This is a genomic window from Methanobrevibacter sp. (genome assembly GCF_045112895.1).
GTDB lineage: Archaea > Methanobacteriota > Methanobacteria > Methanobacteriales > Methanobacteriaceae > Methanocatella.
Window position 1 is genome coordinate 1 of record NZ_JBGUIH010000016.1, and the last position, 52,255, is coordinate 52,255.

Annotated in this window: 50 protein-coding genes and 1 pseudogene; 12 read left to right on the forward strand and 39 right to left on the reverse strand. The window is 37.3% G+C overall.

What is annotated here, in order from left to right; all coding sequences use genetic code 11:
* The 5 genes from ACJMLD_RS03270 to ACJMLD_RS03290 all read right to left on the reverse strand — a co-directional run.
* Positions 1-5,150: right-handed parallel beta-helix repeat-containing protein (locus tag ACJMLD_RS03270; RefSeq protein WP_405267932.1), on the reverse strand; the 5,150-nt coding region annotated here is incomplete at its 3' end.
* Between the two features lie 805 nt (positions 5,151-5,955).
* On the reverse strand, positions 5,956-6,486 hold the full coding sequence (locus tag ACJMLD_RS03275; RefSeq protein WP_405267934.1) for a hypothetical protein: 531 nt from the start codon (positions 6,484-6,486) through the stop codon (positions 5,956-5,958).
* 22 nt (positions 6,487-6,508) lie between these two features.
* Entirely contained in the window at positions 6,509-6,679 is a 171-nt protein-coding gene (locus tag ACJMLD_RS03280; protein ID WP_405267936.1) for a hypothetical protein, read from the reverse strand.
* 1,972 nt (positions 6,680-8,651) lie between these two features.
* Positions 8,652-8,804 (reverse strand): hypothetical protein, encoded by a 153-nt coding sequence (locus ACJMLD_RS03285; protein ID WP_405267937.1) that lies wholly within the window; start codon positions 8,802-8,804, stop codon positions 8,652-8,654.
* Positions 8,805-8,944: 140 nt separating this feature from the next.
* Complete coding sequence (locus ACJMLD_RS03290) at positions 8,945-9,085, reverse strand: hypothetical protein (protein WP_405267939.1); 141 nt, start codon at positions 9,083-9,085, stop codon at positions 8,945-8,947.
* A gap of 216 nt (positions 9,086-9,301) precedes the next feature.
* Here ACJMLD_RS03290 and ACJMLD_RS03295 point away from each other — a divergent pair, with 216 nt between their 5' ends.
* Entirely contained in the window at positions 9,302-9,538 is a 237-nt protein-coding gene (locus ACJMLD_RS03295; protein WP_405267941.1) for a hypothetical protein, read from the forward strand.
* 493 nt (positions 9,539-10,031) lie between these two features.
* Here the strand turns inward: ACJMLD_RS03295 and ACJMLD_RS03300 are convergent, their stop codons facing one another.
* The 4 genes from ACJMLD_RS03300 to ACJMLD_RS03315 form a co-directional block, all read right to left on the reverse strand.
* Positions 10,032-11,696 carry an AMP-binding protein gene (locus ACJMLD_RS03300; RefSeq protein WP_405267943.1) on the reverse strand — a complete coding sequence of 555 codons (1,665 nt, stop codon included), beginning with the start codon at positions 11,694-11,696 and terminating at the stop codon, positions 10,032-10,034.
* Positions 11,693-11,848, reverse strand: a complete 156-nt coding sequence (locus ACJMLD_RS03305; RefSeq protein ID WP_405267945.1) for a hypothetical protein — start codon at positions 11,846-11,848, stop codon at positions 11,693-11,695. Before ACJMLD_RS03305 ends, ACJMLD_RS03300 begins: the two co-directional genes overlap by 4 nt.
* 23 nt (positions 11,849-11,871) lie before the next feature.
* On the reverse strand, positions 11,872-12,444 hold the full coding sequence (locus ACJMLD_RS03310) for a helix-turn-helix domain-containing protein (protein WP_405267947.1): 573 nt from the start codon (positions 12,442-12,444) through the stop codon (positions 11,872-11,874).
* Between the two features lie 142 nt (positions 12,445-12,586).
* Positions 12,587-13,360, reverse strand: coding sequence for an ion channel (locus ACJMLD_RS03315; protein ID WP_405267949.1), 774 nt, complete (start codon positions 13,358-13,360; stop codon positions 12,587-12,589).
* A 306-nt stretch (positions 13,361-13,666) separates the two neighbouring features.
* On the opposite strand from ACJMLD_RS03315, the gene ACJMLD_RS03320 reads away from it, so the two are divergent.
* From ACJMLD_RS03320 to ACJMLD_RS03330, 3 genes are all read left to right on the forward strand, one after another.
* A complete protein-coding gene (locus tag ACJMLD_RS03320) occupies positions 13,667-14,356 on the forward strand; it encodes a hypothetical protein (RefSeq protein ID WP_405267951.1) in 690 nt (229 codons plus the stop codon).
* 8 nt (positions 14,357-14,364) lie between these two features.
* Entirely contained in the window at positions 14,365-14,934 is a 570-nt protein-coding gene (locus ACJMLD_RS03325; RefSeq protein WP_405267953.1) for a DapH/DapD/GlmU-related protein, read from the forward strand.
* Between the two features lie 238 nt (positions 14,935-15,172).
* A complete protein-coding gene (locus ACJMLD_RS03330; protein ID WP_405267955.1) occupies positions 15,173-15,883 on the forward strand; it encodes a thymidylate synthase in 711 nt (236 codons plus the stop codon).
* A gap of 12 nt (positions 15,884-15,895) precedes the next feature.
* On the opposite strand, the gene ACJMLD_RS03335 is transcribed toward ACJMLD_RS03330, so the two are convergent.
* The 12 genes from ACJMLD_RS03335 to ACJMLD_RS03390 all read right to left on the reverse strand — a co-directional run bounded on the left by ACJMLD_RS03335 (position 15,896) and on the right by ACJMLD_RS03390 (position 30,974).
* Complete coding sequence (locus ACJMLD_RS03335) at positions 15,896-19,801, reverse strand: C1 family peptidase (RefSeq protein ID WP_405267957.1); 3,906 nt, start codon at positions 19,799-19,801, stop codon at positions 15,896-15,898.
* 133 nt (positions 19,802-19,934) lie between these two features.
* Positions 19,935-20,915, reverse strand: a complete 981-nt coding sequence (gene bsh, locus ACJMLD_RS03340; protein ID WP_405267959.1) for a choloylglycine hydrolase — start codon at positions 20,913-20,915, stop codon at positions 19,935-19,937.
* A gap of 10 nt (positions 20,916-20,925) precedes the next feature.
* Positions 20,926-22,335 carry a nicotinate phosphoribosyltransferase gene (locus ACJMLD_RS03345; protein ID WP_405267961.1) on the reverse strand — a complete coding sequence of 470 codons (1,410 nt, stop codon included), beginning with the start codon at positions 22,333-22,335 and terminating at the stop codon, positions 20,926-20,928.
* 78 nt (positions 22,336-22,413) lie between these two features.
* The gene (gene rbr / locus ACJMLD_RS03350; protein ID WP_405267963.1) at positions 22,414-22,959 is read right to left on the reverse strand and encodes a rubrerythrin; all 546 of its coding nucleotides are present in this window, start codon (positions 22,957-22,959) and stop codon (positions 22,414-22,416) included.
* A gap of 93 nt (positions 22,960-23,052) precedes the next feature.
* A complete protein-coding gene (rbr, locus tag ACJMLD_RS03355) occupies positions 23,053-23,598 on the reverse strand; it encodes a rubrerythrin (RefSeq protein WP_405267965.1) in 546 nt (181 codons plus the stop codon).
* Between the two features lie 107 nt (positions 23,599-23,705).
* Positions 23,706-24,539, reverse strand: coding sequence for a DUF4013 domain-containing protein (locus tag ACJMLD_RS03360; protein ID WP_405267967.1), 834 nt, complete (start codon positions 24,537-24,539; stop codon positions 23,706-23,708).
* A 105-nt stretch (positions 24,540-24,644) separates the two neighbouring features.
* A complete protein-coding gene (locus ACJMLD_RS03365) occupies positions 24,645-25,361 on the reverse strand; it encodes a DUF4013 domain-containing protein (RefSeq protein ID WP_405267969.1) in 717 nt (238 codons plus the stop codon).
* Between the two features lie 131 nt (positions 25,362-25,492).
* Positions 25,493-26,464, reverse strand: a complete 972-nt coding sequence (mch, locus tag ACJMLD_RS03370) for a methenyltetrahydromethanopterin cyclohydrolase (RefSeq protein ID WP_405267971.1) — start codon at positions 26,462-26,464, stop codon at positions 25,493-25,495.
* Positions 26,465-26,633: 169 nt separating this feature from the next.
* Positions 26,634-27,494, reverse strand: coding sequence for a Cna B-type domain-containing protein (locus tag ACJMLD_RS03375; RefSeq protein ID WP_405267973.1), 861 nt, complete (start codon positions 27,492-27,494; stop codon positions 26,634-26,636).
* A 92-nt stretch (positions 27,495-27,586) separates the two neighbouring features.
* A complete protein-coding gene (locus tag ACJMLD_RS03380) occupies positions 27,587-28,087 on the reverse strand; it encodes a nitroreductase family protein (RefSeq protein ID WP_405267975.1) in 501 nt (166 codons plus the stop codon).
* Positions 28,088-29,644, reverse strand: coding sequence for a ClC family H(+)/Cl(-) exchange transporter (locus ACJMLD_RS03385; RefSeq protein ID WP_405267976.1), 1,557 nt, complete (start codon positions 29,642-29,644; stop codon positions 28,088-28,090).
* A gap of 265 nt (positions 29,645-29,909) precedes the next feature.
* Entirely contained in the window at positions 29,910-30,974 is a 1,065-nt protein-coding gene (locus tag ACJMLD_RS03390; RefSeq protein WP_405267978.1) for an NAD(P)-dependent alcohol dehydrogenase, read from the reverse strand.
* Positions 30,975-31,384: 410 nt separating this feature from the next.
* Between ACJMLD_RS03390 and ACJMLD_RS03395 the strand changes: the two genes are divergently transcribed.
* Complete coding sequence (locus tag ACJMLD_RS03395; protein WP_405267980.1) at positions 31,385-32,623, forward strand: alanine/glycine:cation symporter family protein; 1,239 nt, start codon at positions 31,385-31,387, stop codon at positions 32,621-32,623.
* Positions 32,624-32,763: 140 nt separating this feature from the next.
* On the opposite strand, the gene ACJMLD_RS03400 is transcribed toward ACJMLD_RS03395, so the two are convergent.
* From ACJMLD_RS03400 to ACJMLD_RS03425, 6 genes are all read right to left on the reverse strand, one after another.
* Positions 32,764-33,294: a hypothetical protein gene (locus tag ACJMLD_RS03400; protein ID WP_405267982.1), complete on the reverse strand. Its 531-nt coding sequence runs from the start codon at positions 33,292-33,294 to the stop codon at positions 32,764-32,766.
* Between the two features lie 261 nt (positions 33,295-33,555).
* Positions 33,556-34,392: a 4Fe-4S binding protein gene (locus ACJMLD_RS03405; protein ID WP_405267984.1), complete on the reverse strand. Its 837-nt coding sequence runs from the start codon at positions 34,390-34,392 to the stop codon at positions 33,556-33,558.
* Positions 34,374-34,691, reverse strand: coding sequence for a transcription factor S (locus ACJMLD_RS03410; protein WP_405267986.1), 318 nt, complete (start codon positions 34,689-34,691; stop codon positions 34,374-34,376). Before ACJMLD_RS03410 ends, ACJMLD_RS03405 begins: the two co-directional genes overlap by 19 nt.
* A 104-nt stretch (positions 34,692-34,795) precedes the next feature.
* Positions 34,796-35,116: a DUF2149 domain-containing protein gene (locus ACJMLD_RS03415; RefSeq protein ID WP_405268024.1), complete on the reverse strand. Its 321-nt coding sequence runs from the start codon at positions 35,114-35,116 to the stop codon at positions 34,796-34,798.
* A 4-nt stretch (positions 35,117-35,120) separates the two neighbouring features.
* Positions 35,121-35,765, reverse strand: coding sequence for a MotA/TolQ/ExbB proton channel family protein (locus tag ACJMLD_RS03420; RefSeq protein ID WP_405267987.1), 645 nt, complete (start codon positions 35,763-35,765; stop codon positions 35,121-35,123).
* Between the two features lie 14 nt (positions 35,766-35,779).
* Positions 35,780-36,490 carry a DUF2162 domain-containing protein gene (locus ACJMLD_RS03425; protein ID WP_405267989.1) on the reverse strand — a complete coding sequence of 237 codons (711 nt, stop codon included), beginning with the start codon at positions 36,488-36,490 and terminating at the stop codon, positions 35,780-35,782.
* A gap of 202 nt (positions 36,491-36,692) precedes the next feature.
* Here ACJMLD_RS03425 and ACJMLD_RS03430 point away from each other — a divergent pair, with 202 nt between their 5' ends.
* Genes ACJMLD_RS03430 through ACJMLD_RS03440 form a run of 3 tightly spaced genes read left to right on the forward strand, consistent with a single transcriptional unit; the run spans position 36,693 to position 39,491 of the window.
* On the forward strand, positions 36,693-37,994 hold the full coding sequence (locus tag ACJMLD_RS03430) for a phenylacetate--CoA ligase family protein (RefSeq protein ID WP_405267991.1): 1,302 nt from the start codon (positions 36,693-36,695) through the stop codon (positions 37,992-37,994).
* A gap of 9 nt (positions 37,995-38,003) precedes the next feature.
* Entirely contained in the window at positions 38,004-38,435 is a 432-nt protein-coding gene (locus ACJMLD_RS03435; RefSeq protein WP_405267993.1) for an acetolactate synthase, read from the forward strand.
* A 45-nt stretch (positions 38,436-38,480) separates the two neighbouring features.
* The gene (locus ACJMLD_RS03440; protein ID WP_405267994.1) at positions 38,481-39,491 is read left to right on the forward strand and encodes an acyltransferase; all 1,011 of its coding nucleotides are present in this window, start codon (positions 38,481-38,483) and stop codon (positions 39,489-39,491) included.
* Positions 39,492-39,649: 158 nt separating this feature from the next.
* Here the strand turns inward: ACJMLD_RS03440 and ACJMLD_RS03445 are convergent, their stop codons facing one another.
* The 4 genes from ACJMLD_RS03445 to ACJMLD_RS03460 all read right to left on the reverse strand — a co-directional run bounded on the left by ACJMLD_RS03445 (position 39,650) and on the right by ACJMLD_RS03460 (position 43,314).
* Complete coding sequence (locus ACJMLD_RS03445; RefSeq protein WP_405267996.1) at positions 39,650-40,810, reverse strand: MFS transporter; 1,161 nt, start codon at positions 40,808-40,810, stop codon at positions 39,650-39,652.
* Between the two features lie 44 nt (positions 40,811-40,854).
* Positions 40,855-41,838 (reverse strand): beta-ribofuranosylaminobenzene 5'-phosphate synthase, encoded by a 984-nt coding sequence (locus tag ACJMLD_RS03450; RefSeq protein ID WP_405267998.1) that lies wholly within the window; start codon positions 41,836-41,838, stop codon positions 40,855-40,857.
* Positions 41,839-42,122: 284 nt separating this feature from the next.
* Positions 42,123-42,773, reverse strand: a complete 651-nt coding sequence (locus ACJMLD_RS03455) for an adhesin (protein ID WP_405268000.1) — start codon at positions 42,771-42,773, stop codon at positions 42,123-42,125.
* Positions 42,774-42,813: 40 nt separating this feature from the next.
* Positions 42,814-43,314, reverse strand: coding sequence for a ferritin (locus ACJMLD_RS03460; protein ID WP_405268002.1), 501 nt, complete (start codon positions 43,312-43,314; stop codon positions 42,814-42,816).
* A gap of 74 nt (positions 43,315-43,388) precedes the next feature.
* Here ACJMLD_RS03460 and nudC point away from each other — a divergent pair, with 74 nt between their 5' ends.
* Positions 43,389-44,183 carry an NAD(+) diphosphatase gene (nudC, locus tag ACJMLD_RS03465; protein ID WP_405268003.1) on the forward strand — a complete coding sequence of 265 codons (795 nt, stop codon included), beginning with the start codon at positions 43,389-43,391 and terminating at the stop codon, positions 44,181-44,183.
* Here the strand turns inward: nudC and ACJMLD_RS03470 are convergent.
* Both ACJMLD_RS03470 and ACJMLD_RS03475 read right to left on the reverse strand, forming a co-directional pair.
* Positions 44,154-45,323 (reverse strand): MalY/PatB family protein, encoded by a 1,170-nt coding sequence (locus tag ACJMLD_RS03470; protein ID WP_405268005.1) that lies wholly within the window; start codon positions 45,321-45,323, stop codon positions 44,154-44,156. The genes nudC and ACJMLD_RS03470 overlap by 30 nt on opposite strands.
* Complete coding sequence (locus ACJMLD_RS03475; protein ID WP_405268007.1) at positions 45,310-45,825, reverse strand: nitroreductase family protein; 516 nt, start codon at positions 45,823-45,825, stop codon at positions 45,310-45,312. The genes ACJMLD_RS03470 and ACJMLD_RS03475 overlap by 14 nt, the downstream gene beginning before the upstream one ends.
* Before the next feature lie 60 nt (positions 45,826-45,885).
* Here ACJMLD_RS03475 and ACJMLD_RS03480 point away from each other — a divergent pair, with 60 nt between their 5' ends.
* Positions 45,886-46,371, forward strand: coding sequence for a DUF308 domain-containing protein (locus ACJMLD_RS03480; RefSeq protein ID WP_405268009.1), 486 nt, complete (start codon positions 45,886-45,888; stop codon positions 46,369-46,371).
* 167 nt (positions 46,372-46,538) lie between these two features.
* Here the strand turns inward: ACJMLD_RS03480 and ACJMLD_RS03485 are convergent, their stop codons facing one another.
* The 3 genes and pseudogenes from ACJMLD_RS03485 to ACJMLD_RS03495 form a co-directional block, all read right to left on the reverse strand.
* Positions 46,539-47,303 carry a hypothetical protein gene (locus ACJMLD_RS03485; protein WP_405268011.1) on the reverse strand — a complete coding sequence of 255 codons (765 nt, stop codon included), beginning with the start codon at positions 47,301-47,303 and terminating at the stop codon, positions 46,539-46,541.
* A gap of 330 nt (positions 47,304-47,633) precedes the next feature.
* Positions 47,634-48,041: pseudogene (locus ACJMLD_RS03490) on the reverse strand (flavodoxin family protein); the annotation flags it as partial.
* On the reverse strand, positions 48,038-48,670 hold the full coding sequence (locus tag ACJMLD_RS03495) for a flavodoxin family protein (protein WP_405268013.1): 633 nt from the start codon (positions 48,668-48,670) through the stop codon (positions 48,038-48,040). The gene ACJMLD_RS03495 and the pseudogene ACJMLD_RS03490, both read right to left, overlap by 4 nt.
* Positions 48,671-49,159: 489 nt before the next feature.
* On the opposite strand from ACJMLD_RS03495, the gene ACJMLD_RS03500 reads away from it, so the two are divergent.
* Together ACJMLD_RS03500 and ACJMLD_RS03505 are read left to right on the forward strand one after the other, a co-directional pair.
* Positions 49,160-49,465 (forward strand): nucleotidyltransferase domain-containing protein, encoded by a 306-nt coding sequence (locus ACJMLD_RS03500; RefSeq protein WP_405268015.1) that lies wholly within the window; start codon positions 49,160-49,162, stop codon positions 49,463-49,465.
* Positions 49,458-49,826, forward strand: a complete 369-nt coding sequence (locus ACJMLD_RS03505; protein WP_405268016.1) for a HEPN domain-containing protein — start codon at positions 49,458-49,460, stop codon at positions 49,824-49,826. The genes ACJMLD_RS03500 and ACJMLD_RS03505 overlap by 8 nt, the downstream gene beginning before the upstream one ends.
* 48 nt (positions 49,827-49,874) lie before the next feature.
* Here ACJMLD_RS03505 and serS read toward each other — a convergent pair whose 3' ends face one another.
* The 3 genes from serS to ACJMLD_RS03520 all read right to left on the reverse strand — a co-directional run.
* Positions 49,875-51,152 carry a serine--tRNA ligase gene (gene serS / locus ACJMLD_RS03510; protein WP_405268018.1) on the reverse strand — a complete coding sequence of 426 codons (1,278 nt, stop codon included), beginning with the start codon at positions 51,150-51,152 and terminating at the stop codon, positions 49,875-49,877.
* 135 nt (positions 51,153-51,287) lie between these two features.
* Complete coding sequence (locus ACJMLD_RS03515; protein WP_405268020.1) at positions 51,288-51,659, reverse strand: winged helix-turn-helix transcriptional regulator; 372 nt, start codon at positions 51,657-51,659, stop codon at positions 51,288-51,290.
* A 330-nt stretch (positions 51,660-51,989) separates the two neighbouring features.
* Positions 51,990-52,255: ArsC/Spx/MgsR family protein (locus ACJMLD_RS03520; RefSeq protein WP_405268022.1), on the reverse strand; the 266-nt coding region annotated here is incomplete at its 5' end.

A 52,255-nucleotide genomic window follows, 5' to 3' on the forward strand; every position in this document is an offset into this window, starting at 1 on the left:
ACGCCAGTATCATTACGTAACTCAACACTAATATTATCAGGTCTAATGCCATCTTGATCATTAGCATCATCCCAAACCTTAGTAACATTGATTGAAATACGTTTGTAAACAGTCACATTTGCAGTATCGTTAGTTTCGTTGGTCTCATTTGATCTAGCAGTAACATTATTTACCAAAGTACCGTTAGTTAAAGTTCTGAACCAAACAGTGAAAGTAGCATTTGCACCTTTAGCAAGAGTGCCGTAAGTGAAAACATAACTATTTCCAACTCTAGTCCAACCTTTATCCTCAGAATAACCAACAAAAGTAAACTCATTTCCATCAAAGATGTCAGAAACATTCACAATATGTAAATCACAGTCACCAGTGTTGAATACAGTAATATTGAACGCAACAGTATCATTAATATGGACATCATCTGTAATATTTAAACTTACTTTCTCAACAGTCATATTAGGACTGTAAACAGTAACATTAGCTGTATCATTAGTATCATTGGTCTCATTGGACCTGGCAGTGACATTGTTTACCAAAGTACCATTGGTTTTAGCCTTAAACCATATAGTGAAAGTAGAACTTTCTCCAACATGTAATGTAGGATATGACTCTTTCATCACTCTCTTGACAGTTACATTATCAGCACTTTCGTCACCATTTTTAATGTCATAATCAACACTAGGACTCATATTAGTTAAAGTACCATTGACTAACATTTTGAATTTAAGTGGAATTTTTAAAATTTCATTAGAATTCATAGTCAAATTCACAAAAATCTTATCATCCATTTTTACAACAATATTGTCATCAATAGAACCAACATATTCCAATTCTGTTGAATTATAAACATCAATAAGAGTAATGTTTTCAATGGTGCACCCACCGCGATTATAAATAGTGATTTCATAAACAATAATATCGCCAGCACCTAATGTAGCATTGTAAATGAAAGTGTTATTGTTCTTAATCCAAGTTATATTATTGGAATGAACAATATACTCCAATTCAGTTGAATTAAATAACTCATCAACAGTCACATTATAAAGATTGCAGTCACCAGTATTGTTAACTGTAATATTAAACGCAACTGTATCATTAACAATGATAAAATCAGTGCCATTCAATGAAACTTTCTCAACAGTCATATTAGGACTGTAAACAGTAACATTAGCTGTATCATTAGTATCATTGGTCTCATTGGACCTAGCAGTAACATTATTTGGTAAAGTACCATTAGTTAAAGTCATGAACCAAACAGTGAAAGTAGTATTCTCACCTTTAGCAAGAGTACCATAAGTGAAAACAAAACTTTCTCCAACTCTGGTCCAACCTTTATCCTCAGAATAACCAACAAAAGTAAAGTCACCAGCACTAAACACATCAGTAACATTCACATTATGCAAATCACAGCCACCAGTATTGAATACAGTAATATTAAACGCAACAGTATCATTAACAATTACAAAATCAGTACCATTCAATGAAACTTTCTCAACAGTCATGTTAGGACTTAAATCTCCTATTACCTCGAAATTGGTATAGTTGAAAATTTCAGTATAATAAGTACTTTCTTTGTAGAACGCGGAAACTGTGTAGTTTCCAGGATCTAAAGTGCCTTTAATCTTAGTGAGCGGTAAGTCAATAGTTCCATAGATATCTGTCTTTTCGATAGCATAATATTTCCTTTGTTTGCCATTGTCCTCGAAAATGTATTCACCAGTAGTTTCATTATAATAAAACTCTGTAACTTTACCGTCAGGTAAATTGAATGTATATTTGTTGTTGGTTTTATTGTGTAAAACTACTGTTATCTTACCAGATTCGTTAAATGTGTATTGATCTACTTCAGGATTTACAGATTCATAGTCACATGTTGTTATTTTACCGGAATTATTGCAGACATATTTACCAGTATCATCATCAAATGTATATGTACTGTTTTTACCGCATTGAGTTACATTAATTTCGTTACCCTGATTTTGGATTTCATAAAGCGGATGAACAATATAAGTAAATCTATTAATTTCTTCACCTTCTCCAACATATTCATATTCTCCAGTCTCATCATTATAAACGAAACTTCCGTTTCCGTTGTAGAGAACTAAAGTAATAACCTGATTGTTTTCGAAATCATAAAGATATATATCATCAGCATCCGGACTGTCAACAGGAGTAACGTATCTATCTTTTGGGGTTGTTTTATTGATTACTTGTCCATCGACAGTATAAAATGGATAAGTAATATTTTTTACTTGAACATCGCTTTCACCATTCGCATTATGAATAGCATTTGCGATATTGTCCCCTCCTTGATGACTAACACTGATTGTAATATCATCGGTTCGATTGAATCGTGTGTTAGGCTTAGGAGTTAAATTTAATTGATAAGACCATGCTTGGTTATCAAAGAAATTAGAGTCATGGACTCTTAGTGTTGAATCTTCCACATATATTGCTGAACCGTTAGTTGCGGTATTGTTATAGAAATTAGCTTCAAGATCCACACCCTCGGATCCAGATATGTGGAAAGCACCGCCCAGACCATATCCATCATCAATATTGCCTGTAGCATGGTTATCAATAAATGTTGAGTTTTTGACTATTAGATTTGTAGCCCAATCGACATCGGCAAATCCTCCGTTTTGGGCCGTGTTGTTATTACCGATAATATCCTCTAGATATGTGTTTTCACCATCAACATATAATGCTCCACCGGACCAGTAAGCAGTATTGTCTGAAAAGGTGTTATGGGTGAAATTGGTATTTTCACCGTCTGCATATACTGCTCCACCCATACTGCTTGCATGATTTGATGAAATATTATTGTTGGTAAATAGTGTATTGGATCCGTCAATCACGATTCCTCCACCGAAAACACCTTTATTGTCGGTTACATTATTGTCTGAAAATTCATAGCCATCTCCGGAAACATAAATTCCACCACCCATATTACCTTCATTGGAATCAATGGTGTTGTTTTGGAATTTACCTTCATGACCGGAAACATAAATCGCACCACCACCTAAGAATGCTTCATTATCTGTAAAATTGGAATTTTTAACAATTACGTTATCTCCTTGAACATTTAATGAACCACCGTAATAATCGGCAGTGTTGTTTGCGGATGTGATGTTGTCAAAATAGGCAGAATTTCCGTAGACATATATTGCACCACCTTCCTCGGCAGTGTTATTTGTAAGGATTACATCTTCAACATGACAATTGTCACCCTCGACATAAAATCCTCCACCGCTTGTAGTAGCGCTGTTATTGTCTAAAGTACAATTTCGAACAGTAGTGTCATTACCTTTAATATAGGATGAACCACCTATGTTTGCAGTGTTATTTGATGAAGTAATATTTTCAAATAAAGCCCCATTTGCAATAAGGAAAATTGCTCCACCTTCTGTTCCTGCATCATTATTGGAAACAACAGTATTTTTAAACTCACTAGGTGTAGATGTAGTATTGATGAAGAATCCACCACCTTCATGTATAGCGCTGTTATTCTCAATAATACAATTATCTACATTAGTTGTACCAATAATGTATAAGTCGATTGCTCCACCTCTATCAGCAGTGTTATTATAACATTCACAATCTATTATGTCAACATGATTAATCTTATACATGTGAAGAGCACCACCTTGCGCTCTCTCATCATCACGATTTCCTTTTGCGGTATTGTTTACGAATGTTGTATTTACATATTTTAAATCAGGTGTACTGCCCTGATTTAAATCTATTGTAACGTCAATAGCACCACCATTACCCTCGAAAGCAGTGTTTAAATAGAAATCAGAATCATAAGTGTTTACTCTTCCCCTTAATGCACCACCATATGAACCTTGGTTCCTTTCAAAGGTGGAATTTCTAATTGTGGTTTCTCCCCTACAGGACCAGATTGCTCCACCACCATTAGAAACCTCACTAGGATTATTGTAAATACTTTTCGCTACGTTGTCTTTGAATATGGAATTTTCAACTTCCATACTTTCAGTATATTCCATTCTGATTGCCCCACCACCAGTATTAGCAGTATTTGAGGTGAAATTGGAATTTTGCACGGTTATATCTTCACAATCATTGGCGATGAAAATTGCTCCACCACCTTGACCGTCACCGACACCTAATGCATTGTTTTTAGTGAAATCACATGAATCTACATTAAAATTATAGCAGTAATCATTAACATAAATTGCTCCACCATCGATTGATGCATTATTATTAGTGAAATTTGAGTTAGATATGGTCGCATCATCGTGATAAATACTTATCGCACCACCAGAAGTAGAAGCAGTGTTGTCTTCAAATTCACAACCGTCCACGGTTAATCCCGGCCTACCGGCATATATTGCACCACCAATAGCACCGTGATTGTCTATGAATGTACAATCTATTACTTTCGTATTTGAAGCCTCCTCATCGGAATAAATTGCTCCACCATACTGTTCTGCATTGTTGTTATTGAAAATACAATTTTCAACAGTGGCGTCAGGACCTGACAAATAGACTGCACCACCAAATCCGCCCCATCTTCCGCGATTGTCTGAAAAATTACAGTTTTCAATCTTGAGATTTGAAGCAGATGTTGTTGCTCTCACAGCTCCGCCGTATTGATTTTCACAGTTTTCAAATTCACAATTTGTTATTGTACAATCTGAAGCGTCAACCGCTACAGCGGAACCTGGACCGTTTCCACCATTGGAATTTATAATTTTAATATTTGTTAAAGTAACGCCAGAAGCCTGGATGTTGAATACTTTAGCATGATTAGCATCAATAGTAGAAACACCGTTAGGATTGGAACTGGATCCACCACTTATGATTATATTAGGAACATTGACATTGATAATTTCATTTCCATTCCATTCCGTCCAACCAGATGAGATATCCTGATTTCCCAAATAAAGTGTATCCCCAGGTTGAAGAACACCATTATTAAAGATAGTTTGAATATCCTGAACTGTTGAGCCGGATAAATCATAAGTTGCAGACAATACTTCTGCGTCATTGCTGACGCCTAATGAACTATCATCCACAGATTCGGATATTGGAACCGATAATGAACCACCATCCGACGTGCTTATTATCGTCTCATTTATTGAATTATCATTTGCTGCGCTTGCAGCCCCCATAAAAGATACGAACAAGAATAATATCAAAATAATTAATATCGAATTAATTATTTTTCGCTTGATATAATCTCCTCCTATTCGATACAATTTTTTACTTACACATATAATAAACAAAGTTTATCATACCGATCCGGATAAAAAAATCCGGATAATGTAAAAAAATATTCAATCTTTTTTGAATTTATTAAAAATAATAACAATCTCTTTTATATTGTTAAGGATTGATTAAAGTTTTTTGAACAAAATAACTTGTTCCATCTAATAAAAATCAAGATTAGAATATTATCTTACATCTTTACATTAACTGCAATGATATATAAACCTTACAAAATCAGTTCACAAGCCAACAATTTCATTGAAAAAAAAGCATTATTCCAATGATTTTAAAAAACTGAAAACCGATTTAATCCATGATAAAATGATATGATAAGGCAAATATTCAAAACGAATAAAAAAACACCAAAAACAAATGATAGATATTACAAGATATTGTAGACAAAATAATTGGCTGATTTCAACAATAAATTCAATGTTTAAACCAGTTTCCGCACTTGATTTCATAAAAACAATTTAAAAACAATTTAAGTGACAATACCCCTTTTACATTTACAGATTTCAATAGTCCAATATTGTATTTAATCTGCATGAACAATACAAAAAGAAAAAAATGGAATTGCAAAAGAGCACCCATTTCCTATCCAAATTAGGAAAAATCACGAAAATAAGCCGATTTGAAATCGGCAAAATACAGGCAAAAAAACCTTTTTTGGATAAAATTATTCCTTGTAAATCATAATCATGAAAGTAGAATAAATGAAAATCATTCATCAATGACTATCATTTTTTCCATGATTTCAATTATGTGCAGATTCAATGGATTTTCCAAAGACAGATAAACCTCATTGCATCTGGATGAGCCGAACTCGGCAAAGTAGGGGGTCTGGCCGCATCCGCCTTCAACGGTTGCACCGAATGTAGCTTCACCATCTCTGACTCTCACTCCAAAGTCGGCAAACTCGAACTCCAAAACGTTTTCCAGATCATCGGTCCTGAAAGTCTCCCTGATGTTGGCATATTCAAGCTCAAAAACCGCTTCATCACCAGAATTCACACAGCTTGCAAACACCAGCCTAATGTATATTCCATCTTCTGAAGTTTTCCTGTCTAAAAATTCGAAAAATTCGTCGCTCATCTCATCGAAAGAATACTTTTCATCGGCCATGCCTGCATATGTCGGCATGTAGTCATTGGATGAAAGCTCATCCACATAGAAATGGAAGTCTTTGTTGCCGCTGACGGACCTTTCGACAGTCTCTTTTACGTTTACATTGATTTTTCTTGTTATTTCCATATATGATTCCTCTAAGTGATGGTTAAATCTTGATGTGATAGACATTCCAATAGAAGTTCCTTATGTATACCATCGGATTGCCGGTTTCCAGATAGCTAAATGCAGCGAACACCAATGCATGAAGCATGATCATAATTAGCAGAGCCACTGCAATATATTCGAAAATGAATATGATGTCCCAATAATCAATCATCCAACCCTTCCAATGATACCTGCAGCCGTGAAATGGAGAATAAGTGGTGAACAAATAGTAAAACGGCCGCCATTAAGTTTATGTTAAAATTAAAAGAAAACTACACTTTATGCAATATAGGCTTGTGGTGTAAGTATAAAATCCTTGAAAAATCTAAAGCCCTAATCTAATATGATGGTGTGGTTATCAATCAACTTTGAAATGTATTATAAATTAAGTTTGAGGTTGTATAAAAAGATTTTCATTAGGAAATATTGCCCTTATCGCGTTAACCATAAATGTTAGAAGTTAAAATAATTATTGTTTTCATAATAATTGCATAACCTGCATAAAAAACAAGAAGTTTCAAATGAGAACAGTTTTTCAAAGTGAAAGCAATATTAAAAATAAAAATGTTTATTATACGGGTGTAAAAAATTGATTGAAAAAATAAAAAAGAATCTTAACCAGTTAAGAACAAGTTAATTCTGCGTTTTCTATTTATTCATCCCATTTTATGACCAAAAACATCAAAAAACGGGATGCATGGCAATCATAAGATATGCTATTGACTACCAGCCACATATTACTTTAAAGGAGTCTCAGGCTCAAGTCAAACAACAAATTACCTTCATTGCCAATTAAGCCATAGCTGATCACTTCACTATATATCTAAAGTAACCAATTCACCTTTGGCCAATAATAACATCAAACTTCAGTCAAAGAATCAAACCACATTGTAATTCTAATAATTCAATATTGCCTCTTAAGGTCCATTTTGCTACATTAAATAAACCTTTAAAGATTTAGGCAATCGCCAAACATCCAGCATCACTTGGACAATATGGAATCAAGGATTATCCAAGCAAATAAATTACCGGCTTGAACTTCACTCCGCTACAGATCAACCAATAGACAAATCGAATCTGATCGGCAGCAGCAGCGTTATTGAATCGAACATTAGACTTCTCAGTGTCATGAATGCTGGAATCGCAATTGCAATATTCATAATTTTTGCCCCTATCAAGATAATGTAACCAAAACAAGAGAAAACAGGAAGTCGACATTTCCGAAATCCCCCATTTCACCACTTTATCAAAACTACCCTTCTGATGGAGCCGCAGCAATAACTTTAAATCCAGCTGGCAAGTATCTTACCGCAACATCACCCGCAGCGCATGGACAATAAATTAAATGAATCAATTCCATTCAATCAAATCACCAATAGCTAAATTGGATGCATTAACGATTGCTGATTGCAAAGTCACAAATAGGATTTTCATCAGTAGTTCTGTTGGTTTCGTGAAGTCAATTTACAACTAAGATATTAGTTAAGTGCCTAAAAGTCCTGTTTAAGTAACCGATAGGGAAAAGGCCGTGAATTAGATTAAAATCATCAATTCAGAAGTGGCCTTCAAGTTACATATCAACACGACATTTTGGCAATATAACGCATTATTAGTGAATTAATTGTGAAATCGACAGCACTCTTAACATAAGCCGGTTGATTAGGATTTCTAACTAGTGTTTAACGGCAACAGCCCATTACCTCTTTTACAGCAATATCCTCAAGGCAAGTTACATTAGCGATTTTTTGCCCAAGTTTCATCGCTAAAGAACAACCTTAATTGCAGATGCAAAAAGTCAAAGGCATTTGATTTGGACAATCAAATAACCATTTGCAACCATCTGCACTGCAACCAAATAAGAGAATTTGCCGGAACGAATAATTTTTCCGAAATCAATAGCATTTGAGGGCCCAATCTCAATAGATTGAAATCGAAAACTTTTCGTTCACGCAAAAGAATCGTTAACTGCTTTGTTAATATTGATTAAGAAACTAACCAAACGTTAAGCATTACTGTTTTTTTCACAATGACACCTGCAGCGTTATTCTAAGCCCTATTTACTAAAGTTGTATGTCATTAGTGACTCATAACAGTCACCAGCAGCAACATGAGAAATAACCAACCATAGAAGAAATAGCATAACCTTAACCACATCCAACAACATTCAATTTCAACATCAAAAGAGACATCGACAGCCATATTGATGGAACGACAGTGCACCGACGAATACTCTCACCAACTGTTTTGCCAATAGTCAAGTCAACTATCGAAAAAACATCATCCGTGAGTGTTATCAATTACAGAATCACTACCCCCTCTCAGCAATTGTAACTTTGCCAATAATATGCATAACCTAAGGCTTATGCAATCTCAAAACCGTTCCTGTGGCAAATGACTGAAAGAATGTTTCCAATCATCGCCATTATTTAAAGCAGCATCAGGCATAATACACGCAATCAGCGAACAATAAAACAGCAATATCGGAAGGTCTGACACCATCTTGGTCACTGGCTTCATCCCAAACTACAGCAAAGCTACAGATAATGCCTGGAAAATGAGCACTATAATCATGAGCCATTACAATTTTGAGCAACTGCAACGTTGCAATTAATAAAAGCATCTTCGAACACACGTCAAGCATAGGTTACTGAAAAAATAGTGCATCGCTTAAAAAAGCAATGTCAAAAGGTTGATGCCATCTTGGTCTTTGGCATCATCCCAAACACAGTAACAACATCTTGGGTAATGTTGGAATGAGCGTTACCTATCACAAAACTGCCCTTGCCCTCACATCATGAACATCCTGATTAGAGACATCTCTTCACCGAAGGCATATGATATATCAGAACGTTCTTATGCAGCAATTGCTGAAAGCTCTTTTTCCAATAATTACTATAATATTAGCTGCATCAGCACATACAAGCCATCAGACAACAGTACAACAGCAATATTGAAAAGTTTGATGCTTTATTTGGCCATTTGCATCATAAGACTTTTAGTAACATTTACCTCACTCAATATAGGAATATGAGTGTATCAGCTAAAGTTAAATTAACTGAAATGAAATTTTGACCTATAATCAATACGTGTAACGTCAATCTCTGCCATACCCCTTTTCAGGAGCGTTCTCTCAGATATGAATATATATCGAAGGCACTCCTCCAATGTGAAATGAACATTAGAGAACACAGCCGTAGTTACAGCCTAATCGCAGACACTAATTGGTCGGGATTAGTAAAACTATTTTTTTACAGACATCATTTCTCCCATGCAATACAATCTTTTACTTACCCATATGATAAATCAAATTTATCATACTCCCGGAAATAAATCCGGAAATGAAAAAAACCCAAATACCAAAAGATTGAATGATGTAAAATATTTTATACAAAATTGAATCATGATATTAAGATTTCTTCATTTAAAAGTTTAAAATAAGATAAATATAAAATTAACTAAAATGCCCTATTCATTATTATTAATGAAAAATTTTTTAAAAAAAAAGTAAAAATTTTGAAGAGAATCTATAATTCTCCCCTTTCACGTCTTTCATCCAATAGCTTAAGGCCTATTTCGCCAAACTTGTATTTTTGTATCTTTCCACTTGTTGTAAGAGGGAACTCATCGACAAAGAACACATATTTAGGCACCTTGAATCTTGCAATGGAACCTATGCAGAAATCACGGATGTCCTCTTCGGTTACATCGTCAAATCCTTCATTCTTGATGATGAACGCCCCGACGATTTCACCGTACTTCTCATCTGGAATTCCTGCAACCTGGACGTCCTGAACGCATTCATGGGTAAAGAGGTACTCTTCTATCTCACGAGGGTAGATGTTTTCACCGCCTCTGATGATCATGTCCTTGATACGGCCGACAATGGAGTAGTATCCATCTTCGTCAACGGTAGCCAAATCGCCGGAGTGAAGCCATCCGTCAGGCTCGATTGTCTCGGCGGTCTTTTCAGGCATGTTGTAGTATCCCTTCATTACGTTGAATCCGCGGCACATTATCTCTCCTGTTTCGCCAGGACCCAATTCCTCGCCGGTTTCAGGGTCTATAATCTTGACTTCGATATTAGGGAACTTGCGGCCGACTGTATTGATCTTTTTCTCGAATGAATCTGCGGCATTTGTCTGTGTAAAACCAGGGCCCGCTTCGGTAAGGCCGTATACGCTAGTAATCTCCTTCATGTTCATCTTTTCGATTGCATCCTTCATGGTCTCGACCGGACAGGTTGATCCTGCCATGATTCCTGTTCTTAGGGAGGACATGTCAAACATCTCAAACATAGGATGGTTCATCATTCCGATGAACATTGTCGGAACTCCGTAGATTGATGTGCATTTCTCCTTCTGGATTGATGAAATGGCTAAAAGAGGATCATATTCCTCCAGAACGACCATTGTTGAGCCGTGGGTAATCACTGCCATTACGCCTAAAACTGTTCCGAAACAGTGAAAGAGAGGCACCTGCAACAAAAGCCTGTCCTTTTCTGTGTAGTTCATGTTTTCCCCAATGTAATATCCGTCATTTAAAATGTTACGGGATGTAAGCATTACTCCTTTCGGGAAACCTTCAGTTCCTGAGGTATACTGCATATTGATTACGTCATATTGACTAACTGCATCCTTTACCTTTTGAAATTCATCATCGTCATAGTTCATGCCCAAAAGCAGCAGTTCGTTTGTGTTATACATTCCGCGGTGCTTTTCCTGGCCTACATGGAAAATGAACTTTAAATAAGGAAACTTCTCGGTAACCAAATGGCCTCTTGCACATGTCTTGAGTTCAGGCACAAGCTCGTTGATAATATCGAAATAGCTTGTATCCCTGAATCCGTCGGTCATGGCCAATGCCTTCATTTCGGACTGGCCTAGAACATACTCAAGTTCATGAGCCTGATAAGCGGTGTTGACTGTTACGATTGTTGCACCTATCCTTGCGGTTGCAAACATGTAGGTCAGCCATTCCGGAACGTTTTTGGCCCAGATTCCTACACGGTCGCCCTTTTCAATGCCGATAGCCAGCATTCCCTTTGCCAGATTGTCGACTCTTTCATTAAATTCCTTATATGTAAATCTTAAATTCCTGTCCGGATAAACTATAAATTCATGATCTGGCTGTTTTTCAACCATTTTTTCAAAAAATTTCCCTATCGGGAGTTCTGTAAATAATTCACTCATTGGAAAGCCTCCATTCCTTTAACTTCAAAATTTCTAATGCCGATAAAACGTTTGCGCAAACCCAACAGCAAGCATCGCAAATCCAAACCAAGAGTGAACAATCCAAATATGTAACTGCCGATATTCTGTTGGTATTTTGTCATTTCAAACATCTTATCAAATCCTCAATCATCATCTAATATGGAGTGTATAGCACTGCAAGTATCTTTGCCTTGTCTTCACCGCTTGCGTGAAGGTGGTGAGGCACTACTGAATCATAGAATATTGTATCTCCTTTTCCAATTGTGTATGTCTCATTACCATAAATAACTTCGATTTCGCCTTCCAGAACATATATGAACTCTTCGCCTTCGTGAGATGAAAGTTCCTTTTCGCCTGCCTCATATTCGATGTCGATTATGAACGGGTCGATGTTCCTGTCGATTTTGCCCGCTCCTAATGAGTGGAATTCCAGATTGGTTGCATTAGTCACATCTTCCCTTCCTGAGAAGTACAGTGAGTTTTCGGTCTTTCCGCCTCTGGTGACGACCGGTCCGAGTTCAGGTGTATCGTCGAGGAATGTTCCTAAGCGCACTCCAAGCGCCCTTGCCATTTTGGTCAGTGGTGTAAGTGAAGGGATAACCTCTCCGTTTTCCATTGCCTGGAGGACTTCAAGCTTAACGCCGCTTCTCTCTGAAAGCTCTTCGATTGTCATGTTCTGTCTATCTCTAATGTCTTTGATTTTCTTTGCAAAGTCTTCGTTTGTCATATATTTTCACTCTTTTGGATTTTTACTTAAAAGATTTAAGTATTTATAGATATCTTTAAGAAGATATATAAAAGTATCCCAAAATTGAACAGATATTTAATTTCAGCTTGGAAATCCTAAAAAAAGTAGTTGTTGATTCAAATTATCTTTCCAGCAATTCGTCGATTTTCTCATTCAGCTTCCTGTTCTCTTCGCGTGATGCTGCAAGCTCATGCCTGACTGCTTCCAGTTCGCCATCGATCCTGTCAATTTTCTCATGAAGCAGCGCCACATTCTCCTCCACATCGGTGTCGATGTTTATGACCTTATCGGTGAAGTATGAAGATATTGCACCTGTCAGTGTGGAGAATATGAAAACCCCCAGGATAAGCAGTATCAGGGAAACGGCTTTGGCCAGCAAAGAATTCGGAGTAACGTCACCATATCCCACTGTTGTCAGTGTACTCATCACAAACCACAGGCTGTCGACCATATCCAGTGTCGGGTCCATGAAATAGATGACAAATGTAAAGACGATTACTATGAAAAGAATCCACCACAGCAGAATGTCGACCTTGGTATTTTCAAAGAATTGGAATAGGATATTGAAGTGCTTTTTAACGAAGTCGGAAACTCTGAACAGCTTTACAAGTATCAGAAAGCGAAAGGCGATAGCTGGAAATGGAAATATCAGTTCCAAAGGCAGTATTCCAATGAAATACAGAATATTATCCCTTAAAAATTGCCTTTTACCATCTTCATTATTCAATTTGAAGAAAAAGTCAAACAGGAGAACGACACATAAAAGAACATCAAAGACAATAACGTAATTAGAAATTCCGCCTGAATCCCTGAACAGGAACAGGTATAGAATCATCAAACAGTCAATGATGATCAGGATATTTATTCCCTTGAAAAGATAATCCCTGTATGTCATGCCTTCACCCATATTTATAATATTAAATATCAAAGTATATAATATTTTTTTATTGGATAAAAATTGCTTTGATTACATTGAATTTAGCCCATATTGGATTATATAGCTTAAAACCAACAAAAAATACATATATTTTAATAACAAACTAATTATTGTAAAGATTAAGCCAATATCTTTACAGTCATGAGAAAAAATAAACTATGTTGCCGATGAGAATTTCCCGGAATTTGGCGTTAAGGTCAGAAGTCTGGCCTTAACAAAAAAATAATATATTAAAAATTATCAAATATCAATCAAGGTGAAAACTTGAAAAGGAAAACAAAAGTCATTCTCATTGTAATCTTTTTGTTGATTCTCGGCGCACTGATTTATTACGATAACGAACAGATTGAAAACTCACCATATCGTGTGCTTGGAAATACAAGCTTGGGCACAGTGGAAAAAATCGTATATGGAAATGAAAGCGCAAACCATACCATCGCATTGATTACAGGAATACATCCAAGAGAAAAGCTCGCAATAAACCCTGAAATCAAAGCGGCAAAGGAATTTGCCAACAAAAGCGATGACGTTAAGATTATACACTATCAGGTCAATGTGACAAAAGACCCTAAAAATTACAAGAAGGGACGCGCTAACGGCGAAAGCCTCGTCCATGACTTCGTCAACCCCGATGTTACAAAATCAGATGCCGACTGTGTAATAATCAGCCATTCACATGTCGACTGGTATGGGGAAGGATTTTATCTTGCAACCCCTGAAATGGACAAGGCATCAGTCAAGATAGCTAAAAAAATAAATAAGACCAGTGATTTCGGATATTATCCGAGAACAGGAAACGAAACATACAAATCAACATCAGCCGTTTTGGTTTCAAAGCCGATAGCAAAAGCGGGATACCCTACCTTCGTATATGAAATTCCGGAAAACATTACCAAGAAGAATTCTACCGACATGACAAAGGAACTGTTCGGACTGATGGTCAAATACACATAGGTGGCAAAATGAAGCTAGAGGAATATCTGAAATATGTAAACAGCGGGAAAAGAATTGTTGCAAATTCCCCGCAACACCTATTAATGCATGAAATGCTTCAGGAGGCATTGAAGGTTACACACAAAATCAACAGCGAATATCACACTTCCGAAGAGATTCAGGAACTGTTTGCTGAATTGACCGGACAGCCCATCAACAGGACTTTAGGCCTGATACCGCCATTCAACACCGACTTCGGCAAGAATATCCATATCGGCGAAAATGTCTTCATAAATTCAGGCTGCAAGATGCAGGACCAGGGAGGAATCTACATTGGAGATGATGTCCTGATAGGCCATAATGCATGCCTTCTAACCCTAAACCATGCCCAAGAACCTGAAAACAGGGCCGACATGTATCCGGCACCCATCTATATTGGCGACAAGGCCTGGCTTGGCTCAAATGTTACCGTGCTTCCTGGAGTCACCATAGGCGAAGGTGCCATTGTTGCGGCCGGTGCGGTAGTCACAAGGTATGTTGAAGCGAATACCGTTGTCGGCGGCATTCCCGCAAGGTTCATCAAAAAGGTTTGCGAATGATTGCCATCCCACAACCATCATTTAGTTAAATTACCTATTGATTAAAACATAGCTTGGTAAAATCATTCAAGATTCTAATAGCTAATTTTAAAATAAGTGATCTTGAAGAACAATTCTGCAAAAAGCAATCTTGAAATCTATATCATCCAACCGAATAAGGCAAAATTTTTAAATTTTGAATAAAAATATATACCAAATGGAACATAAATTAAATTAATTTGAAAAGGGACTGTTATTTATGTTAAGTATTAACCAATGTTATTTAGATTTTGTAGATAAAATCCTAAAGCAAGGAAAAGAAACCTATAAAGACTCAAATCATCATTTAGTTGAAAGTTTAGGTAATTTTTACATAATTGATGATCCGATGGACTTGAAATTCAGAGCAAAATATCAAAACTACACCACACAGATGATGCTTGCAGATATTAAATCCGGAAAATATGACCTTGACGGATGCCCTATCAAAAGCGATGCATTATACGAATACGTAAGGTCTGCAGAAGACCCGGACATCATCGAAAACACCCAAGGATTCGTATACACATATCCAAACCGCATCTTTGCACACTTTGACGTGGACCAGTTTGAAACCATGAAGAAAAGAATTCTTAATGCAACCGGATCCAACAGGGCGGTGGCAGTAACAATCAACCCTGTGGAAGATGCTGAAGAAGAGGACATCCCATGCCTTCAGTTCCTGCAGTGTTTAGTCAGGGACAATGAGCTGACAATCCATTGTATCTTCAGAAGCAATGATATTTTCGGCGCATTTTACTCAAATATGTATTTCATCGCTTATCTTGGATTGAAAATGAAAGAGGAAGTCAACAAAGAGATTATGGGTGAAAAATTAAACTTTGGTGGAGTTCACTATCACTCAACTTCCGGACACATCTATAATACTGATTTAAAAGCAGCCCGCAAATTAATTAAAGCGAACAAATAAGGTTTTTTAACCTTATTTTTTAATTGTTATCTTATTGCTTATTTTGGCCTTGCCGTAGCTGGTGGTTATGGCATATTTGCCCACCTTATATTTTTTGGTTATCTTACTGTTTATCTTCAAAGTGGCCTTTCCATACTTGTTGGTCTTTATCTTATAGGTCTTGCCCTTGAACTTGAAGGTGAGCTTCTTGTATTTTACTATTTTTCCTTTCGAATTCAAGAGCTTGGCTGTGAACTTGATGGTTTTGCCCTTCTTGACCGCAATGTTCTTGGTAATAATGGTAGGCTTTACCGTAATCCTGTTCGATACCTTGAATCCGTTGTAGGTTGCAGTAATCTTATATGTCTTAGGCTGCAGGCTGATTTTCAGATATGCATACCCGTTTTCATTTGTGTATCTGTGGTATATCTTTCCATTTACACTAAACTCAACCTTTAGATTCTTTTTAACGTTTCCGTTATCGTCAACGACCTTGACCTTATATGATGATCCGGCACCGAAATACATTGTCAAGTCAGTGTTTTTAGTAATCCTTGCAACAACCTTGATGCTTTGTGAGGCAGTCTCATTGGTCTTTGGATTGGAAATTGTAATATTATATGTTCCGGGATTCAGACCGATGTTATAATTGAGCTTTCCATATGAATCTGTTGATACTGTATCTATCAGCCCGCCTATTATGACATCGAATTCTGTGTTTTTCAGCAGCTTTCCATTGCTGTCATATAGGGTTATAGGATATTTTGAATTAAATGTATATTTTGTTATGCTTGGAAGGATTACAGTCGGTTTGACGGTAATCGATTTGGTTGCATTATATTTGGAATAGCTGAATGTGTTGTTGAAGCTTACAACAACCTTATAAGTACCCACATTTAGGTCTAGACTGATTGAGGCAATTCCATTCTTATTTGTAGCCGCAACATACTCCTTATTATTTACCTTGAATTTCAGTTGTTTGCCTTTGACCGGATTTGAATCGCTGTCAAGTAAAGTGACGCTATATTTAACGGTTTTTCCATAATAACCGACAAGGTCATCAGCCTTGATTGAAACAGTTTTTGCTTTTACACTGATCTTTGAGTTGGAACTCTTAAATCCTGCAGCGGTAAATGTGGCATTGACCACCTTGCTTTTTGAATTTGAAAGCAGATAATTGAATTTTGCAACCCCGTCCTTTACATTTACGGCATAGCTCTTGCCGTCTACAGTGAAAGTGACTTTGCCTGATTTGACGATGCCTCCATACTGATTTGAAACTGTTGCAGTAATCTCAACCGGATTGGCCTCATTTGTAACTTTTAGATTGACGCTTGTGCCGACCGCTTTCAATACTGTGAATGCCTTGATGCAGGCAACCTGTGAGTAATATTTGTGGGATGTGAAGTTCCAGGTCAATTCAAACAGGTCAACCCACTTCTTGCCGTCATAGCTTATATAGGATATTCCTTCACGGTAAAGCATCCTATTGAGTGAAATGTCTTCTGAAATAGGAACTCCTGCATTGCCGTCTACCGTAATTTTGAAGACAATGTCAAACGAATCACCTGCCTTAAGTGAAATCAGCTTATCCAGTTCGATTGTCGAATAGCTTGCAGGAGATTTGCCAGACTGGGTCAATTTAAGGACCTTGTTGACATAAATCGAGAGATCCCAGGAGGTTTCCTTTTCGAAATATGTTGATACTGCAGCCAAATACTCCTTGCTGCTTGCCTTGAATGAGTTCTTATACCAGACGCTGCTTGAGGAGTTCAGGAAGTAATCGGTTTTTCCCTGAATGTCATACTGATAGCTCTTGTCAAATCTGAAGGTGTCATTCAATACAAATACGTAAGTGGCTTCAGGCTTGTTGATTGGAGCCAATTTTACATCATAATATGAGACATAGAAATATCCCTTATCTCCTGATGATGTGCCCCAGCTGTTCTTGATTATCCAGGCCCCGTTTCCTTTAGGGGTTTTTCCGAAATTGTATTTTGAGTAGTTGTCATCCCATCCGACTATGCATACTGCATGATTTGCGGATGAATCGCCATCATAATAATAGTTCTTGGTATTCTTAATGTATGAGGAACTCCAGTAGACGCTTGTTGAAACAGCACCATAATCCATAATTGCCCTTTTTATAGCATCATTATCGGTATAGGAAGTTCTCTTCAAATATAGAACGTCCTGAATGTGGATAAAACTATCAAATACTGAGGATAATGAGGAAAAACCATTATATTTATCATCGCTTTCATTAATAGGGCCCAGCCATGATGTCAGATATCCGATAGCCATCTTGTCATAGCCCCCATCATTAGTGGCCATGTTCCAGCCATAATCGGAATAAAGTGACATTACATTTTTCATGTTCCCCTCGGAGAGGTCATATGACTTTCCGGTTGCCTTCAATATGCAGGATTCCAGGCTGGCCAATGCGGCAAAAGCCCAGCAATTGCCGCCCTTTCCCTGATTTTTAACAGAGGTTACCTGATTTAAAGACCTCAAATCATATTTTGTTGGCAGTTTTCCATCATATGAATCCTTATACTTAATCATAATGTAATCATTATTTCCTATTTCCAAACTAGGCAAATTGCATTCGTATACGCTGTTTTTGACTGCCGCAGTATTCTTGGAAAATGTATTGTTGAATTTTGCATTTAAAACAGAGACTGGAGCCAACTCCTCGGAGATTATGGAATATACAGCTCCAGCAGTGCCTGAAGCGGTGTTCTTTGTGAACTTATTATTGGTTGGCTTGAAACTGGAAAGCTCGTCAACGAACAACGCCCCTCCATCTCTAGCGGAATTGGATGTGAATGTTGAGCTGGCCAAATTGCAGCTTCCATACATTTGGTAAATTGCTCCGCCGCTGTATTTTGCCCTATTCTTGTTTCCTGTAAAATTAGTCAATTTTAAATCAGAGCTCAATGATGCAATCGCACCGCCAAAGGTAGCATTGCAGCTGCTGATTTCCATATTGGTTGCAGTCAGTATTGAATCAACGATGTAAAATGCTCCGCCTGCATCATTCAATGAAAAATCATTTATGAATCTTGATTTCTTAACAGTGATGCTTACGAAATTCTTTGCTGTGACTGCGCCTCCGTAATAGGTGGCCTGATTGTTTTTAAACAGCGAGTTTTTAATGATTAGGGCACCGCCGTTCATATAGATTGCCCCGCCATATGAAGCGCGATTGTTCGAAAATGTGCAGTTATTCAAACTGATGGTCGCCCCTTCACTGCTGGAATAGATTGCACCTCCATTTGTAGTGGATGAAGATGAATCAAAAACAGTGTTTGTGGCTGTAATGTTGCCGCTGGTTGTTATTGGAACACTGCTAACGGCGATGTTTTTTAGGGACAATGAAGTTGATGCAGAAACTGTACCGCTCTTTAAAAATGTATCCGAAGCGCCGTTACCTGATATGGTCAAATTATTGCCCTCGATTTTGCCTAGAATATGGTTTCCGGCATTATAGTTAATGATTGAATTTGTTGCGGTGAGCTTTCCCTTATTGACAATCGTAACATTTTTAAGGGAAATGTCTATAAGAGTCAATGAACTTGAAACTGTAATTTTGCCGTTGTTTAAAGTGGTTTTTGAAGAGCCCTGGCCAATTATTTTCAGATTATTGCAGTTAACGTCACCCCCCAAACTATATTTGCCGCTTGATAGGTGAACGATTGAATTATTGTCTTCTATCCTATCGGGAGTTAATTTCTTGTAGGGATTCTCTTTTGACCCGTTTCCAGCATCATTTTCAATATTTGCATCAAAATAATAATCTCCGTCGCCTAAAGCATTATCATCAAAGGAATCGGCAATCGGAATGTCTGTCTGATTGTCATCCGCAAAGGCTGTCGGGACAATAAGCAACAGGCACAGCAATATTGAAAACAATGAAATAAATTTTATGTTATTCAAGTTATTTCCTCCACATTACCACTTTGAACATCAAAAATTGGTAAAATATATAGATTATTGATATTTATTACTCTCATTATATAAATATTCATATAAAAAAAGGCGTTATCACAAATTAAAAAAAGAGAAAAGATTAATTAATAAAGTTAAATTGCTCTTCATTAATTAACATATAATTTATTAAATTCTCAGAATCCAAATCTTCATTATTTAAGCAAACGGCTGAGATTTGAGAGTTGTTATATGTCCTGTAATACAATACACCTTCATTAGTGTTATAACAGGAAGTGTATATTGTATATTCATACAAATCAGGATCGTCTATAAATGTACATCCATTTTGTTGTTCCACAGAACCTAAAATATGGAAAAACTGGCTGACGCTGCTTGCTTCATCACTAGCTGAAAAGGAATTTGCGCGAGTAAAAGCGACTTTTGCAAATCTTGAAGCGGAAGATAAATCCCCTGGAAGACCTAAACCACCCATTCCTCTTGAATATTCGTCCAAATCAATATCTCCACCGAATGTGTTTTCAGGATTTTTATTTGAGATGTTTCTGTAATTGTTTAAATAGAATAATTGTTTATCGAAAGGTGGATTGTTTGTTAGGACTCCAACAGGATTGTCATAAATTTTAAGTCCGTCCTCCAATGGTTCGACAATTATGGATTTGCCGCTGTTATCTGAAATCATCCAATGAAGAGGAGATAAAGGAAGCTCTTCAGCGAAGTTGATATTAACAAGATTGATTTCAGCCAACAATTCACGTGCCTCATCCAGATTGGATGCCTTTCCAAGCAGATATGGAATTAACTCAAAAGGAGCTATATTAACCATATCCTCTTCAAATTCCCTGTAAACAGCATTACCTGCAAAGTTAAGACCGGCAATAGCCAAACCTTTTTCATTGCATGCATCGTAATATAAAGGATATGCGTCTATGCCTGCCGCAATTCCAATGATTGCATAATGCACTTTAATGTCATCGATTTTTCTAAATTTGAATTCATAATTTCTAGGAGTTATTGTAACTCTTTCCTTATATGAAATTTCATAGTCAAAGTTACGGCCGAAATAATGGTTTTCGGTTATGTAATTACTTGCAGTACACATTTTTATCACCTCAAATATAATTTGAATAATTTAATGCCCTTGATTTAATATCACTAAATTTATCTTCAACCAACAGTTCCCCATCCTTAAATACTGTGCGAAGGCAATCCTCACCATCCTCATCAATAAGGATTGTTTTGAAGGAATTATTTTCATTGATAAGCTTGAATCTTCCGGTTTTTGATTTTTTGCTTGAATCAAGAGGATTCTTGAATATGTCATGCCATTCGCCGTTTCTCAATTGGGCTGAACATTTGAAGGCATTTCTCTGGGTATCGCGGTTTACTGTGGAATGCAGTCCTCCGCCCATACCGAAGATTATGTTTTCGGCAGCCCATCCATTGGATTTCATGGCAAAGAGTATGTCACGAATTTTCTGGTAGTCCAAGCCGTCTCCCCACAGAAGGCCGATATTGGAGTCGAATACCCTGTATCCCTTATCGGTCTGATATGATCCGAATCCCTCCTCCAGCATATTCAAACAGTCAATGGTTGTTGAAACAGGCTCACCGCTGTCCGGCCTGAACACCACCTTGTTTCCCTCAATCTTAAGGAAGTCGTTGATTGCCCTGTTCAGGTCTGAACCTTTGATTGTGGCTTCGGTTAGGAAGTTCCTATAATTGTAGGAATCGATTACAATGGACAATATTCCATTTTTGGCTTTGTCTATGACATTCAAAATCTGGTCCATCTCACCTTCAGGACCAAGTGAAGTCATTACGCTGTGTTCTGTTGCCTGGACTGAAAAGCCATAGAGATTAGGGTCATTGTAATAGTTTTCAGGAACTGTCAGGGCAGGAATTGTATCGGTACCTGAAAAGCTTAACAGATGGGCTGATCCTGCCAGCATTGATGATTCTGTTGATGTTGCCCCACGATATCCGAAATCATGAAGCATGAAATCCCGATTGTCCTTTGAAGATCCTGTCACTTCAAGATAGAAGTTAGAAAGCTTTCTGACTTCTGCTGAGAGTGTTGCAACGGTTGACGGATACCATACCTGAAGCAAAAGGGATTCCAAGTAGTTCACTAACCAGAATGATTTTTTGTCAGTATTTTCAACTGTCATCAATACGTTGCTGACGTCTACAGGGGTCCCCTCGCTGACGGCCTTTATCTCGACCGGCAGTTTTCCGTCATGCTCATCCAATATATATTCCCAACCCTTACGATTGAAAATATCTTCGCCAATGTGAGCTGAAATCAGCCTGTCAGCCTCATCAATTTTTTCCTGTGTTACAACGGCCCCTTCCAGATATTTTTTAAGGATATACTGAAGTCCGTAAAAAACTGTTTTGTTGAACTCAGCACCGACCCTGCTTTCAAGGTATGAATATATCTTTTCAGTTCCTTTAGGGTAAAAGTAGTGATGAGTCACCTTGTAACTATCCGTTAAAAGACAAATATTGTTTTCAATCATAATATCACTTTTTTAAAGTAAATATTAGATTGTTATATCATATAAATGTTTTGAAAAAAAGAAAAAAAAGAAAAGAAACTAGATGTAACTAGTATCTTGTTTTCTGAAGTGTGCTTGCGGGTGGTCGCATAACGGACATACTTCAGGAGCATCGGTTCCATAATGGATGTATCCGCAGTTGTTGCATTTCCAAGCAATTTCTTCATCTTTCTTAAAGACCTTGCCTGCTTTGATTTTGTCAGATAATGCATTGTATCTGTCTTCGTGAGCCTTTTCGGTAGCTCCTGCTGCATCAAATAATGCTGCAATGTCATCAAATCCTTCTTCGCGTGCGGTTTCTGCGAATTCCTTATACATTGCGGTCCATTCTTCATGTTCTCCGGCTGCCGCATCTGCAAGGTTGGTTAAAGTGTCAGGCACTTTGCCTCCGTTGAGGAGTTTGAACCAGATTTTAGCATGTTCCTTTTCATTATCGGATGATTCCTGGAAAATGTCTTTGATTTCGACATAGCCATCTTTTTTAGCTTGAGATGCGTAGAATTCATATTTTACACGTGCTTGAGATTCGCCAGCAAGTGCTGCTTTTAAATTTTCTTCGGTTTTAGATCCTTTTAAATCTGCCATGTTATCATCTCCGTAGATTAGTAATTTAAAATAATGATATATAAATATTTGGTTACAAGTCAGTAACTATAAAAAAAATAAAAAAAAGAGAGCTTATTTAAAGTTGGTAGCTCTTTCTTCAAAGTGTGCTTTTGGAAGTCCGCATACAGGACATTTTTCAGGTGCGTTAGGACCTGAGAATACAAATCCACAGTTTTCACATTTCCATTCGATATCTGCGTCTTTGTTGAATACTGCATCGTTTTCAACGTTTGCAAGTAAGGTTCTGTATCTTTCTTCGTGCTCTTTTTCGATAGCTCCCACTTTTTCAAATAAGAAAGCGATTACAGGGAATCCTTCTTCTTTAGCGGTTTCTGCAAATTCTTTGTACATTGCAGTCCATTCTTCGTTTTCACCGTCAGCTGCTGCGTTGAGGTTAGCTATTGTGTCTGGAATGTCTTCATCATGCAAGAATTTGAACCAGATTTTAGCGTGTTCTCTTTCGTTTTTGGAAGTTTCCATGAAAATATCGTGGATTTGAACATAGCCTTCTTCTTTAGCCTTGGCTGCGAAGTATTGGTATTTGGTATGTGCTTGGGACTCGCCAGCAAATGCTGCTTTTAAATTTTCTTCAGTTTTTGTACCTTTTAAATCAGACATAATAACATCTCCAATACTAATAGTATAGGCTTCATCAAATAAAAAGTTTTTTAAAAAAAATTTTGAACAAAAAAAAGAAAAGAAATAAGGAAATCCAATTGATTTCCTTAAGCGATGTCTGAATACAATAACCCGGTAGCCCTGCTAGAGAAGAATGTAAGGTATGGGGTTACTATAAGTGAAATAATTGCCAACGGCGGTACGATACCTGATAAAACGCTTATGATAGTTTGGATTACTGTTATTATGACAAATACTAAAAGGAAAACAGCAATGACTTTTCCAACGCCAATTTTTGAGATATCCTTTACCACTTCAGGAATGTTAAGACCTTGGCCTAAGCTGCCGGTATTGGCCAGTCTTGCCTCAGCGATAGTGAGGAAGAATGCAAATATGATGAACAAAATGACAGCAGCCATACCGGTGATAGCTATTGAAGTTCCAAATGCAGCCATTGTGGCATCTGAAACGGATGCCAATGCGCTGGTTGAATTTGCAACTGCAGTCACATTAGCAGAATTTGCAGACATTTCCTGAGCCATCTGCAAAACATTTCCCGGAACATTTGCAATCAATGCGACAATTCCAACAAGGATGGAAGGAATAATCATGTATACGATGTTGACAATTATCATCTTTATACCAGTTACGATATCATTTTTCCAATCGAATTCAGGAGCCTTATCATCCATATCGATACCGGATTTTACAATATATACCTGATAACCGGTAATGATTAATCCTATAATCAATGAGATAAGGAATAAGATAGCTGTAAGAATAAAGTATATGCTGGAGCTTTCGGATGCTAAATAAATTGATAATACTCCGCCTACAGCAAATAAACCTAAAACGAATGACAGCACAATATAAATTGCTAGCTTTTCTAAATTGTTTGATGGAAAAATGAATGATTCTTTGATAATATCTAAAATTTCCATTATTATACACCTTTAAAATTATTACTCATGATAAGAGTACATATTACTTTTAAACAAGATAGTATTTAAATCTTAAGTAAAAAAAAAGAAAAAAAGTAGATTTATTTATGCATCAGCATATAATAAACCTAAAGCTCTGTTAGCGAACAGTGTTGCAAATGCGCCTAATACGAGAGTTGCTATAATTACTCCGATATATGGGATAGCAGCAAATAAGCTGATGATTAGGGTTGCGAGTACTGCAATGATCATCACAATGATTACGAATATGATGATTTTTAAGATTCCAATTTTTTTAGCATCTTCTAAAACTCCGCCGATGTTTAATGCTGCTCCTAAATCTTTGGTGTCAGCGAATTTGGCCAAAGCAACAATCTCAAATATTCCGAATAAAATGAATAATATAATAATGATGATTGAAGCTATACCTAATGAACCGACAACATGGTCAAGTCCGGCGCCAAGAACTCCAAAGACAAGCATTAAGACTATAGCAATGATAGATGGAATAATCATATAAACAATACCTATGATTAAAGCCTTAATACCATCAATTAAATTTCCTTTTAAATCAATATCAGGGAAAGCATTTGACCCTTCTATACCTTTTTTGATTACTTCAACACCATATCCTGAAAGAATTAAAGTAAAAACAAAACCTATTATGGTAGCAAGAAGTGCAATAGCGCCTTCCTGAAATCCAAATGAAGCCACAACACTTGATAAGCTTGCAAGAACTGCAAGAACACCTACGATAAGAAAGTTAGTAATGTCAGAAAACGGATATTTTAACGCATCTGAGAAAATTTCACCTAAACTCATATTTTTCACCTATTTTAAATTATTTTATAAAAATACACTCCATTAAAAGTGTCATATTAATATAAAATATTATAGTATATAAAGGTTATTGTTGAAATTAAAAAAAAAGAAAAGAAAAATGATGAATAAATTTATTCATCAATGCCGAAGGATTTTTTAAGCAAGTCAGCGTTTACAAATCCTTCCTTATACATTTTACCGGTAGTCAAATCGTTGATTACAACTTCTGCAGGAGCAAACATTCCCTTATCGATTTGATAGAAATCAAATCCAGCATCTTTAAATACATCAAAGAATGGTTTACCGTATCCATCAGCAGCAGAAGATGGTAATTGAGCAGCTACAGCAGCAATATCATCGCCTTCTTCGGATTCAACATAGTAGTAGGTTCTTCCACCGAACAATACTGCATCGTTGGTTTTACCCATAGCCTTAAGTCCATCAGGGTCGACAGGTGCGATTGGTGCAATACCTGCTGCATGTTTGACTTTGGTAACATCGAATTTGATGAATTCCAGCATTTTGTAGGTTCCGTTTTCAACAACCCTTCCGGCAATTTGGATGGATCCGACAAGAGAGGATGTAGGAGCTACAAGCAAGTATACGTTTTTAACGTCAACATTACATTCATCAGCAATATATTGGGCAACCTCTTCACCTGGCAATACATCTGCTTCTAAAGTTAAAATAGCCAAATCAGCTTCTTTGTCTTCGTATCCAATTTCTTCATAGGTTTCTGCAGGTTTTAATGATATTGCTCTTGCAGGGCCGGAACCTAATGCAAAGAAATCTCCTACAGATACTGACCAACCTGCTTTTTGGGAACCTAAGGTTGAAATGGAAGGTGAGTCAGTTTTAATCTTTACTGAAGGAAGTGCGAATTTTTCAGATAAATCTCCAGGAATTGAAATTCCAACATCAGCAAGTCCGCCAAGACAAACTTTAGTATAAAGTTCTCCTGCTTTAAAGCTTCCATCTACATTTACACCACAATCTAAAACAGTAGCACCGTTTTCTAAAGTTTCTACAGCGATGTTCAATTCATCTGCTTTTTCAATCATTACATCTACGGTTTTTTTAGCTTCTATGTTTACACTTACCATAGTTTTAACCTCATATAAGTATTAACTTAAAAAATATTAAGTTACTGATAAAGATTTTATTGTTATTCTTATTTATATTTGCCTCAATGAATTGTTGAATAGAACAATGAAAATTATTTAAAAAAAGAAATAGAAGTAAATGAAAAAATCATTTACCTAGATAAATCATCTATTTTTTACGATAGAACGGAACAAATGCCACAACTATCAACACTATTACCAAAGCCATTATCGGAAGCCCTGTGTTGACATATTTGTCTTTAGGAACTTTGTCTTTTTTAACAGGCTTTTTCTCTTTTTCTTTATTTACCGGCTTTTTGGTTGATTTTGTAGTTTTCTTATTTGTATCCTTATCGGTTTTCTTTTCAACGACATTCCCTGTGGTAGGAGCATTATCGTCAGCAGTGCCATCTTCTAGGTCTGCATCATCGGTTTCAGTTGCATCTGCATCGGCACCGTCATCGGTTTCACCATCATCAGCCACTTCCTCATCAGCGCCATCAGTTTCATCATCAGTAGCGACATCGTCTGCACCATCAGTTTCGGTATCATCAACTTCATCATCTGTTGAATTTGCATCCTGAATAGATTGCTCATCATCACTAGCGCTTAAGACATCTTCTGAAATCTTATTCTTTATAATGAAACCATCATCTGCATTTCCTGATAAAGTGGTTGAATAATCATTAAGGTCTGTTGCCTGTTGAACTTCGAAAGTTCCGTCATCATCCTGAGCTTTAAAGGAAGCCTTCCAGGAATTGGATTCATCCAGGACTACAGTGTCGACGACTGCACCATCCTTTATAAGATCTACTTTAACCTGATCGGGTCTTTCGCTGGCTTTTCCGCTGTCATCCCAATCAATCTTAACTGAAATCACTTTTGATTTTGAAACTTTTTCAACATCCGCTTCAACGCCTGAGTCATCAGGGTCGTCTGCAGCTGAAATAACGCCTAGAGAAATAATCAGGAAGATTGCTATTACCAATATTGAAAATATCTTTTTATTTAGGATTTTAAATACCCCCATTAATATTCAATGATATTGGATATCTATCGAAGATATATTTAAAGATATTTGAAGAAATTGAATCTTCATCAAAAAAAGAGGATGGAAAAAAGTCAATATCTGTCAAAATGAACTTTACTTTCATTATAGCGTAGTTTTACTTCACCTTCCCTAAGCGGCCATCCGACACATATTACCGAAAATGGAATGCAGTAATCGGGAATTTCCAAATATTCCTTCAATTTCAAGGTTCTATCTTCAATCGGATAGAATCCCAGCCACACGGCACCAAGCCCTTCGTGAGTAGCCTGCAATAATATATTTTCGTTGCAGGCTCCGAGATCCTGTTCAATCATCCTGTGGACTTTCGCCTCATTCAGATTTCCCAAAGTAATTATCAGATGAGATGCATTAGCTGCAGGAGTTGCAAATCTATGCATTTTGGAAATGGCTTTCCTATCCTCCTTTTTAGAAACTACAATGAATTCCCAAGGCTGTGAATTGCAAGATGAAGGTGCTTGCATTCCAGCTTTTAGCAAATTTTCAATAAGCTCATCACTTACCTTTTCATCCTTGAATTTTCTAACGCTTTTTCTTTTAAAGATTACACTCATTTAACCACCGAACAGCTCTTCAATTTCTTCCCTCACATAAGGATAGTCGTTTACATCTGTCAATACATGTATTTGGTCACTATATCTGATGTGGAAATCTTCTGTCGGAATCACATATTTGCCGTTTCTTATAACGGATACGACAATAGCATTTTTTGGAAATGGAATGTCCTTGATTTTAAAATTAATATAATTGCAGTCCAAAGGCACCAAATACTCTGACAATACATGTTTTGAAGGCTTTTTAACAAATTCCCTATTTTTATTCAACAGTAATCTGTCATATAATGACTCATAAATCGGCTCGTTTCCTAAAAGTGTAGGAACCACATAAGCTATCAGAGACACGATAATCATTGCAACCAACGATTCTGTCGAACCGCACATCTCGGCTATCAGGACAACGCCGGTGATTGGAGACCTTACGGTTGCCGCGAAAAATCCCGCCATTGAGATTACGACAAACTTATAAATCAGGTCATGCTCAAACCCGAAGATTGGAACAACAGCAGAACCGAATACCGCTCCGATATATGCACCCAGTACCAAAATAGGCAAAAATATTCCTCCCGGAGCGCCTGATGAGAATGAAAACATTGAAAACAGGTATTTCAATACAAGCAATAATGCCAAAACGCCCAATGAAGGCATTGCAACATCAAGGATGTCCATCATAAAGTGTCCGCCATCACTGATTTCAGGAATGGTGAGCGCCACAACGCCAGATACCAGAAATACCAAAACAAACTTGAGCCAGGATGGAATTTTTAAATTTGCCACAAAATCGCTTGATTTAATCATTCCAACATTGTAAACATATCCCAAAAGACCGATTATAACCCCTAAAACGATTAAAAGCCAGTAGTATTCAAGGGGAATATTGTGAATCGGAAATGTCAGCGCAGTGGACTGGCCGAAAATTATCTTTGATATGAAGTCAGAGACTATTGCAGATACCATAGCAATGAAAACCAGAGTCTTGTCAAATCCGTGATTTATCTCTTCAAAAACGAATATCACACCTGCCAATGGCGCATTGAATGCAGCAGTGATACCGACAGCCGAACCGACAAGAATCAACCTTAGCTCATCAGTCTTGGATCCCTTAAACAATTTGGCAACGCCTTTTCCTGCCATACCCCCAATCTGAACTGACGGGCCTTCAGGACCTAAGGACAGACCGCCAAGGGCTGTCAAGACACCGGCAGCAATCTTTGAGAAAAGCACCTTGGCCCAATTGGCTTCCATGTGTCCCTTTATCTCGGCATAGACCTGAGGTATTCCGCTTCCGGCTGAATCGATTTCCCATTTTGTCAACAAATCAACCAAAAGCCCCATAATAGCCAGAGCGATAAAAAACAGAACAGTATATATCAAATTTCCATTGATTACACTCAAATACTCTCTTAAAACATGTTCAGAACCGTAAAGCAGGTATCTATATAGGCATACCATCAATCCTGCAAATATACCCACCATTACACCTTGAATTGTCAAACGGAAGATATATTTAGGATTTTCACTTACGGATTTCAATGTTTTTTCAAGAGTTTTCATTAATAATAATATTATTCTAAATCATATAAATGATTTTCAAAATCCTCTACAAAATAGCGAATATTCTTTCTGCTTTTTGTGTAGATTAGATGGCCTTTTTCCGGATGGATTTCTTATCATCGATTACATCTATTTTCGAAATGCCTTTAGAGTCATGCAATTTTTCGTTGAAGCTTTTGCGGGCCATAGCATTAGCTAATGCAAACTAGTTAAAATTTATTGTAATAAAAAAAAGTAAAAAAAAGCTATAAAATAAATTATAGCCTTAATCGTCTAAAATGACAGCAGGTTTAATCAAGTCACGTGGTTTGTCCCTCATGATTATCATAGCTTCGTAGATGTCATCGAAGTTGGTGAATCTGTGAGTGATCAATTTGCTTGAGTCGAATCTGCCGTATTCTACCAATTTTACGAGCTGTTCCATTCTGGCACGTCCACCAGGACATACTCCACCACGGATTGTCTTGTCTGCAAGACCTGCTCCCCATGCAAGTGCAGGCAATGGGATTTCCGCTACGCCGTCATAGTGGTTTACGTTACCTAATGTACCGCCTACTTTGAGAACTTCAAGTCCTTCTCCGACAGCGCTTGCGCCACCACCGGCGACAACTACTTTGTCTACACCTTTGCCGTCAGTCAAGTCCATAATCTGTTGTACGGTGTCACCGTCGTGATAGTCAACAATGTCTGAAGCACCGTATTCTTTTGCGACTTTTACTGATACTGGTCTGCTTCCTACAGCAAGAATTCTTGATGCTCCCATGAAGTGTGCTCCTGCTACACCCATAAGTCCTACAGGACCGATACCGAATACAGCTACAGTGTCCCCAGGTTTGATGTCAGCAAGTTCAGCGCCGTAGAAACCTGTAGTCATCATGTCTGATATCATTACCGCTTTGTCTACTGAAACATTGTCAGGCAAGTGTGCCAGGTTACCGTCTGCAAGGTTTACATGGAAGTGTTCAGCGAATGTTCCGTCCTTGAAAGTGATGAAGCTCATTCCTGTACCCATTCCGTAACAGTGCTGACCGAATCCTTCTTGACCTGGAACTGTCAGCCAGTCAGGAGTGATTGCAGGTACGATTACGCGGTCACCAGGCTTGAAGTCCTTTACGTGGCTTCCGACTTCTTCAACAACACCGGTAGCTTCGTGACCTAAAATACGGTTTGGAGCGTCGCTCATGTAAGCGTTTCCCCAGACGATATGAACGTCAGAAGTACATGGTGCAAGTGCGATTGGCTTTACAATTGCATCATATGGTCCGCATTCCGGTTTGTCCTTTTCAACCCAGTCCATTACATCTTGATCGATTCTTGCAAGTCCTCTCATAATTTTTGTCTCCTAAAAAATTTTTTAGAAGCTGATTAAAATTTAATCAACTGTAATATTATATTTACCTTAATAATTATTTAAATATTGTTAATAAATTGAATAATATTCATATGATTGAAAAAAGCATAACCATTTTTGAACCAATTCAATAAATTATTATGTAATGAAAAATAAATCTAACAATATAAAAAATATGGTTCAAACTCGAATTGAACTAAAGGATGAGTTTTTATGTTTAATATTGCAATGCTATTAAATCAAATCGATGACGTGATGTACTTTCCAATCCTGATTATCGTAATGGCGATAGCGGGATTGTATTTCACTTTTAAAACAAGGGGGGTGCAGATTAGGCTCTTTGGTGAATCTCTTAGAATTCTTTTGGAACCTCCTGAGAAGAGGGTGCCGTGTCCTCCCTGCAGGCAATGCTGGTATCCACCGCTTCAAGGGTAGGGACAGGAAATATCATAGGAGTATCTACAGCAATCTGTCTCGGCGGTCCGGGATCAGTTTTCTGGATGTGGCTGATGTGTATTATAGGTGCGTCTTCAGCGTTCATTGAAAGTACGCTGGCTCAGGTCTTCAAGCAAAGGGACCATACCGGCCATGCCTATGGTGGTCCGGCATATTATATCGAAGAGGGCTTGAACAATAAAAAATTGGCCATTCTATTCTGCTTATTTTTAATTATGACATATGCAGTAGGATTCAATATGCTCTGCTCATTTAACCTCCAGTCCACATTTGTTGAATACCCATTTTATAACCCGACCACAACCCCAATCATAATCGGTGCAATACTGGCCATTCTAACAGGATACTGTCTTCTTGGAGGGGGCAAAAGAATCATCAAGATTACAAGTACAGTTGTGCCGTTCATGGGACTTGCCTATGTTGCCATTGCACTGATAGTGATATTGTTTAATATCCAGCACATCCCCGCAATGTTTGCCCTAATCTTTAAGGATGCATTCGATTTCACATCAATATTCGGCGGGGTGGCCGGTTCTTGTATGGTTTATGGAATCAAAAGGGGACTCTTCTCAAATGAGGCGGGTGTAGGTTCAGCTCCAAACGCTTCCGCTTCCGCAAACGTGACACATCCTGCAAAGCAGGGCCTGGTGCAGACCTTATCCGTTTATATTGATACATTGCTTTTGTGTACTGCTACCGCATTGATGTGCCTTTCCACTGGAATACCTATAAGTCCAGTTGTTTCAGGAGCTCCATATGTACAGAATGCAATCGCAACCGTATTCGGCAGTATAGGCCCAATATTCATCACAGTTGCGATGGTGCTCTTTGCATTTACCACATTGATTGGAAATCTCTATTACGTAGACAATGCCCTGATTTTCTTGAACGGCAAAACAAAGCCTTCAGAAAGATTCATGAAAATGTTCCACGCACTGTGTGCATTCGTTGTCTTTATAGGAGCTACCATTTCCATGGATGCCGCCTGGGCTATGGCAGACATCACTATGGGAGGCATGACCCTAATCAACCTGCCTGTCTGTGTGCTTCTAGGTAAAATCGCAATCGACTGTCTTAAAGACTACGAAGCACAAAGGAAATTAGGAAAAGAGCCTGTCTTCAAGGCAGCTTCCATAGGACTGAATGAAGAGGAGTTTGATTTCTGGAAATAGCTATCATTTCCAGAACACATTCCCACATTTAAAAAGTAAGTTCAATAGCAATATGTGAACTGAATTTTAATTTAAAAAAAAAGATAACGGTTGTGGAAAACTCCCATTCCACAACATCAATAATTTAAAGATCTAAAAAATTACTTTTTTTCTAATGAATCCTTAATGTCCTTAACTGTCTGGATGTCGTCATCCGGTGAATCTGAACCCATTATTTGAACGCAATAGTATGATCCGTCCTTTTCAAATACTCCAGTTGTATACTGATGATTGGTCACCAATTTCTCAACCACTATATTTACGCCGTCTTCATCATATGTCTTTAGCAATTCAAATTCGGCCGGTCCGCTGCTGACCTCTTCACCATCCTTATATTCGGTTACATTCATGTCTACAAATAGACTTGCAGGTGATTCGCTTTTTACAATATGGTCATATTCGTCCTTTTGTATTTCCCTTACGGTTATTGTATTCAGTAAACCGTTGTCATCGCTTATTAGCTGAACACCATTATCAATATCGGCATTATTATCTGAAAATCCGTCAATTCCTGCAAATTTAAAGGTATCTGCTTCTATATCGCTATCAAACCATCCGGCACTAACCATGCTCAATGAAGTAATAGCTATCATTAATATTGCTGTAAATAACAAAATTCTTTTTAGATTCATTGTTTTTTCCTCCAAATCATAGATAATAGATGGTTTATTGAAATATTCATATAAACTTATTGTAAAACATGCACGATAAAAATCAAAAAAATAAGCTATTGTCAGAAAAGAGTAATAGAAGCTTCTCCAGGTGTTTTTCCTTGTTTTAACCTGGACTTCCCATATTCATATATTCTGAAACAGATTATATTATCTTGGTTGTTAAATTGGGCATTATGAAGAGGAATTTAATTTTCGCAAGTGAAGTGTCATTTCCTGAACTTATAATTTCAATGCATCCTTTGAGCAACTGTGAATGCAGTTAAGGCATAATATGCATTCCGTTGCGTTTTCTCTTTTTCTTGAATTATCAAGCATATGAACATCCATCGGACATGACTTAATGCATTTGCCGCAATCAACACACAAGTCTTCATCAACTTTCACCCTTAAAAGTGAGAAATAGCTGGATATCTTTAAAAACACAGTTATCGGACAGACGTATTTGCAGAATGCCCTGTTGTCCTTTAACTTATATGCCAATATGATTCCAACAACATAATAAGCTAGATTTCCGGCAATGAACAAATAGTATATTATCAAATCCAAATTGGAAAGCTTCAAAACAAACAGTGAAACTACACCGCACAATATTCCTGCAAACAGCACATATCTTATATATCCCCAGTTTTTTCTGGGATTCTGTGGAGTCTTATATGGAAGCAGATCCAGCACCATCGCAGTCCAGCATGCATATCCGCACCATCCACGGCCAAACAAAAGAGGTCCAAGAATCTTTGCAACTAAAAAGTGAACTACCGCCGCTTCAAAAACACCTAAAAATAAGTAATACCAAAATCCACTCATGGATAAGTTTTCATGACCTAAAATTCCAACATAAAAAAATAGATAGCTTCCAACTGCCAGCAATATAATATTTCTTGCATATCTGTTATTTCTTGCCATGAAAAACAATCCAATGGAAATGGCTGAACCGATATAGAGGAAATTGAATATGAAAAATGTATTTGAAGTGACCAGATACATTACGACAGCTATAACAATGAATATGGCTTCCATTATTATTGGCGTTTTAATATTCAGTTTGAACTCCTCCATGTGTTTCCACAGTTTGCGCAGCGTATGAAATTGGTCGGAGCCTCATCGGCAGACCTTGTCTGAACTGTCCACCAGTAGCCCTTTGTCCCGCCGCACTTATAGCAGGTTATTGTTGTTGTAGGCAGGGCAACATTATCCCTATCGGTGACAATCACCTTTGTCTCAGGATTGGTTTCACCTTCCATGTGGTACTGCTCCTCCAAATCCTCATCAGTTAATGACTTTTCATAGCCACAGCTACATCTGATGACACCTTTTTTTGGCATTAGCATTGCACCACAATCAGGACAGAATTCCATATCACAAAACACCATTAAAAATTCGTAAGTATTAGTTTAGTAAAACAAGTAAATAAAATAATCGGTTGAAAAAAATAGTTAAAAAAAGTTTGAATGTGAAAGGGTCAACCTTCCACCATTATCAGCTTGCCTGTAGCAGGGTCCTTATACACCTTACCCATCTCAGTGTATCCCTGACCTGAACTGTTTGAAGTGTCTGGAGTTTCGTTCAGTTCCTGACCCTGGTCAACTTCAGTCATCTTCTGCATCTGGTCATGAATATTCTGGCTCGGGTCAATCATTGCCTGCATGTTCCAGCTTATGATAACAAACACAAGAAATCCAACAGCAATAACAAGCATTGCATCCACTAGGTTGGATGTACCTGCCATCGGGTCTTCCTCAACCCTCTTAGTTCGCCTTCGACTACTTTTTCTCGGCATAATATCACTATTTATTCATATAATCAAGGACTGCATCCATTAAAGCATCCAAATCGGACAGATATCTGTCATACCATCCTGATCTGACTTTTCCAATAAAGTAACACAATGCACCGGAACCTATACCTACAATAGTAGTGTTGAATGCGACAGTTAAGGAATTTGCAAGAGTGTTAATGTCACCGGCGCCTAAAGCGGCAAGACCCGGACCCATCGGAATTAATGTACCCATCAAACCTAAGGTAGGTCCGATACGGGTAATGATGTCGGTTTTCTGCAATGTGGATAAAGTTTTTTCCTCTTCAAATTCAAATAGCTTACGAGCCAATGCTTCTCTTGAGTCTTTTCCTAAAGACTCTGAAGATGCAATTTCCATTAAAGCCCTTTTTTGAGCTTTAGGAATGTTAGCTCTTGAAATTACACCTTTAAGAGCATCAACAGATTCGGCCGCATTAATATCATATATTAAGTCTCTAATGGTTCCTACAGGAACCTTTTTTCTAGAAGTATATTCTGCAATGGCCCCACCTAATGTAATAATGGAGATGATGACAATTACAAGCAATATAATCAATACAGGAATTGTTAAGCTCTGTGAGATTACATCAAGGGAACCAGTTAAAAATTCACCACCAGGAATATTTAAAGCCATTTTTTCACCTAAATCTATTCTAAAATACTTCTTCCGTTTTTATTTAAAATAATACCGCCCGCTATTAGAATAGCAAACGCTAATATTACCATGAGTATGTCTTGAGGAGAACCAATAGTAATAGGACTTGTGGTTTTTGTCAATGCTCCGGCAATGTTTGGAATGACAATTGCTGAAAGCAGGAAATACGCACCAAGCAAAAGCATGAAATTGCCCAAAACAACAGGATAAGGCTTGTTGATGTATTTTACTATAGTATTTGATGCAAAATAAGTCACAATCATAACGCCCACAAGTGCTGCTGCGGCATACCAGCTCAAATCAAGTGAGCTGACCCCGATAGTCGGCGCAACAATCAAAACGCTTGCAATAATTGAACCGAAACAGCATGGACAAGGAGCAATGATAGCCAGTGAAGTTGCAGTTGAAGTGTTCTTGTCATGTATTTTCCATTCCCTTATTGTAAAGAGGCCTGCAATGATCATTATTGAAGCCATTATGATGTAGAATATTGTATTATAACTATAGATTGCTTGGATAAGTTGGTCTGCAAAAAATGAAGCGATGTATGAAATAAGAATAACTCCTCCACCATATGCGATGCAGATTGCCGCAAACAGTTTTTTAGGTAGATTTGCCAAACCTGACGCCAATCCTATCTTTATTCCAAAAACAAGGACTGACGCAAAAATACCAACTTGCCATAAAACACTCATCATATCCATATCAATTTCCCCATAATCAATTCAAATTTAATTAATTACAATTTATTATTACTATAACAAAGTATATAAATTTTTTAATAGCGATGTGCAATGAAAAGAACATCAAAAATATATTTCTTTTTAATAATTTAAATAATTATTAGTAAATTTTAAGTTTTGAAAAAAATAAAATAATTAATATTAAAAATTAATGAGGCAAAACATGTTTTGGAACGAAGAAATTGAAACCATGCCAAGGCAAGACCTTGAAGAACTACAGTTAAAAAAACTTCAGGCAACCGTAAAAAGAGCATTTGACAAGATACCATATTACAATAAGAGGTATACTGAAGCTGAAGTTTTTCCAGAAGATATAGAGACTCTAAAGGACATTGAAAAGCTTCCATTCATTACAAAAGATGACTTAAGGGAAAGCTATCCCTTTGGACTGTTTGCTGTTGACATATCCGAAATCAAAGAATTGCATTCATCATCCGGAACCACAGGAAAACCGGTGGTGTCAGGATACACTTCAAAAGACTTGGATACCTGGGGCGAAACCACCGCACGTGGACTTACCATGATGGGCCTCGGTGAAGACGACATCCTGCAGAATACACACGGATACGGAATGTTTACAGGCGGTTTTGGAGTTCACTACGGATGTCAGAAAATCGGCGCGACAATCATTCCGATTTCAACAGGCCAGACCCGCAGACAGATTGAAATCATGAACGATTTCGGAACCACCGGATTGATTTTTACCCCATCCTATGGAATACACATTGGGGAAGTTGCCCTTGAAGACGGACTTGACCCAAAAGATTTTGGAATCAAGGCCATCGGATTTGGAGCGGAAGGATGGACCGAAGAAATCAGACAGAGAGTGGAGGAACTCTTCGGCTGCAAAGCATACAACATCTATGGATTGACCGAACTCATGGGACCTGGCGTTGGCGTGGAATGTGAAGCGCAGAACGGTCTGCACATTGCAGAAGACATATACTACCCCGAAATCATCGACCCAAATACCGGCAAAGTAATAGGCGCTGAAAAGCCTGGAGAGCTTGTCCTGACAAATATTGAAAGGGAAGGAATGCCGGTCATCAGATTTAGAACAAAAGACCTGACCAAAATTACATACGAAAAATGCAGCTGCGGCAGAACCCATGCAAGGATGAGCAGAATTACCGGCAGATCCGACGATATGATTAAAGTGAAAGGCGTGGCTATTTTCCCATCACAAATCGAAAAAGCATTGCTTAGAATCGGTGAAGTAGAGCCTCATTATATGATTATAGTTACAAGACCTGGAACCCTGGATGAAATCGAAGTGAAAGTGGAAGCATCCCAGAACATCTTCTTTGACGGCGTAAAGGAAATGATGGCGATTCAACATAAGATAGCCAAATCAATCGAGAACGAAACCGGAATCCGCGTGAAAGTAACACTGGTTGAGCCAAAGACCTTGCCAAGATTTGAGGGAAAAGCGAAAAGGGTTATTGATGAGAGAAACTTGCATTAGGTGATTATCATGAAAATCAAACAATTATCAATATTTTTACAGAACAGAATGGGCAGCCTATCAAAGCCATTGGAGGTGCTATCTGAACATGACGTCAACATTAGGGCAATGTGCATGGCCGACACTTCAGAATTCGGCATTTTAAGATTGGTTGTGGACAACCCTGAAAAGGGAAAAGAGGTTCTGGAAGAAAAGAACTTCCTTGTTAAGATAACTGAAATCATCGGTGTTGAGATGTGTGATGCGCCTGGAGGATTGACAAGCGTTCTAAAAGTCATCAAAGACAACGGAATTGATTTGGAATATCTCTATGCATTTACACACAATAAGGTGAACAAAGCCATATTGCTGCTTCATGCAGACGACATCGACAATCTGATTTCCGTATTGACAGAAAACAACATCAAAATCGTTTCTGCCGATGACGTATACAACTTATAAGATAATTTTTCCAATTATCTTCCTTTTTATTTATTCAGTGAAAAAATGGAAACCAATAGAATTGCATTCATCGATTATCTGAAGGTCATTGGGCTCTTTTGCATTATATTTGCGCATCTATGCCCCGACCAGACCCTCCTGCAAATCAGGAATTTTGATGTTCCGCTGATGATTCTCATTTCCGGATATCTTGCAGTCGGCTCATTCAAAAGAAGCCTTGAAAAAGACAAATCGTTTTTGAATTTCTATTGGAAAAGAATTAAAAGGCTGCTGTTGCCTACATGGATTTTTCTAATCATTTTTTTCGCAGTAATGTCCCTATTCCCAATAGATGGAATCTATCCATATTCCACAGATTATATAATCAGCAGCTTCTTGCTACTAGACGGAATGAAATACGTATGGATTATAAGGATATTCCTCATTTGCGCATTCATCACTCCGGTAATCTATTACTTTGACAAGATTGAAAGCGACTATCTGCAATTTCTAATTCTGCTTGTAATATATGTCCTATATGAAATAGCAATATTCCTGCAGATAAACGAAATGAACATTATTTTTGAATTTATTTTAGCTTATGTTATCCCTTATGGAATAATATACCTTCTCGGAATGATAGCCACAAAGACAAGCTATAAAACTGACAGGAATATTTCACTGATATTCCTAGCGACCCTTTTAATCGTCGGGCATATACTCTATACAACAACAGGCACTGTTCAATTTACACAAATAATGAAATATCCTCCTAGAATCTACTATATCAGCTATGCGCTATTTGTATCATTCCTGTTATTCAGCATATTCAAAAGAATAGACATTAAAGGCAACAGATTTGTCACTTTCTGCTCAAAATCATCACTGTGGATTTATCTGTGGCATGCCCTATTCATAACAGTCATCCCCCTGATTTTTGTAGGTCTGGACTGGATTGTGACATTTTTCATGGTAGTGACATGCGCGCTTTGTGTAACCTACATACAAAACAAAATTCTTGACTTTCTGGAGAAGAAAAATCTGAATCATGGCATGCTGAAATTATTCAGAGGTTAAGCATACCATATTCTAGCAAGTGATGAATGACCTTCTTAGACAGTCAAGTCATCAAATGTGACGGCGGATTCAAAATTTAAGCTACTTAATAAATATCTTTTAAAATTTGGGAGTTAATTTAATTTAAATTCCAAATAAAATCTATTTTTCAAAACTTTTCAGCTATACTTTAAACTGATTTTAAGATTGAATATTGCATAAAAGAGCATAATAAATGCCATAACCAAAAATGCAGCCCCACCAATGAATATTGACATTACCCCAAAGTCATTGACCAGAAATCCTCCGATTGCAGTACCGATAGCTATTCCGCCATTCAAAATGCTTAAGAATATGCCATTTGCAAGTTCGGGCGTTCTGGACAATACCGAATCTTCAATGTACTGTATGAGATTATAGCCCATTCCGTCCAGTACTCCGAAAACCATGAAAAGAATCAGGATTGAAATCAGATGACGGGCAAATAGATACATCAATACGAATACGAATCCGCATACCAACTGAAAGATCAGTAGTGTGGCCTTATCCTTATATACAATCAGCTTTCCACCGATCCATGTTCCGACAATGGAAATAAGACCATATGCAAAAAGGAGAATGCTTAATTTATATGTATGAATATTGCAAACGGTCTGAAGGAAATACGGCATGTAATTGTAGACTATGCTTGCCCCTATAGGCATCAATATTATCGCTATTGAAGCTATAATAAACTCTTTTGACCTTAACTTGGACAACGGCATTTCATAGCTTTTCGCTTTCCCATCGATTTTTGGAAAGAACAATAGGATTAAAATCAGCGATAGGAGATTAATCAGAAATATCCAAAGCATTGCAATCTCATAGCCAAGGACCGTTCCAAGGCCAGTTGTTATAGGCAGCCCTACAATGCTTCCGATTGAAATTCCCAAAAGTATTTTTGTGATGTAATCCTGCTCTTCGCCTTCAGGAGCAATTTCTTCACAAACAGTAAGCGCGATTGAAATAAAGGCCGGATAAAATACGGCAGACAGGATTCTAAAGAACAATGACAGATAAAGACTATCCGAAAAGACAATCACCAAATTGGAAATTGCAAATACGCTTAAAATAGAAATGAATGTCGTTTTCCTTTCAAATCTTGAAAACAGTACCGGAATGAATAATCCACAAACCGCAATGGTAAATGTGAATGAGCTTACGTAAAGGCCTGAAACAGCTATTGTTGTATTAAAATGAGTCGATATTAGTGAAATTATCCCTACAATGCTTAATGGCGTATTAATACCCAATGAAGCCAACATCAAAATATAAAGCAATGTTTTAGGATTATTTTTCATAAAAAATTTCCATAAAATTAAAAAAAAAAAGAAAGGTAAATTTGTTATTTTTCAATAACAAATCCATGGTTTTGCGCTTTAGTGACAAAGACTGTTCCCTTATCACCGATGATTTCTTTGGTTTTTTCAACAATGAATGCATTTTCCTCATCAAAGACTGAGTATAAAACCGGTCCGAATGATGAGATACCTACACCATAGGCTCCGGCATCTTCAATAGCCTGCATAGTCGGCAAATAACTTGCATCCAAGCTGTGCTCCAATTTGTTGAAACCTACTTTTTGAAGCTCGCTTACAGCCCAACCAAAGTTTTTGATGTCCTTTTCAAGCATGAACGGAACAAGATTCATTAAAATCAAGTGAGATACCTGTTCGACTTCCTCTTTAGGAATAGGACAGTATGTCTGGAAAACGTCCACTTCATCGGAACCTTCCATATGCTTTTCAATATGAGGAATGGCAATTAGAATATCCCATTCTTCAGGGAAGTCATATCTTGCAATCAATGTTGCAGGTTTTGCCTTTGATGCACCTGAAGGCAAGAACAAAGGCTTTTCTTCCTTACTGTGTCCACCATCCAAGATGAATCCTCCTAAATCATGAGTATATGTTCCGATTCCAGAAGTTCCTCCTCTTCCAACAATACTGCTGAGAATTCTGCTTTCCACTTCAATGCCCATTGTTTCGGTAATCAAGTGAGCGGTAGAAACAGCAATTTGTGTTCCGCTTCCAAATCCGGAATGCGGAGGATATGTCTGATGAACTGTGAATTTGAAACCAGCATCTATATCAAAATAATCCAAGGTTTTTTGAGCTGCTGCAGGAATCTTTTCCTGACATTCCAAAATAGCTTCTTCATCTGTTACTGTATCGGCAAATTCAAGTTCTATTCCACTTTCAATTTGCTCGGATTCTAAAACGAATTGTGGGTCAGCTAATGCCAAACCGATTCCGCCATCTACTCTTCTATATGACCCATTTAAATCAATGAGAGACATATGAATTCTTGAAGGGGCTCTAATTATCATTTCTTTTTCACTTCCAATATTTAAATAAACAATTAATTTATGAACTTAATCAATAATAAATGTTATCATGATTATTCAAATAAACTTTAAAAAAAAATAAAAAGTATTTTATATATGAAATTATAAAATATATCCATGAATTTAGAAAGCTTAATTCCAAAAAGTATATTCGACATTGATGTTACAATTGCAGCAGTATACCTGACTTTAATTATACCGTTGATTGCAGCATTGATATATTCATTTTAAGTTGAGAAAAACTCTTTTCTCAAATTTTCTTTTTTTTAAAACTCAAGATTGTCCACGGCATTTATCAATTTTTCAGCCAAGCTTAAGGTTAACTCCATAGGCTCATATGAATAGCATTCATAAACAATAGTGGCAATTCCTGCTTTGGAAGTCGGTTCAGTAATATATGGCGGGCTAGACCTGAATTCCGGAGCATAATAAACAATTCCTTCAATCGAATCAATTATCTCATTCATATATCTGGAAGATCTGTCATCAAAGCCAGGGGCAAAAACAAAATTGGTTATCTGATAATCACCCGGACCATGGGAACCGCGATTAGAGTGGATATCCAAAAACAGATCATATCCATTGCCTATAATCTCATCACGAACAAATTCCTGGGCTAGAAGCTGGCCCTCAAGCCTTCCTTCACTTTCTGAATTCTTGTCTGAAACATTGATGTTATACAGATAATAGCAATACTGCAAATCGCTTTCTGAAGTCAGTTTTTCAAACAATGCCCTGTGGGATTTGCTTTCAAGTGGATGCATTCCAATCAGATATGCTATCCTAATTTCCGATTCGGGATTTCCAAAAGGACCATGAATATAGACGCTACCCAATTCATTTTCACCTATTATATTAGAGTCATGTTCTGTTGAGTCTATTTGAGCTTCGCTGGTGGGGCCGTCCGGATAATCCATAATAACACCTGAAAAAAAATAAGTTGAGACTAGATGAAATCTAGTCTTCGGATGGTGCACGTGCACCTAATTCTTTGTTCAATTCGTAAATCAATCTGTTGTCGCCGTCAGCGAGTTTGATTTTAGCAACAAGTTCCATTGCGTTTTCTTCTTCTTCGACTTGCTCTTCAACAAACCATTGCAGGAAGTTGTTGGTTGCGTGGTCTTTTTCTTGAATAGCCAAATCGACTAAATCATTGATAAGGCCTGTTACCATTTTTTCATGTTCCAATACATGTTCGAATGCAGCCACTGGAGAATCCCATTCGGTTTGAGGTCCTTCGATTGCAGTTAAGGTTACGGAAGCTCCTCTTCTGATAATGTAGTCATAGAATTTCATTCCGTGTTCCAATTCTTCAGCTGCTTGAACTCTCATCCAGTTAGCGAATCCTGCTAAGTCTTCATCTTCAAAGTAAGCTGCCATGGATAAATATAAATATCCAGAGTAAACTTCAGCATTTAATTGACCGTTTAATGCTTTTTCCATATTTTCAGATACCATTAAATATCACCATATAAAATTTTGTAAGTGATTTAATATAAATTTTAAGTTATTAAAAAAACATATACCCTAACATGATTGAAAAGTCCCTATATGAAAACTACAAAATCGATTTTAGTGATGAAATTACACCAACTGCTGATGATTATTTATTCGTTTTTAATGAAAATAGAGAATTGTATTTGGATGAAGATAAAAAGTTGCCTGAATCATTAGATAATTTTAATGTTAATTTTTGCCTATATATCGGCGATTACAAAGGCAAAAGAGCATTTGCAGCTAATGTCAATAGCGATGAATCATTCTATCCATTGCATGAAGTCTATGAACAAGACCATGACCTATACCATATAGCGTCAAAGGCAGTTCTTGTCAGCGATTGGTATAAGTCATTCCAGTTTTGCGGAAGATGCGGAACACCGACCGAATTAGATGAGAAGGACATGATGCTGAAATGCCCCAATTGCGGACAGAACCATTATCCTCACATCTCCCCTGCAATTATTGTGGCAATCAGAAAAGGCGATGAACTGCTTATGGCAAAACACAGCTACCACGACAACATCAGATATGCGCTGATAGCAGGTTTTGTAGAGCCTGGAGAAAGCGTTGAAGAGGCCGTCCACCGTGAGGTTTCAGAAGAGGTAGGCATTAAAATTAAGAATGTGCAATATCAAAGAAGCCAATCCTGGCCATTTCCAGACTCATTGATGCTCGGCTTTACTGCCGAATACGAATCAGGTGAAATTAAGGTGGATGGTGATGAAATCGTAAGGGCACAGTGGTTTAAAAAGGATGAAATCATCAGATACGGATCTGATATCAGCATTTCTGACTGGCTAATACAATCCTTTATTGATAGTGTTTAGCGCTATCACGCCGGCTTTCAGTCTTGCCAGACCATCATCCAAAAGCTCTCGAGGGCAAGCTATATTCATCCTTAAGAAATTATCTCCATTTTGGCCAAAGTCAATGCCTGCTGAGAGAAACAATCCCTGATTTGTTCTTAAAAATTCGGATAATACTTTTGAAGGCACCTTTAAATCCGAACAGTCAAGCCACAGCAAGTAAGTTGCATCGCATTCGACCAATTTAATGACAGGCAATTCATTGGTTAGATATTCCTTGACAGTCATCTTATTTTCATATAATACTTCTCGAAGCTCATCCAGCCACTCTTCTGAGTCATTATAGGCAGCAGTCACAGCAGATGTTGCAAAAACGTTGCATGAATCCGAATTGTCTATATGCATCTGAGTTTTAATCTTATCCAGAAGCTCCTTATTTTTAGTGTGGACGATAGAGCTTTGAAAACCCGCAATATTGAATGATTTTGAAGGAGACAAGCAGGTTATCACATTATCCAATGATTCAGACGGATTGTATTTGGCTCCAGGGTCTGTCAAATCACAGTGAATTTCATCCGAAATCAAGACAACATCATGTTTTCTGCAAAGCTCGCCAATACGGGCCAAATCCTCTTTTGACCATATCTTTCCGATTGGGTTGTGGGGATTGCAAAGTATCATCATCTTAACTTTAGAAAGTTTCTCATCCAAATCATTGAAATCTATTTTATATTCTCCGTTTTCATAAATCAGCTCATTTTCCAGAACTTTGCGGCCATTGTCCTCAATTACATAGAAAAACACATGATAGACAGGTGACTGAATAAGTATCTCATCACCGACATCGGTCAAGCACCTTATCATTGAAGATATTGACGGCATTACGCCAATCGAATATGCCATATCCTCGCGGGACATCCTAAAGCCATATCTTCTATCCCACCAGCTGATGTAGGCATCAAACAGCTCATCCGGAACTATGGTGTATCCGTATACCGGATGTTTAGCCCTTTTTAAAATGGCTTTTTCGATAGCCGGAGCTACCTTAAAGTCCATATCCGCAACCCACATCGGCAAATCATCTTTGAAAAAATCCCATTTTAGGCAGTTGGTATCGTGCCTATCTGTTACACTTTGAAAATCATGTTTAGTATCTTTCATAGTGAATACGCTCTTCATCAAATTTGTCCATGAACTTGTTTTCCCATCCTTCGGCAGGATAGCCCAATGTTATCACACAGAACGGAACATGATTGACATTATCCAGGTCAAATAACTCTGACACCTTTTCCATTGTCTCTTCTGTTGGCGCCACCCCATTCCAAAGGCCACCCAAGCCCAGATTGACCGCTTCAAGAAGCATATTTTCGGCTGCGGCAGCCATATCCTGCTGCCAATGCGCCTTATAGAATGCCCTTTCGATATTTGCAACAAGCAAAATTGCAACAGGTGCTGTTTTGACTCTAGGCTTTATTTCAGAGAGCTTTAAAAGGGTTTCCTTGTTTTTAATTACAACAAACTCCCAAGGTTCCGCACCGAGCCTTGAACCTGGTGCCTGCATTCCCGCTTTCAAGATTTTTAAAATATCCCCATCACTCACTTGTTTGTCATTATATTCACGAATGCTTCTTCTTGTGTTAACAATTTCTTCAAAATCAGACATATTTTTAAATAATATCTTTATCATATAAATAATTAGTTTAATAAACGGAGGTGAAATTTAATGGATACTACAAAAGGTGCAGGGATATTTTTCATTATTCTTGGTTTGATATTCATACTATTCCCAATGTTTTCATCCGAATTGGTTTCAATAATTGTTGGTTTAAGTTTAGTGTTCTTCGGTATTTCCGCAGCATTCATGGGATATACCATGAAAGATGCACAAAAAGAAGTTGCAATAGCAATTATCCTTATTGGGATTATTTCCATCATTTTAGGATTGCTGTTCATGTTCTACATAAATGCAATAGCATTCTTAGTCTCTTTCCAATTCTATATTGTCGGATTTATAATGATAATATTCGGAATAGCTGGATTGATATCCAAAGTAAGCAGAATTTCAAACTTCACTTCAATACTCGTTTTATTGATGGGTATTGTTGCAATCGCTCTTGGAGTATTTGCTGGCGGCCACCCGATATATCTTGCAATCGTTATCGGTATTGTCTTGATTATTGAAGGTATTGCATATCTGCTTGATGATTAAGACTTGGCTAACAATCCAAAAAATAGTTAAAAATACCTAAACAACCATCACTAATAAAACATATCATTAACCAAGTCTGGGGGAAATCCCAGATAATACTTTATTTTAAGAATTAATAAGAATTGTTGAAGTGCGAAAAAGCACATTTTCACACTTCCGAAAAGTTTTTAAATGTCTGAATTTTCTAAAGTTCTGAAATCAATATCGCTTTCGCCGCAGAACTCTTTAACATGCTCTATGATTTCAGAGATATCTTCCTTGGAATACTCGTTTTTGAAGTAGTATACAATCGGCTGGGCATTGGTGTATACCGTAAGGACAAGGTACTGATTATTCCAAAAGCTAACATCCAATGTGTTGTATATTTGGATATCTCTTACAATGTCGCTTTGAGCCTTTCCGATTGATGTCTCGTTTCCGATGGATTTGATTTCACTGTTTTCATAGTGGCTTTGCAATTCAATGAGATTATCCTCATCGGTCAAAACATCACTTTGAGGTTCCATTTCTGACAGCTTTTCCCTGAAGAGTTTTGCATTGTGCAGCTTTTCCTGAACTTCAGTCAATTCCTTTTCAAGCTGCTTTTCATCTTCAATAAGGGAATTTATGAAAGCTTCTGAGCCATTGTTGAAGTTCTCATACATTTCAAGCACATCTCTTGGAGAAAGCATTGAATGTTTCTTATAGAATTCCTTTGTGTGTGGCTTTACGCGAATGCTTAAAGGTTTAAGGTTTTCCTTTTTTGATTTTCTGTCAAAATATTCATCTGTGCCTTTTGTATATCTTTTGTGCAAGTATTGCATTCTTTCGGAAAACATCTTTTCGAAGTCTTCACGAGTCATGTCTTCCGGAAAGCGAAATCTGAATTCTCCGGATCCTCCGAAGTCACCGTTTCCGAATTCGAATTTTCTAGTTCTTTTTTGGTTTGTCATTTTTATCACATCCATTGTGTAATACAAATTTGGTTTTTGTACACAATTAATTATCTGCATGAACTAGTATATAAATGTATTCATTTTTAAAAAATGTATACATGAAAAATTTTAAAAAAAAAATAATGCCTATCATTGGCTTAAATCGGCGGCGATATCAAAGATCTTGTCCAAATCCTGTAGAAATTGCTCTTCTTTAGAATTTATTGTATCTGAATCTTCACTGGAGTAATCATTCTTTGAAATGTTATAAAATGAATCGATTACAACTTTTCCATTAAGCATCTTAAGCAAGCCTTCAGATTGCTTTAGGTGAGGTCGAATTTTCTCTTCAAAGTAATCCTTAGGATAATTGATGGTGTAGAAAAGCCCGACATTGACTTTGCCCTTGAACTTATTGCCTGTCTTATAGGAAACCATGCAGTATATCAATCTTTCAAGCAAGGCTATATAATGGCTTGAAGGATGGGAGAAAAATATCGGAACTCCAATCAATAGGGAATCGGCATTGAAAATCTCCTCAATCAAAGGAGAAAGCTCATCTCTCCAATAGCATTTGCAGGCATCCTCATCCCTTTTGCAGATTAGGCAAATTCTGCAGCCTGACAAATCCAGTTTATACAAATCAATGTAATCGACTTCAGCACCTACAGACTCCGCACCTTGACTGGCTTTCTTCATGAGCTGTGCATTATGCCCTCTTCTTTTAGGGTCAGCATTGATTACGATGGTCTTCATTTGGACAGCTCCGCTCCGATTTCAAATGCCTTTTCCAAGTCTTTCGGGAACTGCAAAATCCATTGCTTTTCCTTGAGTTCCTGTGAAAAGCCGGCCATGTTGAATTTGGAATAATCGGCAATCTGAATTGTATCGCAAACAGGGTAGGTTACAATCTCACCATTTAAAAATGAGAATAAAAATTCAGTGCTTGACAAACTGTCCTTCATGGACTGTTCGTAAAACTCCAATGGAGCATTCATTGTGTAGAAAATTCCGACATTGACCTTGCCGGTGAAATAGCTGGACCCGTCATCATAAGACATTATGCAGAATATCAGCCTTTCAATCAATGCTCGGAATTCGCTTGTAGGCTGGCCGAAGTAGATTGGTGAACCTATCAAAAGGCAATCAGCATCAAAGATTTTATCGATTACATCAGTTAAGTCATCCTTCCAATAGCATTTTCCTTTTGTTTTGGTTTTGAGTTTGCAGGCAAGGCAGCTTCTGCAGCCTTTAAAAACCAAATCATATAAATTGAAATATTCCGTTTCAGCTCCTACGGATTCTGCACCTTTTTGAGCTGATTGCATAATCTCTGCAGTATTCCATGTTTTTCTTGGACTTGCATTAATGACAATTGTTTTCATAATAATAGATTATTTGAAGAATTATAAATTATTTATTGATATAGTCCAGAAAATTAAAATTTAAAATTATTAAAAAAAAGATAAAATTTGAAGCTATTTTTTAGCATCAATAACGGTTTTTCATTCATGTAAGGGACCAACACTTCAGGAACTTTAACGCTGCCATCAACCTGCTGATAGTTTTCCAGAATGCAGTAAGGCTGCAAGGTTCGAATATTACACATTTCATGTTCTTCTTGACTTACATTAATCAGCAATTTTATGTAATATTTAACTTTTTTTAAAATGCAGGAATATGCTTTTGTGATTTTTAGCACTTAGAAAAGTAATATCTAATACTAAAATCATACTTCATTACACAATATTGTAAAAGATAACGGCGCTGGTATCAATTTTTAACTAGAGAATGGTTAAAGATATCTGGAAAAAAAGAATAATCTTATTACAATTAAGTTACATAGAAATATTAGATTAAAGAGGATGAAATGCATGTCTACTAAAATGGAAATCGCTGAAAATTTTGCAAAAACCATTAATTCTGATAAAATAAAGTTAATGATATTATTCGGTTCAGTTGCAAGAGGAGATTATCGTCCGGATTCAGATATTGATATTCTAGTTGTTTCTGATTATCATAACGATATTTGGCCAAAAATTTCTAGAATAATCGGAGATACCGTTTTAGAAGAAGGCGAGTTGCTTTCTGTCCATGTAATGCCGGAAAATATCTTCAATGAAACTAAAGATTATTCTTTTTTAACTAATGTTTTAAGAGAAGGTATAATTCTTGAGTGAAATTGAAAAACTATGCAAAAAATCATATGACAAATTAAAATCCAGCAAAGCTTTATATGAACTTGGACAATATTCTGATTCTGCTAGCTTATCTTATTACTGCATGTTTTTGATGGCAAAAGCGCTGCTAAACAAAAAAGGATATGATGCAAAAACTCATGAGGGAGTCATAAAACTATTTTCATTGAAATATGTACATGAAGACATATTCAATCATGAAATATATTTGCATCTTCCATCATCGCAATCAAAACGGGAGGATGCTGATTATAGTTCTGTTGACTATATAACACAAGAAATAGCTGAGAATCTAATTTCAAAAGCAGAAGAATTCTTAAAAGAATCTGAAAAATTTTTGTAAAAAAAAGAGATTTTATGAGATTTAATCTCATTAAATCTTTTAGATAATCTATTTTTTAGCTTCAATAACGGTTTTTCCATTCATGTAAGGGACCAACACTTCAGGAACTTTAACGCTGCCGTCAGCCTGCTGATAGTTTTCCAGAATGCAGCACATTGTTCTCTCGGTAGCGATTGCAGTACTGTTCAGGGTGTGCAGGGTTTGGGCATCTCCGGAGCCTGCCCTTCCGACACGGGTTTTGGTCTTGCGTGCCTGGTAATCCTTACAGTTGGTGCATGAAACCAGCTCACGATAAGTACCTGAACCAGGGAACCATGCTTCCAAATCGTATTTGATGGCCGCATTATCGTTTAAAGCAGATGACACAATAGCTATTATCTGATACGGAAGACCCAATTTCTGATAGATTCCTTCGGTGACTTCCATCAGCTTGTCATGCTGGTTTTTGGAATCTTCAGGTGTTGAGAAAATGAACTGCTCAATCTTTTCGAACTGGTGAACCCTGAATATTCCCAATGTGTCCTTACCATGTGATCCTGCCTCTTTTCTAAAGCAGGTTGAAAGCGCACAGTATCTCAACGGCAAATCGTCGGGGTTTATGATTTCATCCCTGTGAAGCGCAGCCAAAGTCTGTTCGGCGGTTGCAATCAGGAACAAATCCTCGTTTTCCACTTTGTATAATGTCTCTTCGAACTCACCTAATTCGGATGTTTCCGCTGCAACTTCACCTTTTACGAAGAACGGTGTCTGCATTGGGATGTATCCTTCAGCTTCAAGTTCAGATAAAGCGAATTGAATCAACGCCAGGTTCAGATGCAGGATATCCCTTTTGAGGTAATAAAATCGTGCCCCTGCAATCTCGGCGGCAGTTTCAAGATCTGCCCCATCGATTTTATTGATCAAATCAACATGGTTCAAGGCTTCAAAATCGAATTCCGGCTTTTCACCATATGTTCTTATCACTACATTGTCATCTTCAGTATCTGAAATCGGAACATCCTCATCGATGATGTTTCCGACCTTGTATCTGTAATCGTCTCTGAGTTTGAGGTATTCTGCATTTTTGGCTGTCAATTCCTTGATTTCTGCTGCCACTTCCTTAGAGCGTTTGATTACCTCTTCCAAATTGCCTTCTTCCTTTGCTTTTTTGAATGATTTGGATAATTTGTTTTTCTCAGATCTTAATGAATTGAGTTTTCTTTCACCTTCTCTCCATAAGGCGTCATATTCTATTACCTTTTCGACATTTTCAGTGTCTCTGAATCTCTTCTTTTCAGAGTCTATAACGAGTTCCGGACTTTCTCTGAATACTTTTATATCTAACAATATTTTGTCCCCTAAAATATTTTATACAAATATAAATTTGAATCTTTTATTTTTTAAAGTTAATCATTAATTAAAAAGATTAATAAAAAAAAGTAGTTTTAGAGTTCAAAAGGAACCCTAATAACATTTTTGCAACTACAACAATTTCTCTCTAAAGACTGATTTCAACTCAGTTTTGGTTTGGTCTGTGTAGTTTTCATTGTCTACGCTGAAGATTGCCATTTCGTAAATAATCTTATTTAGTGCCTGGCCCTTTTCAGTCAGGTAGTATCTCACATTCTTCTTATCGTATTTGTCAGCAATACGATTGATCAAGCCGTTCTCCTCCATTTCCTTAAGGCAGCTGCTTAAGACACGGTTGGATAGTTTAGGCCTGTTTTCCTTAAATTCATGGAAACGGGTTTTGCCGAAGAACAAATCGTTGATGATCTGTACAACCCATTTTTTCCTAATCAATTGAACTGCATTGTCTATTGGGAAAGTGTTTAGTTGAGCATTCACATTCATGAAAAACCCTCCATAAAGTTAATTTCGTATTAATGATTATTTTTTGAATATATAAAGTTTACTGTCTTGGTGAGCAAATGGTTACCAAAAGCTTTTAAATATGGTTGACCTATGTTGTAGTGAAAGCGCAATATTGCACTTTCGAGAGATGGGAAAATCAAAAAATCAATGAATGAACATGACCCTCCATTTTCCTTCAAATAACACTATACAGCAAAAACACATAGTCATGGGATTTCAAAAGAATTTTTTGATAAGCATTGAGCTTAAAAAAATCAACGTCTAATTTCCCTTTTAATCAAAAAATTCTTACCATCTCTACTTTTTTTATTATAGCTTTTCTTCCCATTCCTTGACCTTGAAACCGACCAGAACAAAGTCGTCCGCTACAAGGATCGGCCTTTTGACAAGCATGCCGTCAGTAGCTAATAAATCCAACTGTTCATCTTCAGACATTTCAGGCAACTTGTCCTTCAGTTTAAGTTCCCTGTATTTCATTCCGCTGGTGTTGAAAAACCTTTTGAGCGGCAAGCCGGATATTTCCCACCATCTGCGCAATTCATCAGCAGCAGGATTATCCTCTATGATGTGCCTTG

Coding starts and splice junctions, on each gene's coding strand:
- ACJMLD_RS03275 (WP_405267934.1), bottom strand. CDS start 6,486: ATGGAAATAACAAGAAAAATCAATGTAAACGTAAAAGAGACTGTCGAA.
- ACJMLD_RS03280 (WP_405267936.1), bottom strand. CDS start 6,679: ATGATTGATTATTGGGACATCATATTCATTTTCGAATATATTGCAGTG.
- ACJMLD_RS03290 (WP_405267939.1), bottom strand. CDS start 9,085: ATGGCTCATGATTATAGTGCTCATTTTCCAGGCATTATCTGTAGCTTT.
- ACJMLD_RS03295 (WP_405267941.1), top strand. CDS start 9,302: ATGAACATCCTGATTAGAGACATCTCTTCACCGAAGGCATATGATATA.
- ACJMLD_RS03300 (WP_405267943.1), bottom strand. CDS start 11,696: ATGAGTGAATTATTTACAGAACTCCCGATAGGGAAATTTTTTGAAAAA.
- ACJMLD_RS03305 (WP_405267945.1), bottom strand. CDS start 11,848: ATGTTTGAAATGACAAAATACCAACAGAATATCGGCAGTTACATATTT.
- ACJMLD_RS03310 (WP_405267947.1), bottom strand. CDS start 12,444: ATGACAAACGAAGACTTTGCAAAGAAAATCAAAGACATTAGAGATAGA.
- ACJMLD_RS03315 (WP_405267949.1), bottom strand. CDS start 13,360: ATGACATACAGGGATTATCTTTTCAAGGGAATAAATATCCTGATCATC.
- ACJMLD_RS03325 (WP_405267953.1), top strand. CDS start 14,365: ATGAAGCTAGAGGAATATCTGAAATATGTAAACAGCGGGAAAAGAATT.
- ACJMLD_RS03330 (WP_405267955.1), top strand. CDS start 15,173: ATGTTAAGTATTAACCAATGTTATTTAGATTTTGTAGATAAAATCCTA.
- bsh (WP_405267959.1), bottom strand. CDS start 20,915: ATGTGTACTGCAAGTAATTACATAACCGAAAACCATTATTTCGGCCGT.
- ACJMLD_RS03345 (WP_405267961.1), bottom strand. CDS start 22,335: ATGATTGAAAACAATATTTGTCTTTTAACGGATAGTTACAAGGTGACT.
- rbr (WP_405267963.1), bottom strand. CDS start 22,959: ATGGCAGATTTAAAAGGATCTAAAACCGAAGAAAATTTAAAAGCAGCA.
- rbr (WP_405267965.1), bottom strand. CDS start 23,598: ATGTCTGATTTAAAAGGTACAAAAACTGAAGAAAATTTAAAAGCAGCA.
- ACJMLD_RS03360 (WP_405267967.1), bottom strand. CDS start 24,539: ATGGAAATTTTAGATATTATCAAAGAATCATTCATTTTTCCATCAAAC.
- ACJMLD_RS03365 (WP_405267969.1), bottom strand. CDS start 25,361: ATGAGTTTAGGTGAAATTTTCTCAGATGCGTTAAAATATCCGTTTTCT.
- mch (WP_405267971.1), bottom strand. CDS start 26,464: ATGGTAAGTGTAAACATAGAAGCTAAAAAAACCGTAGATGTAATGATT.
- ACJMLD_RS03375 (WP_405267973.1), bottom strand. CDS start 27,494: ATGGGGGTATTTAAAATCCTAAATAAAAAGATATTTTCAATATTGGTA.
- ACJMLD_RS03380 (WP_405267975.1), bottom strand. CDS start 28,087: ATGAGTGTAATCTTTAAAAGAAAAAGCGTTAGAAAATTCAAGGATGAA.
- ACJMLD_RS03385 (WP_405267976.1), bottom strand. CDS start 29,644: ATGAAAACTCTTGAAAAAACATTGAAATCCGTAAGTGAAAATCCTAAA.
- ACJMLD_RS03390 (WP_405267978.1), bottom strand. CDS start 30,974: ATGAGAGGACTTGCAAGAATCGATCAAGATGTAATGGACTGGGTTGAA.
- ACJMLD_RS03400 (WP_405267982.1), bottom strand. CDS start 33,294: ATGAATCTAAAAAGAATTTTGTTATTTACAGCAATATTAATGATAGCT.
- ACJMLD_RS03405 (WP_405267984.1), bottom strand. CDS start 34,392: ATGGAGGAGTTCAAACTGAATATTAAAACGCCAATAATAATGGAAGCC.
- ACJMLD_RS03410 (WP_405267986.1), bottom strand. CDS start 34,691: ATGGAATTCTGTCCTGATTGTGGTGCAATGCTAATGCCAAAAAAAGGT.
- ACJMLD_RS03420 (WP_405267987.1), bottom strand. CDS start 35,765: ATGGCTTTAAATATTCCTGGTGGTGAATTTTTAACTGGTTCCCTTGAT.
- ACJMLD_RS03425 (WP_405267989.1), bottom strand. CDS start 36,490: ATGGATATGATGAGTGTTTTATGGCAAGTTGGTATTTTTGCGTCAGTC.
- ACJMLD_RS03430 (WP_405267991.1), top strand. CDS start 36,693: ATGTTTTGGAACGAAGAAATTGAAACCATGCCAAGGCAAGACCTTGAA.
- ACJMLD_RS03435 (WP_405267993.1), top strand. CDS start 38,004: ATGAAAATCAAACAATTATCAATATTTTTACAGAACAGAATGGGCAGC.
- ACJMLD_RS03440 (WP_405267994.1), top strand. CDS start 38,481: ATGGAAACCAATAGAATTGCATTCATCGATTATCTGAAGGTCATTGGG.
- ACJMLD_RS03445 (WP_405267996.1), bottom strand. CDS start 40,810: ATGAAAAATAATCCTAAAACATTGCTTTATATTTTGATGTTGGCTTCA.
- ACJMLD_RS03450 (WP_405267998.1), bottom strand. CDS start 41,838: ATGATAATTAGAGCCCCTTCAAGAATTCATATGTCTCTCATTGATTTA.
- ACJMLD_RS03455 (WP_405268000.1), bottom strand. CDS start 42,773: ATGGATTATCCGGACGGCCCCACCAGCGAAGCTCAAATAGACTCAACA.
- ACJMLD_RS03460 (WP_405268002.1), bottom strand. CDS start 43,314: ATGGTATCTGAAAATATGGAAAAAGCATTAAACGGTCAATTAAATGCT.
- nudC (WP_405268003.1), top strand. CDS start 43,389: ATGATTGAAAAGTCCCTATATGAAAACTACAAAATCGATTTTAGTGAT.
- ACJMLD_RS03470 (WP_405268005.1), bottom strand. CDS start 45,323: ATGAAAGATACTAAACATGATTTTCAAAGTGTAACAGATAGGCACGAT.
- ACJMLD_RS03475 (WP_405268007.1), bottom strand. CDS start 45,825: ATGTCTGATTTTGAAGAAATTGTTAACACAAGAAGAAGCATTCGTGAA.
- ACJMLD_RS03480 (WP_405268009.1), top strand. CDS start 45,886: ATGGATACTACAAAAGGTGCAGGGATATTTTTCATTATTCTTGGTTTG.
- ACJMLD_RS03485 (WP_405268011.1), bottom strand. CDS start 47,303: ATGACAAACCAAAAAAGAACTAGAAAATTCGAATTCGGAAACGGTGAC.
- ACJMLD_RS03495 (WP_405268013.1), bottom strand. CDS start 48,670: ATGAAAACAATTGTCATTAATGCAAGTCCAAGAAAAACATGGAATACT.
- ACJMLD_RS03500 (WP_405268015.1), top strand. CDS start 49,160: ATGTCTACTAAAATGGAAATCGCTGAAAATTTTGCAAAAACCATTAAT.
- ACJMLD_RS03515 (WP_405268020.1), bottom strand. CDS start 51,659: ATGAATGTGAATGCTCAACTAAACACTTTCCCAATAGACAATGCAGTT.